Consider the following 47,441-nt stretch of genomic DNA (forward strand, 5'->3'; position numbering starts at 1 on the left):
CATCCGGCGCTTGAGCTCTTCTGCCGGCATCTTGTCACTTACTTGGATCTGTCTCATCTGTACCTCCAGTAAACTGAAACTGGAGATACAATAACCTATATTTGGAATTATGCAAGCGAAATGGTATCAGTAAGTCTGGATCAGCGATCCAGCCATCTTGCCCTTGGCGCATGAAGTGCTTTGGCAGTACCTGAAAAAGACCCACCAAGCCTTTGTCGCCAGGTGGGCCACTTATGCTTCAATCCAAGTTCAATGAAAGAAACGGGGGAGGGGTCAGTCTCCGAAATACTCGGCCACGGTCTCCATCCACTCCGGGATGGGGATGTGGTGGGGACATTTGCTGAGGCATACGCCGCAGTTGACGCATTTATCCGCTCGGGCGGCGGCGGGGATCCAGCCCTGGTATTCCTGTTTGTGGCGTTCTTTTTCGCCGAACATCATCGCTTCGTTGTAGTGCCCGAACACTGAGGGGATGGCCACCCCATGAGGACAGGGCAGGCAGTAGCGGCATGCGGAGCAGGGAATGGCGATGCGGTGGATGTATTCCAGGCGGGCCTGTTTGTAAAGGCCAAGTTCGCGCTCGTCGATCTGGCCGCGCTTGAAGGAGTTGGCCAAGCGGATGTTTTCCTTCAGCTGGTCCAGGTTGCTCATGCCGGAGAGGTTCACCGAAACGGAATCCAGGTTCCAGATCCAATTCAGGGCGCGCTGGACCGGGCTCCAGTCGTGTTTGCTCTTGGCCCAGACGTCTTTCACGGCGTCCGGCACCTGCTGCACCAGTTTTCCGCCGCGCAATGGCTCCATGGCGATGATGCCCATGCCCTTGGCTGCGGCTAGTTTAGAACCGTTCAGGCCGGCCTGGTAATGGGTATCGAGAAAGTTCAGCATGAACTGGCAGAAATCCCAGTCATAGCGCTCGACGATCTGTTTGAAGACAGGATACTTGTCGTGGAAGGAAAAGCCGATGTGGCGGATCCTGCCGTCGGCGCGAGCGCCCTCCAGCCAGTCCAGAACGCCCAGGCGCAGCATTTCTTTCCAGGAACGCTGGTTGAGGGCGTGGAGCAGGTAGTAGTCCACGTGATCGGTCCGCAGCCGTTCGAGCTGTTGGTTCAGGTAGCTGTCCATGTCGGCGCGGGTTTTCACCAGCCAGCAGGGCAGTTTGGTGGCGATGTAAAACCTGGAGCGGTCGTTTTGGGCCACAAATTTGCCCAGCAGGGGTTCGCTGGCGCCGTCGTGATAGCCCCAGGCGGTGTCGAAATAGTTCACACCCTGTTCCAGCGCGTATTGCAGCATGGCGAGGGCCTTTTTTTCATCGATCCTGCCGGCTTTTGTCTGCGGCAGGCGCATCAGGCCGAGGCCCAGGGCCGAGAGCTTGTCTTTGGATTTGGGCATGGTTCTATATCGCATAATGAATTCCTTTGTAAATGCCAAGCTGTTGGCCGGGTGGATCCTGTCAATGGAATTTCGCGCCGCGGCCAAACGTTCGCCCCGCCCGAAACTGACTGCAGACAAGGGATCCGGCCCCGCCAGGCAAAGAATGTCTTGACACAAAGGTGAGCCATAGGTTTTGGCTTTGGGTAAAGAAAAAAATATCCATATATGGAGGAAAAAAGATGTCCGAGAATCTCAAACACGGAACTATCAGCTCAAGCGAGTCCATGGAACTGGAAGAGAAGTACGGAGCGCACAACTACCACCCACTGCCGGTGGTGCTGGCCAAAGGCGAGGGAGTGTTCCTCTGGGATCCCGAAGGAAACCGTTATTACGATTTCCTTTCGGCCTACTCCGCCGTGAACCAGGGACACTGCCATCCCAAGATCATCCAGGCCCTCATCGACCAGGCCAAGGAACTCACTCTCACCTCCCGGGCGTTTTTCAACAACAAGCTGGGTGAATACGAAAAGTATATCACCGAGTATTTCGGCTACGACATGGTGCTGCCGATGAACTCCGGCGCGGAAGGCGTGGAAACGGCCCTCAAGCTGGCCCGCAAATGGGCCTACCAGGCGAAGGGCGTGGAAAAGGACGGCGCGATCATCGTTTTCGCCGAAAACAACTTCCACGGCCGCACCCTGGCGGTGGTTTCAGCCTCCACGGATCCCGACTGCTATGAAGGTTTCGGGCCCTTTATGCCCGGCATCGCCAAGATCCCCTACAATTCCCCGGAAGCCCTGAAAGACTATCTGGAAAAGCACGGCAAGAATGTGGCTGCCTTCATCGTGGAGCCCATCCAGGGCGAAGCTGGCGTCTTCGTTCCGGACGAAGGCTACCTGAAAACCTGCTATGACCTCTGCAAAGAGCACAACGTGCTGTTCATCGCCGACGAGATCCAGACCGGCATAGCCCGCACGGGCAAACTACTGGCCTGCGATTACGAGGACGTCCGCCCGGACATCCTGATCCTCGGCAAGGCCCTGGCTGGCGGCGTGCTGCCGGTTTCAGCCGTTTTGGCCGACCGCGGGATCATGCTCACCATCAAGCCCGGCCAGCACGGCTCCACCTTCGGCGGTTTCCCCCTCGCCTGCGCGGTAGCCAAAGCTTCGCTGGAAGTGGTGAAAGAAGAAAACCTGGCTGCCCGCGCCTTTGAGCTGGGCGAGAAATTCCGGGCCGCCCTGAGGGCCATCAACAACCCGATGATCAAGCTGGTGCGCGGCAAAGGCCTGCTGAACGCGATCGTGGTGGAGCCCAAAAACGGCTACGAGGCCTGGGACGTTTGCCTCAAGCTGAAGGAACGCGGCGTGCTTTGCAAGCCCACCCACCGCCACATCATCCGCCTGGCACCACCCCTGGTGATAACCGAAGAACAGCTGAACGAAGTGGCGAAGATCATTGAAGAAGTCTTCAACGCCATCTGAACTGATACAATTGACATCGAGGGCGGACCACAGCTCCGCCCTCAGGTTTTCATGAACGATCGCCCGGACTTCCGCAGCGGCTTCGTGGCCATCATCGGCAAGCCGAATACCGGCAAATCGACCCTGATGAACCGGATTCTGGGTGAAAAGCTTTCCATCACCTCGCCCAAGCCCCAAACCACGCGTTACGCCATCAAGGGCATCCTCAACCGCCCCGACTGCCAGATCATCTTCATCGACACCCCCGGCTACCTCAAACCCCGCTACGAGCTGCAGGAGCGCATGCAGAGGATCTGGAGCGACGCTTTCAAAGACGTGGATCTGGTGCTGTTCATGAGCGACGTGCAGAGGTTTCCCACCCAATACGACACCGAGGTGCTGGAACACCTCAAACACGTGCGCACGCCTCAGATAGCCGTGTTCAACAAGCTGGACCTCGATCCCGGAGTGAACCGCGATTTCTTTTTGAACCAGTTGCCGGATTCCTTCACGGCTACGCTGTTCATCTCCGCAGCCACCGGCGAAGGCATTCCCGAACTGCTGGACAAGCTGATGTTCCACATCCCCTATCACGAGCCCTACTATCAGGAGGACCAGCTTTCCGACCTGCCTCTGCGCTTTTTCGCCCAGGAAGTGGTGCGCGAAGCGATCTTCCACAATTTCGCCCAGGAAATTCCCTACGCCGCGGCTGTGCTGATCGAGAAATACACGGAGGAAGCGGACAGGGTGGTGATCGACGCGGTGATCTGGCTGGAGCGGCAGAGCCAGAAGCCCATCATCATCGGCATAAGGGGCGAGAACCTGGCCAGGATCCGCAAACACGCCGAAACACAGCTTTCCGCCTGGCTGGAAACGGAAGTGCAGGTGCATCTCTGGGTGAAGATCAAGCCGGGTTGGCGAAAAAAATCAACAGCTTTGAAGGAATTGGGCTTCGATTGAGGGTTCCGGCCCCGAAATTCTATTGACACATTTCCACCCGCGCCAAATGTAGGTTCCCAAGCGAATCAGGCTTTGTTTTTTGTTTTTCCAAACTTATGCAACGCGTGGAGAATATGCACTCAAACAGAGAAGAGAAAGCCACTCTGGTAGTGGACATCGGAAACACGAACATCACCTGCGGGATCTACCAAAGCGACCAAATGACCTGGTTTGCCAGGTTCCACAGCTCCCACAGCCGCACCGCCGACGAGTATTACTCGCTGCTGAAACCGCTGCTGAGCGGCCTCAGCGGGGAGTCCATCAGCTCGATCGCCATGGCCAGCGTGGTTCCGGAACTCACCCGCATCTGGCAGCATCTCTTCCAGAAATATCTGCAGGCCGGGGTCTGGGAACTCACCGCCCTCAGCGTGCCCGGGCTTAGCTACAAGGTGCCGGATCCTTCCTTCATCGGCGCTGACCTGATCGCCAACGCCTACGGGGCCTGGCGCAAATACGGAACTTCATGCCTCATCCTCGACTTGGGCACCGCCACCAAGGTGCAGCTGGTTTCCGCGGAGGGATGTTTTGAAGGCACCGCCATCGCTCCTGGGCTGAAAACCGGGGCCGACCAGCTGTTTGAAAAAGCCGCCCTGCTTTCCCCGATCGAGCTCACCGCGCCTGCCGTGCTGCTGGGCACCAACACCCGCGACGCCCTCCTTTCCGGGATCGTGCAGGGCCACGCCTTCATGCTGGAAAACTACGTCCGCCAGGTGAAACTCCACTACTTCGACCACAAGGACATGCGTGTGATCCTCACCGGCGGGATCGCCGACCTGGTGAAGCCCCTTGTCCCCGCTGCGGACATCGTGGACAAATCCCTCACCCTGGACGGTATCCACCTGGCCTGCAAAGACAGCCGCTGAACCACCCGCGCATGAGAAAATCCCTCCTTCTGGCCCTTTTGCTGTCCGCGCTGACAGCGCTTTTTGCCAGTCCGGAGTTCTACCCCCGCCTCTGGATCGAGGGCTACAACCCCTTGGTTTACAACACCGTGGACATCTACAAGCTTTACCGGGGCAACAATTACCTGAAACAGAGCCCCTATTTCATCAGCACCTTCGCGCCCACCCAGGATGAACTGATCGATTTTGAAAGCGGCAAGGTGGTGATCACCACAAAGGTCGGCGACTATGAGCTCGATCCCGGCCGCACCATCAGTTTCGACCGCTATTTTGCCAACCTGAGGGGCAAGGCCTTCCGCCGCTCGCTGTTCGAGCACTACCGCAACCGGAGCACCCAAACCGAGATCACCAACACCGGCCTGATCAAGGAATACGTGCTGGAACTGCCCACCATCGCCGTGCCCAAGAGCGTTCAGAAGGTTTTTGGCAGCTCGGCCGGCAAGCTGAACCTGGACGGCACGGAGAAAGTCACCATCGAGGTGGGCAGCACCAAGCGCAAGAACGTGGCCATCTACGAGACGGAAAACACCGGCCAGTTCGACATCAAGATGGAGCAGGAAACCAACCTGCGCCTCACCGGCACCATCGGCGACAAGATTGGCGTGAACCTGAAATACAACAGCAAGCAGGACGAACAGCTTTTTGACCCCAACAACATCAGCATCAAATACACCGGCAACGAGGACGAACTGATCCAGACCATCGAGGGCGGAAACATCACCCTGGCCCTCTCCGGCTCCCGCTACATCAGCTATTCCACCGCTTCCCAGGGCCTCTTCGGCGTAACCTCCAAGCTCAAATACAAAAACCTCGACCTCACCCTCATCGCCAGCACCGAAGAGGGGCAGAAAAACACCCAGAATTACGTGGGCACCAGCCAGGCGGACTCCACCGTCTTCCGCAGCCGGGACTACGCCTCCCGCACCATGTACTATCTGGAGGACCCCTACGAGCTTTACGACCTTTACACCCAGGCCGAGGTCTCGAACTCCGTACCCGAGGGCTGGGTGAACAACGCTGTGAAGACCGATCCCACCGGCGCCTGGATCATCAAGAACCCCAACCTCCTGCCCGAGAACGGCAGCGTGCGCGTCTATCTGGACGACGCAAACACCACCAACAATGTGGCCGCCGCCGAGGGAGAAACCGTCTATTTCAGTGATACGGACTTTTACACTCCCTACTATGATGAGCTGATCGAGGGCACGGACTATGTTACCGACTACACGGCCGGGATCATCCGCCTGAACAAGACCATCGACCGGCGCTACACCATTGCCGTGCGCTATGTGCGCCGTGACGGCATTCCCGTGCCCCTGAACAGCGATACGGAGGACGGCATCCTCCACGCCAAGGTGATCCGCCGCCGCAACCAGGAATACGACCCCGGCGACCCCAACAACGTTTGGCATTACCAAATGCGCAACGTTTACAACATGAACAAGACCAACATCAAGAACGACGGCTTCACCCTCAACGTTTACACGGTGAACGTCGACCTCACGCGAAACTTTCTGGTGCCGGATTCCCTGGCCACACCAAACATCGTTACCTACACCGATTACCTGCGCCTGGACAGCACCGGCGACGGCCTCATCAACGGCGATGACAACACCGTGAACCTCACCACCGGCCTTGTGGTGATCCCTTTCCTGGAACCCTTCCGGCCCCTCGGCGATGAGATCGTTTACACCGACGAGGGCGAAAGCGTGAGTTATCTGGACATCGACCTCTACATGTCTGTGAAGGGCAAGATCGGCCGCGAATCGGTGGACCTGGCCCAGGGAGGCATCCTCAAGGGCAGCGTGATCGTGAAGGTGAACGGCTTTGAACAGAAGGAGAACATCGACTACATCGTGGATTACGATTTTGGCCGGATCACCTTCCTAACCACCGCCGGCAAGGACCCGGACGCCAAGATCGAGATCGACTATGAGTACCGCAGCGCCTTCGAGGTGGCCAGCAAATCCCTCGCCGGCGTGCGCGCCGACTGGAATATCACCGACTGGGCCAAGCTGGGCGGCACCTTCATCTACCGCTCGGAAAACGTGGCGGACCGCCGTCCCCGCGTGGGCAACGAAAACATCGAGATGTACATGGCCGATCTCGACGGCACCCTCACTTTCAAGCCCGCCTTCATCACCCGCTGGCTGAATGCCCTGCCGCTCATCAACACCACCGCGGAAAGCCGCATCACCCTCTCCGGCGAGGTGGCCTACACCATTCCCAATATTTACGGCGACCCCAACGAAAAGCGCAAGGAAGCCTATCTGGACGACATGGAATCCATCATGGATTTCTACCCCATGGGCGTAACCATCGGCTCCTGGAGCCAGGCCAGCAAACCTTACAACAGCTCCCTGGCCCGAGGGCGCACCAACTGGTACAACCCCAAGAACGTTCGCCGCGAACAGGTGGAGGACCCCTCCACGCTCACCGACGCCGAAAAGCGCGAAACCGTTACCGTTCTGGCCATGAAGGTCTTTCCCGCAAATCTCGGCGTGCCCAACTCAGACCTCTGGAGCTGGGGCGGCGTGATGAAATACCTGGGCAACCAGCTGGATTTCTCGCAGAAAAAATACATCGAGCTGATGGTTAAGGTGGTGGGCACCGACAGCGGGCCTCAGCCCGATCCTGTCCTGAGGATCGACCTGGGCGACATCAACGAGGATTTCTACACCGAGTTTGGCGGCCAGAACGTGCTCAACACCGAGGACAAGAACAATGACGGCGTGCTCACCCTGGAAGAGGACACCGGCCTCGACGGCATTTTTTCCGGCGAACCCGGCGCCGACCCCAACGACTTGGCCGACAACGAGATCGACCAATACGGCGATTATCCCCAGATCAACGGTACTGAGGGCAACCGCGTGCTGGATACCGAAGACCTGGACGGAAACGGCGTTCTAAACAACCTCGACCGCTATTTCAGCTATTCCTTCGCCCTTTCCGACTCTACCTTCCTCCAAAACGTGAACCAGGACGGCTGGCGCCTCTACCGCATCCCCATCACAGACCCCAATTTCTACGAGGTGGTGAACAACTCCTCCGCCGGAGTTTCGCCCACCCTTAAAAAGGTCTCCTACGGACGCCTCATCATGGAAACCAACCTCCCCGCCAAGGTGCTCATCTACGATTTCAACGTGGTCGGAAACAAGTGGGAGGATTTCTATGTGCGCAACCTGGAAGGCCAGATCATTCCGGACGTGCTGGTGAACACCTACGGCACGAACTACCTCTCCGGCATCGTGAACAACCAGAAGAACAGCTCCCACTACGTATCGCCGGAAGGCAGCTTCTACATCGAGCTGCGCCGCGAATCCAGCGAATCCGCCCTCACCCTGGCCGTGGAAAACCTCCAGCCCGGCCATCAGGTGCTGCTCCGCCAGAGGCTGTTCGATCCTTACAGCCTGCTTTCCTATAACAAGGTGAAGTTCTGGGTCTATCCCGAGGCCCGCGAGGGCGCCAGCTACCATCCGGATTCCCTGGACGTGGTGTTCCGCGTGGGGGCCGACAGCCTGAACTTCTACCAGATCCGCCAGCGCGTGCCGGTGTTGCCATACCTCACCAAGATGGAGCGCGATGCCTGGATCGAACTGGTTTACGACCTCCAGGCAATGACCTCCCTCAAGGAGGAGTTCCCAGACGAGACCTCCGGCCAGATCGTTGACGGCAACACGGTTTACAGCTTCCGCGGCGCGCCCACCCTCACCAACACGCGCGACATCTATTTCGGTGTCTATTCGCCCCTCGACGTCCAGGCACCCCAGCCTTACACCGGCATCCTCTACCTCAACGACCTCCGGGTGGCCGAACCCTACGAGGACATAGGCATCGCCAAGCGCGTCTCACTCAATTCCGTCTTTGCCGACCTCAGCTCGCTGGACATCGATTACGAGGATAAAAGCGAGAACTTCAACACCATCATCCAGCGCGGCCGCGCCAATTCCTTCACCAGCTCCAAAACCCTGAACATCAACAACCGCTATTTCCTGAACAAGCTCTTTCCCGCCGCCTGGGGCCTGGACATACCCGTCAGCCTCACCCGCAATTACACCCTCGGAATCCCGCGCTTCCAAGCCAATTCCGACCTCCTGCGCGAAAACATCGACGATCCCCAGGAAAAGGACCGCCAGCGCAACGAATCTTTGGTCTATTCCGCCGATTTCGGCTTCAGCCAGCGCACCGCCCCCAAATCCAAGCTCCTCCAGTACACCCTCTACCGCACTTCCCTCAGCGGCCGCATCGAAAAAGCTTACCGCTTTACGCCCACCGCCGCCGACACCACCCTCACCTGGCGCGGCACCCTGAACTACAACCTCAGCCTCCCCAGCGACAAGGTGAGCTTCCGTCTCTTCCGCGATTACCGCCTCGGCTGGTTTCCCACCACTTTCAACAACAGCTTCACCATCAACAACACCGATCCCCTCAGCTGGAACTGGGAGCGCCGCGACGGCGTTTACGGCTGGCATCCCCGCGCCCAAACCGTGCCCACCCGCGTCTTCACCACGGACACCAACGTGAGCTGGGGCCTCACTTCGGACATCGCCCTCAACCTCCGCCTCAATTCCGAGCGCGACCTCATCCAGCAGGTGCTCTGGCAGAACTTCAACATCGGAAAACTCACCAAATACGTCCAGGACCTTGGCCTGAACTACAATCCCACCTATCTGCGCGATGTCTTCAGCTTCACCGTGAGCGGCACCTCCCGCTTCAGCGAACAGCAGCGCAAATACTATCAGAACACCGATAATGGCCAGGAAGCCTATTTTGAAAGCGACGGCAGCTCCAACCGCACCGTACGTGCCAATTTCACCCTCATGAACTCCAACCTCCTGGCCAGTTGGGCCGGCAGCGTGAAAACCGCCCACGAGGCCAAAGTGGCCAGCCAGCCACCTGAGGATAAACCCGAACCCGGGGAAGGTACCGGCGAAGCACCCCCAGACGAGCCGAAGGAAGACCTCAGCGAAGAGGACAAGAAGCGGCTGGACGAGGAACAGCGCAAAAAGGACGAGGAACAGGCCTACCTGGAAAAACTCAAACAGCAGGACGGCCTCAGCGAGGAGGACAAGAAGCGGCTGGACGAGGAACAGCGTAAAAAGGACGAGGAACAAGCCTACCTGGAAAAACTCAAACAGCAGGATCTGGACGGCAAGGAAGGCCTGGAACCTCCGAAAGACGGCGATAAACCCAGTGACAGCGACAAACCCAAGGATGGAGACAAGCCCGGAGACGGCGGCAAGGAACCCCGCGAGAGGTTCTATTTCCCCTTCGCGGCTCTCAACCTGCTTTCCAAGATAAAGAATGTGACCGCCACCTACCAGAACTCCTACGTGCAAACCTATTCACGCAAGCAGGAAACGCCTCCCTTCCTCTTCCAGCTGGGCGTGCCCCACAGCGTTCCCCAAGATTCCCTCGATTCTGTGGCCGACAACAACACCCTCTCCCTGGCCAGCGGCGTCACCTTTTCCCGCGCGCTCGACAGCGTGATCCGCTATTCCCTCACTTTTGACCAGACCCGCTCCAACGCCTCCAACCAGGCCGTGGCCATCACTTTCCCGGACGTCACCATTTCCCTGCTGGATTTCCAGAACTGGTTCGGCCTGGAAAAGGTGCTCACCAACGCCCGCCTCAACAGCGGCTTTCAATACACCACCCGCGCCACCGGTGATCTGGACTGGGAACAGCCTAAACAAGAAGCCTCCACCCTCGCCCTCAATCCTTTGGTGGGCTTCACCGGCACCTTCATCAAAAGCCTCAGCACCAACCTCAGCTATTCCCTCTCCACCGGCGAAAACATCACCGACATGGATACCTACGACATCATCAAGACCACCCTCACGCACTCCCTGAACGGCAACCTATCCTATTCTTTCCGCAGCGGACGCGGCTTCACCGTGCCCTTCACCAAGAAAAAGATCCACATCAAAAATGAACTCACCTCCAGCCTGAACTTCCTCTGGGAAAAGAAATACGACGAAACCTTCGGCCGCGAATCACTCTCCCAGGTGGATCAGGACAACACCCGCATCGCCATCACCCCCAGCGCCACCTACCAGTTCGATGCCAACATCCGCGGCGGCCTCACCGGCACCTGGGAAAAAACCGCCGACAACAAACGCGACACCGGCCTCCGCACCTTCCGCATCGGCGTCTGGGTGGAAGTCAACCTATAGTTTCAGCACCCACGGGCTTGGGATTGCTGTTGTCATATAGTATGGCCTATTTTACATGAGTGGGTGATCCTGTGGTTTCCAGCCCACTCGGTTTGAAAGAGCCCCAATACTTGTTATCACCAGGACCCGCCCTTTGCCCCAGCCTACTCGCCCCCTGTGCGCCTCCCGCTTAGTTCCCGCCTGACAGGCGGGAAGTTAGCGGGAAGTGAATGGGATGTGAATGGGCGACGGCAAAGGGGGAGGAGTTGTCATTCCGGGGAAGGGGCCCCAAATCCAGGAACCATCAACACATAGCCCCAAACCTACGTCATTCCGGACGCAGGTGCTTCAGCGCCGGAGATCCGGAATCCAGGCCTTGCGGGAATAGCTGATCCAAGACCAGGCATGAAGCGGGTCCGATACAGGCGAAGCCTGCGTCGGACCCTTGTCAGGGCATTACCGGGATCGTCTGGATTCCGGGCCCGACTGCGTCGTCCCGGAATGACGTATTGGAAGAATCTTCAGCTTACGCGGCTACGGGGGTGGTCAATCCACTTACTTATGGAGATCGGAGTGGGATGTTCATGTTTTAACGGACTTTTAACGCAGTTAAATCCATAACCTGCAGTTAGTTGTTAAGATGTTAAAAACTTTCGCCATTATTCTTGTTTATTTTCAGCATGAATTCTCCTGGAGTAGAGAATCTTTTTAACAACTTAACAAGATCATGCCACATAGCAAGTTACACGACTTACTATTGCCAACAGGTTTTAACGTTTTAACAACTTCATGCAGGATATGGACATACGCGTTTTCAAGAATCGCTAAGTTAACAATATGCAGAGCGGTTATGGAGAGTTTTTAACAAGTGTAACAAACGCATTAAGTTGGCAGTGTCTGCCTAGTCAGGTTCAGATAATCGCGGCCATTCTCTTCACATTCAATATGATAGACACCCAGTTCCGTTATTCGGGGCGGCGTTGCTCCAACGGGTCATTCATTCAGGAAAGTATTGATAGACGCGGGTGGAAATCTCTTCCAGGACCTCGCCGGCGCTATCTCCGTAATCGATGAATTTGCGGGAACTGAGGATGTTTCCGCGCTCATCGTAGGTGTATTCAAAGCGGGTGAGGAGGACCTGGTTTTCGGGAAGCTCCCACTGGCGGGTGAGGAGGCGATTGCCGTAGGCGTCGAAGCTGTGGATGCTGTATCCTGGGGGGCTGTAGGGAGAAGCGGGGCGGATGGACTGGAAGAGTTGCCCCGCGGAATTGTAGGCGTAGCTTTCCACCCAGACCAGCTCGTTCATTTCGTGGGTGGTGGCGAGGGATTTGCGGCCCTCGAGGTCCCAGAACGTCCTTTCGGTGAAGAGGATGCCCGCGCCTTCGGAGTTCCTTACGGACTGGAAGAGGTGGCCGTCCACGTCGTAGTGGAAGGTTTCGGTATGGGCGCCCTCGTTGCCGGGCAGGGTGAGGGAGATCAGTTTGCCGGTGCTGTCGCGTTCAGGGGTGAAGTCGGCGTCGGCGAAGACATAGCCCATGTCCAGGATGTGGAGGTGGAGGTAGTTTCCCAGGGAGTCGAAGGTGGTGGTTTCGGTGTAGAGGAAATCATCCTCACCGGTGGTGACGCTGAGGGATTTCACCCGGCCCCTCAGGTTCAGGCGTTCCCAGCCGTTGGTGGCGGGATGGGCGGTCAGGACAGTGAGGGCCGCCAGCAGGAGCGTGATGACAAGCAATTTTTTCACTTTATCCTCATGGTTTTGGGGTCATCGTCACAGGGGACGGGTAGGGAGTAACTGAGGGAAGGCGTGCCGCGCCAAGACTGGTGTTCGGGAATGGCTTGGCGGATTCAATTCTTTTCCCTCAGTTTGGCAACAAGCTGCTCCAGGCGTTTGGCGCGGGTTTCCTCGCGTTTGGCTTCCTGAAGCCAGGCCAGGTGTTCCTTCTGGTGGGAATAGCTCTGATTTTCCCGGGCGGGCAGCACTCCGGCGCGTTCAAGGCCGGTCCTCAGCTCCGGAGGGAGTTCCACCACCCGGGGAGCGAAATCCCGCTCCAGTTTCAACTGGAAACTGTCGCCGGCCTGATAGCCGGTCGCGTCGCGCAGTTCGCGGTTGAATACGATCATGTATTCCCCGGCGTAGCGGGCCAGGTTGCGGCGAAACTGCTTGCCGTCTATGGTCATCACGACAGGCACGAGGGCCTTGGTGCCGAAAACGGCCTGAACGTCGAAAGAGAAAACCGCGTAAGCCGAGCCGGGAAACTCTGGATTGGAGACCAGTTGCACGTCCAGGCTGATCGCGTTGGGGAACTGGCTGTAGTCCGATTCTTTCTTCATGGTGGCTCCTTGGTAAATAATAACGCTCAAGCCGGGTTGAGCAAGCTTCGCGGGAGGCGGCCTCAGAACTGGAAGTAGATGAAGGGCTGGATATCGGCGGAGCGGAACTGGAAGACGACCCAGATGACAACAGCCAGGATCAGCGCCTGCACGGGCACGGGACTCTTTTGGAGGAAGCCTTCGAAGCCGGTCTTGAACTTCCGGGGCAGCCAGTGGAGCAAGTAGCCCGCGGCGATGAGCGCGGCCACCACCTGGTATTCCTGCAGCCAGATGAAGAAGAGGCGTGGGTTCAGGTTCGTGAAAATGCGTTCGATCATGGCGAGGGCGTCGGCGAAGGTGCGGCTGCGGAAGAAGATGCGGGTGAAGGTGATGAAGTTGAAGGTGAAGATCACGCCCAGGACTTTCAGCAGCAGCGGGGTTTGGCGGAGCGGGGCGTTTTTGTTTCCGGAGCGCGGCCAGAAGATGTTGTGCACAAATCTGTCGATGCTGAGGCCCACGCCGTTGAGGGCGCCCCAAAGCACGAAATTCCAGGAAGCGCCATGCCAGAGTCCACCCAAAACCATGGTCACCATGAGGTTCACGTAGGTGCGCACCTTGCCCTTGCGGCTGCCGCCGAGGGGGAAATAGAGGTAATCTCGCAGCCAGGTGCTGAGGGAGATGTGCCAGCGGTGCCAAAAATCGCCGAGGGAGGTGGCGCGGTAGGGCGAATTGAAATTGGCCTGAAGCTCGAAACCCATCATGGTGGCCAAGCCGATGGCGATGTCTGAATAGCCGCTGAAATCGCAATAGACCTGCAGGGAATAGCCGTAGAGGGCCAGGAGATTTTCCAGGCCGGAATAGAGGGCGGGGTTGTCGAAAACGCGGTCCACGAAGTTGATGCTGATATAGTCGGCGATCACGCCTTTTTTCACCAGCCCGGTGAAGATGAGCAGCAGGGCTTTGGCCACCTGTTCCTTGTTGAGGGAGAGGTGTTTGTTGATCTGGGGGATGAACCAGGAAGCGCGGAGAATGGGACCCGCCACCAGCTGGGGGAAGAAGGAGACGAAGAAGAGGAAATCGGCAAAGCTATGGATGGGCTTCAGTTTGCGGTAATAAATGTCCAGGGTGTAGCTCATCGTTTGGAAGGTGAAGAAGGAGATGCCCACCGGAAGGAAGATGTCCAAGGCGGGCAGATTTCCGCCGAAGAGTCCGTTGACGCTGTCGATGAGGAAATTGGAATATTTGTAATAACCCAAGGAACCGAGGTTCCAGACCACGCTGAGGGCGATGAGCAGCTTTCGGCGACGCTCGCTGGGTGAGTTTTCCAACCCGAAGCCAATGAGGTAGTTGATCCCGGCGGTGATCACCAGCAGCAGCACGAAGATGCCGCTGGTCTTGTAATAGAAGAAGAGTGAGGCGAGCATCAGATACCAGGTGCGCGCTTTGATCTTTTTTACCAACAGGGGATAGAAGAACATCAGGGCGGCGAAGAAAAAGAGGAAGAAACTGCTGTTGAAGATCAGCGGGTTCTTGGGGTCGTAAACCAGGCTGTGCAAGAATTTTTCCAGGATCAAGGGTGGTTCTCCGCGTATCGTTTGTAGGCCCGCATCAAGGCCTCGTAAAAAAGCTGGCCCTGCAGGCGGTAGCCCGGGGCGCTGAAATGGACCATGTCCTTGCCCGCGATCCCGCCGGAGCGCCATTTGCTGATGGACCCCTGCCCGCCCATAACCGTTTGGAGGTCCCAACACACATGGCCGTGGGCTTGGGCATAGGCGGCGATCTCGGCGCCCACCTTGGCCACGTCTGCGTTCGGGACCCCATTTTTGTAAGAATCCGGGGGCAGGATGAAGAGGATGAGGGCGTCACCGCTGTATTTATAGAGCTTGGCCATGAAATTGGTGAGGGCGGAGCGGAAACGGGTGGCGCTGTAGGTGCCCTGGGCGTCGTTGGTGCCCATGGAGACGGCGATGAGGTCGGGCTTGAGATCCCGGCAGAGGTTGAAGATCTCCTGATTGTTCAGCAGGTTGCGGAAGGAAGCGCCGTTGATGCCCTTGAAATGGAATTTCAGGGTGGGGGAGGAGCCTTCCGCGGCAGCTTCGGCCAGCCATTTGGCGAATTCCTTTTCCGTGGCCCCGGCAAACCAGCCGGGCTTGATGTGGGAGCCGCCAAACTGGAAGAGGGTCACCTGCTTGCGCAGGCCGGCGCGCAGCTCCATCAGCTTTTCCAAAAAGGGTGCCAGCAGCGAATCCGGGGCGGGGATCAGGTTGGCGTCACGCTTCAGGAAGCCATAGCCGCTGAAAGTGCCTTCAATGGACCGCAGGGCGAAGTGGCTGTGAATGAACTCGTCCAGGGGGTCGATCCCCTCCGGCAGTTCCTCGCCGGGCCAGGCTTCCGGATATTCTGGCAATTCCTCCTCCGGCTGCCCTTCGCCCGGAGGGGATTCAGGGATCAGGCCGTCTGCCGTTTCCGCGCAGGCCAGGGCTGAAACCAGCAGGCAGAGCGGCAGGAGCAGCAGTTTGCGCCAGAGCTCAGTCATTTTTGCCGGTGGTGAGCACCTTGTGGAGCATTTGGGCCAGTTTATCGGCCCCGGCGCGGGTGAAGTGGGTGTAGTCCTTGGCCGCGAGGGAGGGCCGGGCGTTCACGTAGCCGGGCATGGAATTGTAGCCGCCCATGGCCTCGTAGAGGTTCCAAAAGGCGGTGCCGGTCTCGGCCGCGAACTGGCTTTGGGTTTGCACCAAAATGGGGATGTCCGGTGAGGTCTGGTAGGTTCCGTTCTGTTTGCTGCTGCGGTCCTGCACCCCGATCACCAGGATGGGCACTCCGGGCAGGGCGCGCTGGATGTGGCGGATGGATTCCGTCATGCCTTTTTTGTAACGGGAATAATCCCTTACCTTGGGGCTGGAAACGTTGCCGCCGTACTGCAACACCACCAGGTCGTAATCCAGATGGCGGTGGAAAGCGCCCATGAATTCGGCGGGAATGGCATTGAAATACATTCCGGAAAAGCCGCGGACGGCAAAATTGTCCACATAGACACCGCTGCGGTCGTCGAAGGAGACGCCGTAAACGTGGATGGGGTCTGTGGGGCTGAAAGTGAGCCTGATTTTGGTGACGGGGGTGGCGGGGCTGAGGTCCAGCATCTGCACGCCTTCGCCGGGGGTGAGGGCGTGGGTGGTCTGTTCGCCGCCGTCGAGCGAAACCCGGACGGTGGAACTGGCAGTGGCGCGGGAATAGAAGAGGCGGATGCGGCGGAATTCCGAAGCGCCGCCGGGGGTTTTTACGCCAGTGTATTCCACCCAGGCGGGGCCGCTGACGTTGAAGCGGCGGGTTTCCTTGCGCGAGCTGGAGGCCTGGCCGGAGGAGATCACGTTGCCCAAAGAATCCAGGACCTCCGGGATGGCTTTGGTTTCGATCACAGACTCCTCGAAGCCCCAGGTGCGGGGTATGAAAGTATAGCCCACCAGGCCGAGGGGAAATTTGTCGGCGCCGCGCTTCATGAAGGAAACGGTTTCCCAATTGCGGGAAAACTCGTGCTTGATGGTCCGGCGGAAGCCGTGCACGATCGAAGTGATGGGCACCAGGCCGACCCCATGGCCGCCATATTGAGCCTGGAGCAGTTCACGCAGCTTGCCGGTGAGCAGGTCGCCCTCAATGATGGAATCGCCGAAAAAGGCCACGCGCAGGTTTCCGGAAGGGTTTTGGCCCTGCTGCTGGAGCTTTTGCAGGAAAGGCGCGAGGGGCTGCAATTCGCTGGCTATATGCAACTGCCTGGCCTTCTCGGTGAGGGTGTCCGCGGCGGCGGCAACCTCTTCGGGTTTGGCCGTGAGGCTCTTCACGGGGTCGAGCTTCTTGATGGAAAACACCTTGTTTTCCCGGGCGGGGATCAGCGGAGCCAGAGCGGCCAGCAGCCCGATGGCCCCGGCCGTGATCAGAAAAGGACGCCAGAAAGATTTGTTCATTCATCCACCAACAGAATTTTGCCGGTCTCAGGGCCGGCCTTGATCAGATACACTCCGCAGGGACAGCGCGCGCCGGTTTCGTCGCGGGCGTCCCAGGTAAAGGAAGAGCCGGAAGCGGCGCGCAGGGCGCGGACCAGTTGTCCTCGGGAATTGTAGATCCTGGCCTCGGCAGCGTCCCTGGCCCTGAACTGAAATCTGTGGCTGCCGGGATTGGGATGGCAACTGAGGCCGGGCGGGGGAACCAGGGCTGGATCGTTCGCGTCTGTATCCGTGTAATCGTAAACCGCCAGGAAGCAATCCAGGTTGGTGTCAGAACCGCTGTCCAGAACGTGCTGACCGAAACGCATCACGCCGCTGAACCAGCCGGTGACCACGAATTTGTCCTCACCCAGCCATTTGACGTCCGTGCCCACGTCAGCATTCATGCTGCCAGCGCTCACCGGGGGCCGGTACTCGTCCTTCACCGCGATGTCCCAGGCACCGTTTGAAACCAGATTCCAGGGTCCGAAGGCAATCTCATCCTCATAGGAGGAGAGCGAAATTTCCCAGTTCACACCCCTGATATCCACCGCGCGGCCTTTGTCGGAGCCGGGGCCGCCGAATTGCTGCACGTCCAGCCAGTTTCCCACCATGTCGAAATGGGCGATATAAATGTCGTCGGAGCCGTTCACGCTGTTGAGAGTGGTTCCGCCCACGCTGCCGCTGCCGGTCACGCGTCCAATCACGGCATTGATGGTGGGGGTGAGGTGGTTGTCCGCGGCGATGTTGATGGCGCCAAGCCCGTAGGATGGCAGCACCCAGGCGGTGGAGCCGTCACTCTCGTAACAGGCCACGAACATGCCTTCGGCATCTGTGATGATGCCGCCAAAATTGCTTCCCGGGCTGGCGCTGCCGGTGATGTAGGCTATGGACATGGTGTCGGTGGAAAAAGTATCCAGCTTGTAGCCGTATTCCACCCCGGGGCCGCCGGCGTGGCGCGCCCAGAGGGGATTTCCGTCTGTGTCGCAGCGCAGCAGGAAGATGTCGCTGCCGCCAAAGCTGGTGAGGCTGATGTCATCTGAAAACACGATGGTGTCGGCAAACCAGCCGGTGAGATAGACACTTCCGTCCAGAGCTGTTTCGATGCCGTAGCCCATATCGTTGAGGGGGCCGCCAAAGGTCTTGAACCAGAGCAGATCGCCCGTGGGGTCCAGTTTGCCGTAGAAAACGTCCCACATCCCCGCGTGGGGATAGGACTGGCCGTTGAAAACAACCTGCCCGGTGCAGAAGCCGATGAAATAGCAGTTGCCGTCTGCGTCAGCGGCGATGGAGAGGGCCACGTCGCCGTCGTTGGAGCCGAAACTCCTCACCCAATGCAGGGTTCCGTCAATGCCAAACTTGGCCACAAAGCAATCCGAAAGGCCATTGGAGGGATAACTAACCCCGCCGATGGTGAGCGAATCTGTGAATTCGCCGCAGACCCAGATCTCCTGGGGGAAAGAGTCGTAGGGATGCACGGCCAGGTCCCAGGCCGATTCCATCGCCTGCGAACCGAATCCGGTGGCCCACTGCCAGGCTCCGGCGCTGAGCGCGAACGTTAGCAGTGTGAACAGTATCAGCGTTGCATTAGTTTTCATTTGGCTTGCTCCTGATCGCCAATTTTCACATGGCTTTTTTTTGACAAGGGAAAAGTTGGGAAATCTGTTGACAAAAGAGGCGGGGCGGAAATCGTGGCTTGGCCAGGCGCAGTGCAACGGCAGCTTGTGAACCATGTCAGATCAGGAATGAAGCAGCATTAAGCAACGCGGGCCGTGTGCCGCTGTTAGCCTGGCATTTTTTCAAAACTGGTTGCGGCCTGATTTTTGCATTATTTTTAGTTTATCAAGGAATCATAGATGAAACAACAATTACTCATCCTCATCCTGATGCTGCAGAGCGCGCTGGTCCTAGCCTTTCCGGCCCGGATCGGCAGCTGGGATGTGGACAGGGACGTGAAAGCCCTGAACAAGCTGAACATCAGCGTGGACAACGTGAACCGGTCCACCGGGACCATCATTGTTTACCTGCGGGACGACAGCGAACTGGCGCTTCTGATGGACAACGGCTTCGCGGCCGAAAAACTACCCGACCTGGCGCGGGAAAACGCCGCCCGCCTGCACCAAAACAGCTCCAAAAACGCGCCCAAAGACGAGTATTACACCATCACCCAATACAACCAGTTCATGCAGGACACAGCCGCGCAATATCCCGGCATCTGCTCCCTGAGCCAGATCGGCACCTCCGTGCAGGGCCGGCCGCTGTACTTTCTGAAGATCACTGACAATCCCGCCCTCGAGGAAGCCGAACCGGAATTCAAATACATCTCCTCCATCCACGGCGACGAGGTGGTGGGCTACGACATGTGTATCCGCCTGATCCAACTGCTCACCTCCCAATACGGAAGCGACACCCGCATCACCAACCTGGTGAACGGCACCGAGATCTGGATCTGCCCGATGCTCAATCCCGACGGATTTGTGCTGGGCCAACGCTTCAACGCCGCGGGGATCGACCTCAACCGCAATTATCCCATGCCCTTCGGAGGTGACCAGCATCCCGACGGCAGCGCTTGGGCCCCCGAAAACATCGCTGTGATGGACTTCGGCAACGGCCACAGCTTTGTGCTTTCCGCCAATTTCCACGGCGGGGCCCTGGTGGCCAACTATCCCTGGGACTACACCCACGCCCTGGCCCCGGACAACGATCTGCTGATCGAGGCCGCGCTCACTTACACCCGCCACAACCTGCCCATGTACAACAGCACGGAATTTGACCAGGGCATCACCAACGGCGCCGCCTGGTATGTGATCACAGGCTCAATGCAGGACTGGAACTACGGCTTCACCGACTGTATGGACATCACCATGGAGATTGGCAACAACAAATGGCCGCCGGCTTCGCAGCTGCCTACATTCTGGGCGCAAAACCAGGAATCGATGCTCAGCTACATGGAATTCGTCCACCGCGGCATCCACGGCCTGGTGACCTCGCCGGCCGGAAGCCCGCTGCCCGCCACCATCACCGTGCAGGGCAACGCCAAGGTGATGCACACGGATCCCGCCGTGGGCGATTTCCATCGCCTGCTGCTTCCCGGCACCTACACCGTTACCGCCGCCGCTGCCGGTTACCTGCCCCAAACGGCGCAGATCACCGTGCCGGCCTCCGGTTCCGTGGAACACAATTTTGTGCTTGATGCCGCCCAGGCGGTCGATCTGATCGGTCAGATCCGGGACATTGAAGGCTTCGGCATCCCCGGCCTGAGCGTGAGCATCGATACCCAACCCGCCGGCAACGCCACCACCGACGCCCAGGGCTGTTTCGTTTTCAGCGGCATCCCCGAGGGCCAGTATCACATCACTTTCAGCTCCGGAAGCCAGCTGGTGCATGAACAGGACTTCCTGCTTACGGTGGCGTCCAACCGCCTCGTCTTTGTGCGGATAGAACCGCAGCAAAGCTTTTCGGACCCCTGCGAGAGCATCGCCAACTGGACCGCCTCCGGCTCTTGGGCGGCGGTGACTTACCTGGGTGAAAGCGTAATAACAGACTCCCCCTCTGGAAATTACAGCAACAACTCATTTAGAACACTTACCATCACCAATCCCATCTCATTGCAAAATATAACTGAACCCACGCTGATCTTCAAGGCCGTTTACGATCTGGAAAGCGGCTACGACTTTGTGCTGGTGCAGGCTTCGACCTCAACCTCCAACTGGACTGAGCTGGGCCGGATCAGCGGCACCCAGGCCGACTGGCAGGACTTCAGCTATTCCCTGGAGCAGTTCGCTGGCCAGAGCGTTTACATCCGCTTCGCCCTGGATTCGGACTGGAGCGTGAACGGCGATGGCATCTACCTAAATGACATCTCCGTGGCCGGTTTTGGCGCCGACCAGATCGTTTTTGGCGATGTGGACAGCGACCGGCTGATCAGCGTGCAGGACGCCCAGGCCGTGATCGACCACAGGGTGGGCTTTGACCCGCTGCCGCAGCTGGATCCCCTGCCCTGGACAGACGCCCGGGTGACCGCCGCGGACGTTGATCAGAGCACGGTTTTGGATTCCGAGGACGCCTGGCTGATCGGGCAGTATCTGCTCGACCCCCAGTTCCGCTTCCAAGCCCAGAGTGGGGAAGAGGCGGTGCTGCCGGCTGTTTCCCTGCAAGCTAAGCATATCGATGATCAGAATTTTATCCATTACCTGGTGAGCGGAAACCCCGACGGGGAGTTTCGCTGCATTGACTGGCAGTTGCTTCCCCCGGATGGTTTCACCTCTCTTGAGGCCTCAGTTACCGGGGACATTTTTGACGGCATATCGGCCTACAACCCTCAGCTGCTGAAATACGCCCATGCCCAGTTGGGCGGAGGTGGCGACCTGAGCTTCACCTTCATGTACAACACCGCCCTGCCCGGCATAGACCTCGCTTACAGCGCCAACGGCCAGCCCGGCTTGCTGAACCTGCCCTCCGGCGTGGCGAACGAGGAGCAGAACGATTCCCCGGCTGTGTTTGCCCTTCAGCAGAATTTCCCCAATCCCTTCAATCCCAGCACCAGGATCAGTTTTTCTCTGCCCGCCAGCCAGGACGCCTGGCTGGGCGTTTACAACCACCGCGGGCAGTTGGTCAGGACCCTTCACGCCGGCCCCCTGGCCAAAGGTGACCACCAGATGGTTTGGAACGGACTGGACGACAGCGGCCGGCCTGTGAGCAGCGGCATCTACCTCTGCAAACTTGTTAGCGGCAACCTCAGCCAGACCCGCAAAATGGTGCTGCTGAAATGAAGCTGAGAAAACTCTCTCTGCTTGCTTTATCCGCGCTGCTCAGCCTGGCCCTGGGCGCTTGCAAGCCCAAAAGTGAGGAACCCATGCCCGCATCCATGCCCGGAACAGAATTCCGCCGTGACGCCACCCTCACCGTCACCGCCCCGGACGGCAGCCTGAAGGCCACTTTTGAAGTGGAGATCGCCGCCACGCAGCAGGCCATCATCCAGGGCCTGATGTATCGCGAGGAGATGGCCCCCAACCGCGGCATGCTCTTCGATCCCGACAGGCTTTCAGACACCTATTTCTGGATGAAGAACACCTACATCCCCCTGGATATCATTTTCATTGACGCGGATCAGCACGTGCTGAACATCGCGCGCGACACGGTGCCTTTCAGCACCGAACAGATCCCGCCGGACGGCGTTTACAGATATGTTCTGGAGATCAATGCCGGCCTCGCCCAACAACACCACATCGCCATCGGAGACAAGATCGAATGGACAACAGAATAGTGAGAACACTGATATTGCTGCTCAGCCTGCTGGCGCTGAGCCTGGTTTTTTCCTGCGACAGGGAAGAGGGCTCCGACCCCGAACAAAGCATTGTGCTGAAAAGGGGCACGCCCCGCGACAGGCAGGAAGAAGAGATTGAGATCGGAGACCTAAGCTCCGAGGACAGCCTGAAAACCGCGAAGAAAACTGAAGAGAAAGAGGAAAAGCCGGCCAAAAAGGATGGCATTTCCTCGCCTTTGGCGAAATTTGAATACAACTGGTCTGATGCCTCCGGGATTCCGGACATCGTGATCGTGGTGGACGATTTTGGCAACAGCGCCGCCTTGCTCGAAGACTATGCCCAGTTGCCTTCCGAAGTGGTTTTCGCCGTGCTGCCCGATCTTTCCGCCACCCAGAGGTCCGGCCAGGTGGCCTCCCAAAACGGCCACGAAGTGATCATTCACGTGCCGATGCAGGCCGAGGGCGGCGGCAATCCCGGCAAGCGATACATCAAAACCACCTCCACCAGCGAGGAGATTGCGGAGCTGATCACCGCCTTCAAGAGCCAACTGCCCATGGCCATCGGGGCCAACAATCACATGGGCAGCGCCGTGACCGCCAACCGCGACGTGCTCGAAACCGTGCTGAGGGAACTGCACTCCCACAAGCTCTTTTTCCTGGACAGCTACACCTCCGGCTCCAGCAAAGGCCCCTCCCTGGCCCGCACCCTGGGCTATCCCGCCCTCAAGCGCGACATGTTTCTGGACGTGCCGGACAGTTCCGACGCCACCCTGGCCGCCAAGATCAATTCCCTGAGCAAATTCAAGGGACGCCGCGAACCCATCGTGATCATCACCCACTGCCACAACAGGGAAAAACTGGCCGCCCTACAGAAATTCATCACCCAAATCAAGGGCATGGGCCTCAAGCTCACCACCCTCTCCCGGGCCAGGAACATCGCCGCCTGATCCCGGAAAAAGCATGGGCAGCAAACAGGAAATAGCAGACTACATCGTCGGCCAGATCAGCTCTGCTGGCGAAGTGTTCGCCAGGAAAATGTTCGGTGAGTATGGGCTCTATTGCGACGCCAAAATGATCGCCCTGATCGCTGATGACCAGCTTTTCATCAAGCCCACCGATGCCGGCAGGGCCTTCATCGGAGATGTGGAGGAAGCCGCTCCCTATCCCGGGGCGAAACTCTGGCTGCTGATCCCGGAGGAACGCTGGGAAGACGCTTCCTGGCTGACTGAATTGGCGAAACTCACTGGGGCAGCTTTGCCCCCACCCAAACCCAAGCCGGCCAAAAAACCCAAACCATGACAGCCAAACAGCGCTGCCCCTGGCCCGGCGCGGATGCCCGGATGCTGCGCTACCACGACGAGGAGTGGGGCGTTCCCCTCCATGACGACCGCAAGCTCTTTGAATTCCTGGTTCTGGACGCCTTTCAGGCCGGCCTCAGCTGGTCCTGCGTGTTGCACAAACGGGAGAATTTCCGCGCCGCTTTCGCTGGTTTCGAGCCCCGGCTGATAGCAGCCTTCGAGGAAGCGAAGATAAACTCCCTGCTCGCTGATCCCGGCATCATCCGCAACCGCCTCAAGGTTCTGGCCACCATTTCCAACGCCCGGGCCTTTCTGGCTGTTCAGGAGGAATTCGGCTCTTTCGACCCCTATATCTGGCAGTTCACGCAGGGCAAAACCCTGGCCAACGCTTGGACCGAAGAAAGCCGGATCCCGGTCCGCAGCGCGGAATCCGACGCCATGAGCAAGGATCTGAAAAGCCGCGGCTTCAAATTTGTGGGCAGCACCATCTGCTACGCCTTCATGCAGGCCGCGGGGATGGTGAACGACCATCTGGTCAGTTGTTACCGCCACCGGGAAGTCCAGCTGATCCACTAAAACAGGATCCAGGACGCGCCCCCGCCAGCCGCTTGTCCCCGCGTTTTCGGCAGTCCCCTTCACTTTCCTAACCCTCCCTGGTTCCAATCCCGCCAGCCTCCCGCCTGATGCCCGCACTCGAGGCGGGGATCTGGCGAGGGGCGCCTGCTCAGCAAGGCCCTCTGCCCTCAGGTAGTTTCACCAGAGCGGGGTGAACCTGATGCAGCGTCAGGCGATCATCTGCCATGAAAGGGATTCGGGGTACCGAAACAGGGTGAGCCTGGTTTACAGCCTCAATCCCGGATTGAACGACGTGGATATCGCCTGACCCAACCAGGGAGGCAGGGTGGCGAGATACTGCCTGCCTCTGTTTTAAGGCTCTCTTTCAAACCAAGGGGTGGAAGTGATCAACCTAAAAGCAACCCAGAGGGCGACAGAACCATAGCGAGGGCGCGTAAGCCCCTCGTTGCGCGACAGAACAATGATAAATGAAAATTGCCACCACCCCTCCCAGGAAACGCACCGCGTTTCGGGCGTGGGGTGCTGGCCTTGATGTTGAGGCATGATATACCCGATGTACGAGGGGTTCCGTCGCTATCATTCTGTCGCCCTCACGGGCTGTACCCACTTGATTTGAAAGAAAGCCTGTTTCAATGGTTCTAATTCTTCTAACATTTACCCAGTCTTCAACCCTCACGGAGCGTTTTAATCTATCTAATTTTTTAATAGTTCCCTGTCTCGGAGCCGGAGCAAGGAGGGCGAAGGCCATAAGTGACATCATAAAAGCATAACACTATATATATCATATATATACCTATATAAATACTAATACCTACTATATTAGTATATATAATATCTATATAGTATATATATCAGTATCTTACATGCCCCTCATCCTGGTCCTGGATGGAAATGAGATAAAGGTGGTGAGACAGGGAACTATTAAAAAATTAGAATAATCAAAAATGGTGGCCGCCGATTCGCGCTGCCGATTCCGGTATGGGGTTAACAAATCAGCCTCGCAGAGGCGAAATAACGATAGCGAGGGTGTGCAGTGAGCGCAGCGAACGGAACCCCTCGTAAGAAGCCCAATACAATATTTGAGCCCCTCGAGGGCGAAAACAACTTTATCTTGACATCCATCCCCCCCTCAACAATCATACGAAAAAACACATTCAGAGGAGAACTTATGCCCGCCTCATATGCCCATTTAACCGTCCATATCGTTTTCTCCACCCACAACCACAAAACCTGGCTGAAAACCTGAAATCCGCGACGCCATGCACTCCTACCTGGCCGCGATCATCAACCGAACAGGCGGCAAGGCGATCAAGGTGGGCGGAACCCAAGACCACATTCACATCCTCTGTTTATTGCCTAAAAATCTCTCACCCGGCGAATTCATGGCCAAGATCAAGGCGAATTCCAGCAAATGGATCCGCGAAAAACATTTTCCAGACTTCCATTGGCAGGATGGTTACGGGTTGTTTTCGGTGAGTAAATCCGACCTGAACAAGGTGAAGGATTACATCGAAAACCAATTGGAACACCATTACAACCTGAGCGCCTGGGAGGAATTTGACAGACTTCTGGCACGACACCAGGAGGAGTGAGCTTCTGAGCCCACAAGGGGCTCGGGGGTCGTCGTCGTTGCGTTTCGAGGGGCTTCGCTGCGCTCCGCGCCCTCGCTATCGTTCTGCCGCCTCTGCGAGGCTTTGCCTGGATGCCAGCCTGCGCTGGCATGACGTGGCGCTGGCGTAGAGTGAAGAAAGAGCATAGACGACAGCATATAAAACCCCCAATCATCTTCCACATCCCCTGGCGTCCATGCCCACTGCGTTCGCTGGACGCCAGGCTTCTGCGCTGGCTTGAAGTCACCATTTCCGTGGCTTGGCTTCAGCACACAAGGCCTGTTGACATAATTCAACAAAGCTATGGTTGGCTGAACCGCCTTTCAGCGGGCAAATCAAAATCGTTATCATCCCCCGAGAAGTTTATCCGCGGATGGAAAAAATAACGGAAACTCGGATTTTATGCTTGACAGGATAGACCCGAGCCTGTACCAATCCAAGAGTCCTTATTATATAACGGATAAGAACTTACATGGGAGGAAACATGAAATGGAGCATACTGGTCGCCGCGCTGCTGTTGATATTCGCAGCCGGTCCGGGGCTGAGCGCCAGCGGTAATGATCTACAGCTGGTCGAGGCCGTGGAGGATCTGAGCATTTCCACAAACGGAAGCGATGTGACCCTAAGCTGGAGCCCGGTTGCTGAGGCCACAGAATACAAGGTTTATTCGTCCGTCTCCGCGGAGGGGGAGTTTTCGGAAGACGCGAACGGGGTTTTCTCCGGCGCCAGCTGGACCGCTCTGGCATCTGGATCCCGCCGCTTTTATCAGGTGACGGCCCTGATTGATGTCGCACCAGAAGGATTCGCTTTTGTGGAAGGCGGCACCATCAATCCTCCTGATGGCCATTACACCGGCGGCTTGAGCGTGGGAAGTTTTCATATCGGCAAATATGAAGTCACCAACTTTGAATGGAACGCGGTGATGGGCTACGGTGAACCTGACACCTATCCCCATGGCGATACCTGGTGCTACATCATTGTATATTGCAACCAGAGAAGCATACAGGAGGGCCTGTCCCCATGTTATTCACACACCACCTATGGCACTGATCCCGATGACTGGCCTCCTTGGTTCTTGATCTATGGACAGGACCACAATATTAGCTGTGACTGGTCTGCCACAGGTTACAGGCTGCCCAGCGACGCGGAATGGGAATTCGCGGCCCGGGGCGGTTTGAACACCAATGGCTGCACGTACAGCGGCAGCAACGATCTGAACGAGGTAGGCTGGTATGTTGAAAACAGCGGATTTGCTGTTCATCAAGTGGGGCAGCTCGCGCCCAACGAACTGGGGGCCTTTGACATGAGCGGCAACTTTTGGGAATGGTGCTGGGATGAATTTGGAACCAATGCCCGCGTGATCCGCGGCGGTTATTTTGGCAACAGCCACACCTCCTGCGCCGTCTCGTTCCGCTCCGGCGCTGGTCCTGGAAAATACGGCAACATTGGCTTCCGCGTCTGCAGGACTTCCCCCTGATTTTTGCCTTTCACTAACTAAGAGGATGACACAAACCCGGGCCTCAGAATGGCTCAAGGGGAACCCCAGATGGCGCTGCCTTGCCGCCAGGGTGTGCCCTTGATCTCATGCTAGGTCCGGGTCCCGGCTTTGCCGGCGCAAGCCCTCACGGGCGGTTGAACCACTTGGTTCAGGGAGCAAAATCCAAGGGGCAGATTCTACAAATTCACAGATTCCCCGCTGGGCAGCTCCTGATATTTAACCGTATGAAACAAAGGCTCTCATTCAAACTGGGTGGGTTGGCCCTGAGGGCGACAGACTATAGCGAGGGTGCGAAGTGACCGGGGTCACTGCGGAGGGCGCAGCGATGCCGTGGGGTGGGAACGGAACCCCTCGTATGAGGAATAAACGAAGGATCGAACCCCTTGCGGGCGACAGAACCCCGGAGATCGATTTCTGTGGCCCACAAGGGCTCTCATTTTGTTGTTGCTCTTGTACGAGGGGCTTCGTTCCGCTGCTCACCATCGCTATGATCTGTCGCCCTCAGGGCTGGTCTGTCAAGCTACTCATCGATTTAGCCACTCGGTAAGGAAGTGATTTGAAATAGACAATGGCCAAGTCTGCGCAGCACTTTTCGCTTGACAGAAAAAGGGCCGTCAAAAAGTGTGCCTAAACTTGATAAGTGAATGAACAGCGCCGGGGGCGTAGTTCAGTTTGGTTAGAACGTCTGCCTGTCACGCAGAAGGCCGCGAGTTCGAGTCTCGTCGCTCCCGCCATAATACTCGGATGCCGGAAACGGCATCCTTTTTTTTTGAGGGGGAGCGGATCCCCCGAGGCCGGGAGACCTGAACGAATGAGAGAGACAAACGAACGCGAGTGCATGCATTACCAAACCCTGGAGGGTCAGGCGGTACGCTGTCTGCTTTGCCCGCACCACTGCCGTTTGGAGGCGGGGCAGAGGGGCCTCTGCCGGGGACGGGCCAACATCGACGGGAAGCTGATGGCGATAAACTACGCCCGCAGCATCGGGGTGGCGCTGGATCCCATCGAGAAAAAGCCTCTTTACCATTTCCGGCCAGGATCACGCGTCATCTCTTTGGGCCCCAATTCCTGCAACTTGAGCTGTTTTTTCTGCCAGAACTCCAACAGCAGCCAGGAAGAATGCCTCACCCGCCGGATGAGCCCGGAGGAGTTGCGCGACTTGGTACAGAGGGAGAGTGGGGAAGAGGCGCGGCAAGTGGCTTTCACCTACACCGAACCGCTCACCTGGTACGAATACATTTACGACTTCGCCCAGCTGGCCCGTGAGGTGGACATCGTGCTGGTGACCAACGCTTTCATCGATCCGGAACCCCTGGATGAGCTTTTACCATACGTCAAGGCGATGAACATAGACCTTAAATCGATGCGAACGGAGTTTTACCAAAAGCATTGCGGCGCCACGCTGGAACCCGTTCTGAGAAACATCAGGAGCGTGTTTGAAGCGGGCGTGCATCTGGAGCTGACCAATCTGCTAATCCCCGGGCTTAACGATTCCGAAGCGGAGATCAAGGAACTGGTGGAGTTCGTGTCCGGGCTTGGCAAAGAGATCCCGCTGCACTTTTCAGCCTATCACCCTGCTTTCCGAGCAATTATCCCGGCCACCCCGGAAAACACGGTCCTGCAGGCTTGCCGGATCGCCTCACGCAAGCTGGACCACGTTTACGCCGGCAACATCCGTTCCGCGGAATTCCAGGCCACCCTCTGTCCAAACTGCTCATCGGAAGTGATCTCCGCGCGCAGGCAGCCGCTGGCCTTGACGGCTGAAGGCTGCTGTTCCCACTGTTCCCAGCCTATCCACGGGGTGTTTTGATGTTCCGCCGGCTGCGCGAGCACATGAGCCTCGCGGATTTTTTACTGATCCTGGCTGTGGTCGCGGCCATCATCGCCAGCGGCTTCATGTTCCTCAGAAAAGACGAACAGCGCTATGTGCATATCTACAAGGACAACCTGGCCGTGGGCGTCTATCCTCTGGACAAAGACCGGGTGATCCGTATCGACACGCACAACACGGTGGAGATCAGAAACGGCAAAGTGCGAATGCTGGCTGCCGACTGTCCGGACAAGCGTTGCGTGAAACAGGGCGCCGGCGACGTGCTGCCGATAGTGTGCCTGCCCAACCGGGTGGTGGTGGAGATCCGTTCCAGCAACGCCGAGCGGGGACTGATAGTCCAGTGAGGTCATCATGTTGAATTTTGTAATCTACGTTTCCGACCACGGCTTTGGGCATGCCACCCGCATGGCCGCCCTGGCGGAGGAATTCATCCGCTTCGGCATCTTCGTGCACATCCGCAGCGCGCGACCGGAGTTCCTCTGGCAAGGACTGGACCCCAACTACAGCGAGATCCACGCCCAGGCCACTGATGTGGGAGTGAAGCACGGCACCAACCTTACCGCCGACCTGGAGGCCACCCGGGCAGCCTTGTTGGACCTGATGGGGCAGAGGCTGCAGATCGTGGAGCGGGAGGTGGAGTTCCTGCGGAGTGAAAAGATCGACCTCATCATCGCCGACGTCCCCTGGCTGGCTGTGGAAGCTGGAACCTACGCGGGCGTGCCGGTTTTTGCCGTCTCCAATTTCGACTGGGTGTTCATATATGAAAGGCTGTTCCGCCCCAGCGCGGAACTGAGGCCGGTGTTGAATACCATCTTTGGCCTCTATCAGCGGGTGGACCGCGCTTTCAGGCTGCCAATGAGTTCTCCAGCGAGCATGGGCAGCTTTCGCAAACTGGAAAAAACCGGGCTGGTGGCGGCCAGAAGGATGTCAAATCCTGATCTGATCAGGGATATGGGCATCGATCCCGGCCAGCCGCTGCTGGTTTGTTCCTTTGGCGGGGCAGGAGAGATGGAACTGGACCTGAAGAAGCTTTGCGCCGCTTTCGCGGGAACGGTGGCAACTTCCGGAAACCTCAAGAGCGCTGGCAATCACATCTGCGTGCCCCGGGAAACAGATTTCTCCTCATTGATCGGAGCGGCGGACATTTTACTCACCAAACCCGGCTACGGCAGTTTCGCGGAGTCCATCCAGAGCGGAAAGCACCTCATCTTCAGCCCCCGCGCCAACTATCCCGAGGAAGATGTCCTGATCCGCGGCATCGCCGGCTATCCCGCCAAAACGGAACTGCCCTCCCTGCTGCTTTCGCAGGCAGAGTGGAAACGTGTCTTCAAATCCATCCAAGACGGTCAAAAGCCGGTGAAAAAGGTGCCGAACGCCAACGCCGCCGTGGCCGCGCTGATCATCCGCAGGTACATGGAACTGCGTTATGGCGGCAGGAAATTGCTCTCGGTCTTTGATGCGGGATCCAACAACCTGAATTACTCGCTCTGCGAAGCCGGAAAGCCCCGACCCATCCACACCGCGCAGATCAGGACCGGCCTGGGCCACGAATACCATGAGCTGGAAGACGGACGGGTGAGCGTGCCAGCCAGGCAACTGGCAGGGTTCAAACGCGCCGTGGCAGGATTCATGCGCTACGACCGGGGCATAGTTTCCCACAAACAGGTGCTGGCCACCGGCATCCATCGCCGCGGCGATTTCAGCGCGGACCTCGCCAACTGGTTCCAAACGCGGTGGAACGCGCCCTATAAAGTTTTGAGCGGCAGGGATGAAGCCGAACTGGCGGCCCTGGCGGCCAAAGACCTTGTTCCGGAAGGCAGGCAGGCGGTGATCGTGGATATCGGCGGTTTTTCCACGGAGATCGTTTCGGCCGGAGCACCTTCCAAACCATCTCCAACCAGCCTGCCGTTGGGTTTGCTGACCCTGAACCAGGCCAGTCTGGACGGCCGTGAAGCCGAACCGCTGATCCTCGAGCAATTGGAAAAACTTGCTGCCCTTGCGGCTGAGACGGTGATCTGCGTGGGACTATCCGCTGTTTTACTGGCCAAGATCATCAGGCAGATCCCCAAGTACCAGCCGGCGCGAATCCACGGCCTCAGGATCAGCCGGCAGGAATTGCTGCGGTTTCAACAACAAGCCGCGGAGGGCGACCCAAACTGTCTGATGCGCTGGTCTGTGGAGCGTCAGTCGTTGCCCTTCCTGAGCCTCAGCGCCCGCTTTTACACGCTTCTGCTGGACAAATTCGGCGCCTCGGAATTTATTGTCTGTCATTATGGAATATCAAGCGGATACAATCTTTGGAAGAAACGCAAGCGCTGAAAAGATGAAGTTTTACATCGAAACCTACGGCTGCCAGATGAACGTCTCGGACAGCGAACTGGTTGGCTCCATCCTCCTCGGCGCCGGCTGGGAACCCGCGCCCTCAATCGACGCGGCCGACCTCATCCTCTTCAACACCTGCTCCGTGCGCAAACACGCTGAGGATCGGGTGTTGGGGCGCATTTCCAACGAACGTCACCGCAAACAGCTGAAACCCGCGCTAAAGATCGCCGTGATCGGCTGCATGGCCCAAAGAATGGGGAAGAGGCTGCTGGACAGCGACATCGGCGTGGACTACGTGGTGGGGGTGGACCGGTATCTGGAACTCCCAGCCCTGCTTGATCAGCCAGGCGGCCAGGATACGGATTTCGACTTTCAACAGTTCTATCCAGGCTTGCGGCCCCTGCATGGCAACAAAACCTGCGCCTTCGTGACCATCATGCGCGGCTGTGACAATTTCTGTTCCTACTGCATCGTGCCCCACGTGCGGGGACGGGAGCGCAGCGTGGATTTCCGCCAGATCCTCTCCGAGGTGCGCGCCTGTGGCGACAACGGATTGAAAGATGTCACTTTACTGGGGCAAAATGTCAATTCATACCGCTGGGGCGGCTACGATTTTCCCCGCCTGCTGCGGGAACTGAACCAGGTGGATTCCATTCAACGGCTGCGTTTCGTAACTTCCCATCCCAAAGACCTTTCGGACGGACTGATCGAAGCGATGGCCGCCGGCGGCAAGATCTGCGAACATCTCCATCTGCCTTTGCAGAGCGGCAACAACGGGGTTCTGAAGGCCATGAACCGCAAATACACGATCGAAGTTTACCTGCGCCTGGTGCAAAAGCTAAGGGCGGCCATGCCGGAAATATCCCTGACCACCGATCTCATAGCCGGTTTCCCCGGTGAAAGCGAGGCGGATTTCTCGGATACCCTGCAGGTGATGCGCGAGGTCCGCTACGACCACGCTTTTTGCTTTAAATACAGCGAACGCGAGGGCACATCGGCCTGCGGCCTGCCGCACCAAGTGCCGGAAGCGGAACGCCTGCGCCGTTTGCAGGAGATGATCGAACTCCAGCGCGGGATCACCTTGGCAAAGTTCTCCGCCCAGACCGGCAAGGATGTTGAGGTCTATGTGGAAAGCCTGAGCAGAAAATCCCAGCAAATGGTTTCCGGGAAGACCCGTGATTACAAGATCGCCGTGTTGAGCGGCGACGCCACCGACATCGGCAAACTTAAGACCGCCCGGGTGATGAAAGCGACGGCCGGGACCCTGATCTGCGCATGAGCAGCCTGGCAGCCAAGCTTGCTGATAAGACATGTTATGTAAACTTGCATACGGGAGAGTTAAGTTCTTGAGGCTCAGCCTGCTCTCCCCCACGACAATGATAAGGACAGCACCATGAAAAGCATGACCGGCTACGGAGTGGCCAAAGCTCACGCCAACGACATCGACCTGGAATTTGAACTGAAATCGATCAACGGCAGATATCTGGACCTGCGACTCTATCTGCCGCGGGAGATCAGTTTTTTTGAATACGCCCTCCGTCAGCGCATCTCCGCCTCCCTCAGCCGGGGCACGGTGGAAGTGCGGGCCAGCTTCACCGATCACCGAGAACCTCGGATCAAGCTGAACAAGACCAAGCTGGAGAAGTATCACGCGATCGTGACCGAAGCGGCCTCGGCCTTGGGCCTGGCCGGCAACGTCTCCTTGGAGTTTCTGCTCAACGAGCCCGGGATCATCGAAAACGCCAACAACTTGGATGAGGACGCCATCCTTAACGATATGCTGCACAAGACCTTGAACGAAGCTCTGGTTAACTTGGTGAGTTCGCTTTCCGCCGAAGCCGGCAACATCCGCCAGGTGCTGAGCACTTCCTGCGCGCGCATGCTGGGAGTTCTGGCCGAGATCGAAGTGGAGATCCAACCATACAAGAAAGAGCTGTTCGAGGGCATGAAGACCCGCACGGCAGAACTGCTGAACTCCTTTGGCAAAGACAATCTGGAGCAGCGCCTGTTCCAGGAACTGGCCATCTACATCGATAAATACGACATCCACGAGGAATTGTCCCGATTGCGCAGCCATATCTCCACCCTGCTGAGCAACTTGGAAAAAAGCGAAGACAACGGCAAGACCCTCAATTTCATCCTGCAGGAGATGCAGCGCGAGGCCAACACCCTGGGCTCAAAGTTTTCCACAGCCAAAACTTACCCCCACATCCTCATCCTGAAGGAAGAGGTGGAAAAATGCCGGGAGATAGTGCAGAATGTCGCCTGAACCCCTGCTGAGCTGGCGTTCCTGGCCCTTTGTGGAAAGGCCGAGGAGTTCAGCGCTGTTGCTGGCTTTTCTGGCTTTTCTGGCCTGGTTTCTCTGGAATCTGGCCGTGAAGCAATGGCAGCAACCCTGGTTCTACTTTCTGGGAATGCTGCTGGTTTTGGGCAACCTTCTCCCCTACTTCATCCCCACCACCTACCAGCTTTATGAATATGAGATAGTGATCCACTATCTGTTTTTGAAGATCACCCGCCGCTACGCGGATTTCGGCTGTTTTTACAGCGACAAGCGGGGCATCATGCTCAGCACTTTCAAGCTACCCCGGCGCCTGGACGCCTTCAGGGGGCAGTCTTTACGCTTTTCCAAGGCTCAGGCCGAGAAGGAACAACTCATCGAGATCCTCACCCGCAAGATCGGCAAACAGTATTAGAGGTACAAATTGAAAAACATGAATATCAGTGACCGGGTCGTTGGCCTGTTTACCCGCAGCAACAATAAACCATTGTCCTACAACGAACTGGTGGGGGAACTCCAGCTCAGCAAGAAAGAGAAAGCCCTGCTATCGGAGACCCTGCAGGCCATGATGGCCGAGGGCACTGTGGCCAAGAAAAGCCGCAAGTTTTCCCTCATCATCACCAAACCCGTGCCCACCGCGCCCGCTCCCGAACCCCTGAATCCCAAACTACTGGAGGGAGTTTTCGACGCCACCCCGCTGGCCAAAAACCTCTCCTTCGCCTTCGTGCGCACGGAAAAGGGGGATTTTTTCATCAGTGCCGAAGATACGCTCAACGCTTATCACGGCGACGTTGTGAACATCGAGCCCATTTTCCGCAAGGGTAAGTCGGACCGGGCCTTCGTGCGCAAGATCGTGAAACGCGCCAACGAGATCCTGGCCGGCGACATCCGCTCCAGCGGCCAGCGCCTGATCTTTATCAGCAGCAACCTCAAGATCCACAACTGGTTTGAGGTGAACGATACCGGCGCCGCCAAGGAAGGCGAAAAGGTGGTCCTGCAGGTTAGCAACTGGGGAAATTCCGTGCTGGGCAAGATGCCTGTGGGCAACGTGGTCGAGATATTGGGCCCCTCCGGCGATCCGCAGGTGGAGTTGATGGCCGTCATCCGCCAATACCAGCTGCCGCTGCAGTTTTCGGAGGAGGTGCTGGCCGAAGTGCAGAATATCCAGGTCGAGATCCCAGCCGGGGAATATGGCAAGCGCTTGGACCTGCGCGAACTTTTCACCTTCACGATCGACCCCGCCTCCGCCAAGGATTTCGATGACGCCATTTCGCTGGAAACCACCTCCCGGGGCTGGCGCCTCCATGTGCACATCGCGGACGTGGCCCACTACGTGAAACCCGGGGGAGCCATCTTTGCCGAAGCGGCAGCCCGCGGTAACAGCTTCTATTTCCCCAAAAAGGTGATCCCCATGCTGCCGGAACTGCTTTCCAACAAGGTTTGCAGCCTCCGCCCGGACGAGGAGAAACTCACCCTCTCGGTGATCACGGAATTTGACGCCAACGGCAGGGTCCTGGAGCAGAAACTGGCGGAAACAGTGATCCGCAGCAACCACCGCCTCAGCTATGAACAGGTGGACCAGCTGTTTGAAGGCGTCCGGACCGATCTGCCCGCGGAGCTCACCAACGTTCTCTTTGAGGCGCGCAAGCTTTCCGCCGTGCTCTCCAAGAAACGCCTGGCTGAAGGCTATATCTTCTTCGACCTGCCGGAACTGGAATACGAATACGACGACGAAGGCCTGATCCGCAGGTTCAACCTGGCTGAGGAAACCGAATCCCACAAGCTGATCGAAAACTTCATGCTGGTGGCCAATGAATACACGGCCAAAAAACTCACCCAACTCTCCCCCACCACCCTCTACCGCATCCACGAGGATCCGGACACGGAGAAGATCGAGAAACTGGCCAACCTGCTGGCCCAGTACGGCATTGCCTATTACGACCGCGGTTCGCTGAACTCCTCGCTGCAATATCTGCTGACCTCCCTGCCGGGTCCTGACTATCACAGGGTTTTCGACCACATCATCCTGCGCAGCATGAAAAAGGCAAAATACTCCACCCAGCACATCCGTCACTTTGGCCTGGGCATGGAAACCTACACGCACTTCACCAGTCCCATCCGCCGCCTCTGCGACCTGCTCATCCACCACCTCTGCAAAACCCACATCCTCAAATCCAGCGCCATTCAATTTTCGGCCGAGAACCTACGCCACCACGCCTATGTGTCCTCAGAGCAGGAACTGAGGGCAGACCAGGCAGAGCGCGACATCGAGCGCAACTACAGCATGGCCTACATGAAGAAATTCGTGGGCGAACGCTTCAGCGGGATCGTGGTTTCCGCCAAATCCGCTGGCCTCATCATCCGCCTCAACGAAATCCCCATTAGCGCGATCCTGAAAACGGTGGACCTCCCCGGCGGCAAATGGCAGTACCGGGACAGGGAAATGCGTTTTGTAAATCCTTCCAACAATAATTACTTCCAACTGATGGATAAAGTATTGGTTCAGATCATGGACGTTAGTGATGACATCTATCTGGAGTTACAGAACGTACCCAACGCCCACCAGCACTTGGCCACGGTTTTGCCCAAAATCGCCAATTCACCTTCTGACAAACGCTTGGACCAAAAGAGGAACTCCCGGGGCAGAAATGCCATTGACCGTAAAGGCGGCCGCAAAAAAAGTGGCAAGACCAACAACAAGCGCAGGACCAAGAGATGAAAAAGCCGATCGGGATATTTGATTCCGGGGTGGGAGGCCTCACCGTTTACAAGGCGATCCGTTCCGCGTTTCCGGAGGAGGATCTGATCTATTTCGGAGACACGGCCCGGGTTCCCTATGGCCCCAAATCCCGCAATACCATCATCGAATACTCGGTTCAGAACGCCCGGTTCTTGCTTCAGAAAGGGATAAAGATCTTGATAGTGGCCTGCAATACATCTTCAGCCGTGGCGCTGCCGGAACTGATGGCCCTCACCAACATTCCGATCATCGGCGTGATCGGCCCCGGCGCTGAAATGGCCGCCAGGCTAACACAAACCAAGCGGATCGGCGTGATCGGCACAGAAGGCACGGTGCGTTCAGAAGCCTACAGCCGGGCCATCAGCGAGATCATTCCGGAAGCCGAGGTCTTCTCCCGGGCCTGCCCCCTCTTCGTGCCGTTGGTGGAGGAAGGCTGGCTGGAGCAACCCGCCACGCGCCAGATCGTGCACGAATACCTCGATCCCTACCTGGCTTTGGATATCGACACCCTGGTGCTGGGCTGCACCCACTATCCCTTGCTGAAAGAAATGATAAGCGAGGTGCTCGGTGCCAGGGTGGCACTGGTGGACAGCGCCGACGCCATAGCCAGTTATCTGCGGTCGCTTCTGCCTGCGGAATACGACGGCCAGGCCGGCACCGACAAGTTTTACGTGAGCGACAACGAGGATAAATTCGCCCGGATCGCCGGACGCATTTTGGGCACTGAGCCCAGCCAGCTGCAGCGGGTCCGCCTGTTCGAAAGCTGGTTTGAATAAACAGAAATGTTAAGTATATAAGGATCTTGTATGGACCCCCTGATTTTGACAGCAGCCATCACCGGAGCGGAAACCAACCGCGAAGACCAACCCAATCTGCCCATCACGCCTGAAGAGCAGGCGGCCGACGCCCTGGCCTGTTTCGAGGCCGGCGCGAGGGTGATCCACCTCCACGTCCGGGATGACGCCGGCAAACCTACCCAGAGCCTGGAGAGGTTTAAATCGGCCCTGCGGGCGATAAAGGAAGCTGCCCCCGAGCTGGTCATCCAGATCAGCACTGGAGGCGCCGTGGGCGAAGCTTTCGAGAAGAGGCTGGCGCCTTTGGGACTAAAGCCGGACATGGGCACGCTCAACGCCGGCACCCTGAATTTCGGTGATGACGTGTTCATCAACCATCCCCAGGACATCGTGCGCCTGGCCGAGGCCTTCAAGGTTTTCGGCGTGGTGCCGGAGATCGAGGTTTACGAATCCGGCATGGTGGATTACGTGGCCAAACTGGTGAAAAAAGGCATTATCACTCACACTCCGCTGCACGTGCAGTTCGTGCTGGGTGTGCCCGGCGGGATGAGCGGAACGCCAAGGAACGTGCTTTACATGATGGATCACCTCCAAGAGCAGATCCCCACTGCCACCTGGGCGGTGGCGGGAATCGGCCGTTTCCACATTCCCGCTTCACTGACCGCGATGGCCAACGGCGGCCACATCCGGGTGGGCTTTGAAGATAACATTTTCTACCACAAGGGCGTCGTGGCGGAATCGAACGCCCAGCTGGTGGCCCGTATGGCCCGCATCGCCACTGAGATCGGGCGTCCCCTGGCCACTCCCGCGCAAACGCGCTCTATCCTTGGTTTGCCGGAGCGGTGATGGTTCTCAGCGATAATGCAAAAGTGGTGTTGGAACGGCGCTATTTCCGCAAGAACGACGCCGGTGAGACCATCGAGGACTGGGCTGCCCTGATCGGCCGCGTGGCCAAAGACATCGCCGGCGGCGATCCGGACAAGGAAAAGCGCTATCAGGAGCTGCTTGATTCCGGATACTTTTTGCCCAACTCCCCCACCCTGATGAACGCCGGCAACGACCTGCAACAGCTATCCGCCTGTTTTGTGCTGCCCATCGAGGACAGCATGAACAGCATCTTCGAAACGGTGAAGAACGCCGCCCTGATCCACAAAAGCGGCGGCGGCACCGGCTTTTCCTTCAGCCGGCTGCGCGAGGCCAACGCCCGGGTGCGGTCCACCAACGGCGTTTCCAGCGGCCCGATCTCCTTCATGAAGGTCTTCAACGCCGCCACGGACGCTGTGAAGCAAGGCGGCACTCGGCGCGGCGCCAACATGGCCATCCTCAATGTGGACCATCCCCAGATCCTGGACTTCATCCAGTGCAAGGCGGATACGCGTGAACTCACCAACTTCAACCTCAGCGTGGGCATCACCGAAACCTTCATGCGGGCCGTGATGGACGATGAAGAATACGATCTAGTCTCACCCCGCAGCGGCGAGGCCGTGGGACGGCAGAAAGCGCGCGACGTGTTCAGCCTGATCGTGGATATGGCCCACAAGAACGGCGAACCGGGGATCGTGTTTCTGGACAGGATCAACGCCGCCAACCCCACCCCCCACATCGGCAGCATCGAATCCACCAATCCCTGCGGCGAACAGCCCCTGCTGCCCAACGAGGCCTGCAACCTCGGCTCCATCAACCTGGCCGTGCTGATCAAGGACGGCAGGGTGGATTGGGAGCGGCTGCGCGAAGTGACGCGCCTCAGCGTTGATTTCCTGGACGACGTGATCGACCGCTCGAAATTTCCCCTGCCCCAGATCGACGAGATGGTGAAGGCCAACCGCAAGATCGGGTTGGGCGTGATGGGCTGGGCGGACCTGCTCTACCAGCTCAGGATCCCCTACACCAGCGACGAAGCGGTGGCCCTGGCCGGCGAACTGATGGAATTCATCGATTTCGCAGCCAAGCAGCGCTCCGCCGAACTGGCCGCGGAGAAAGGCAGTTTCCCCAATTTCCCCGGCTCCATCTACGCTACCCGGAGCCTGCAGCGCCAGCCGCTGAAAATGGACTGGGCCGCGTTGGGCGAAGACATCGCCACCAGGGGCATCCGTAACGCCACCCTCACCACCATCGCCCCCACCGGCACCATCAGTATGATCCTGGATACCTCCAGCGGCATTGAACCTCAGTTCTCTCTGGTCTTTGTGAAAAACGTGATGGACGGCGACAAGCTGCTATACGTGAACAAATGGTTTCGCCAGGCTTTGGAGGATGCGGGCCTGCTGAGCCAGGAGCTGCTGGAAAAAGTGGCGCAAGCCGGCACCATCGCCGGTTTCGAGGAGATCCCCGCCGCCTTACGCGACATCTTCCTCACCGCCCACGACATCAGCCCGGAGTGGCACATCCGCATGCAGGCTGCTTTTCAGCTTTACACAGACAACGCCGTGAGCAAAACCATCAATTTTCCCCATGACGCCACGGTGGAGGACATCCGCATCGCCTATGAGCTGGCCTACCAGCTGGGCTGCAAGGGCTTAACGGTCTATCGTGACGGCAGCCGCGAAAACCAGGTGCTAAGCAGCGGCAGCGGTTCCCAGCCCAGCGAACGCAAAGTGGCCCCGCGCAGCCGGCCCGAGGTTACCCACGGAGTTACGCAACGCCTGGAAACTGGCTGCGGGCATATGTATGTGACCATCAACACCGATGAACAGGGTGCCTGCGAGGTGTTCGTGCAAATGGGTAAAGTGGGCGGCTGCGCTTCCGCGCAACTGGAAGCGATCGCCCGGCTGTCTTCCCTGGCCCTGCGCTCCGATGTGAAGCTGGAAGCCATCATCCGCCAGCTGAAAGGCATCCGCTGCCAGTCGCCGATGTGGCACAAAGGCAAGATGATCACCTCCTGCGGCGACGCCGTGGGCCAGGCTTTGGAAACCTTTCTCAAAACCTGGGCCGGGGGCGAACTGAAAGCCGTGCAGTTAAGCTCCGGGGAGGCTGAAATTCCTGAAGCCGGGGCCATGAACTCCATCGCGCTCTGCCCGGACTGCGGTTCTTCCATCGAACATGTGGAAGGCTGCCTCAAATGCCCAGCCTGCGGATGGTCCAAATGCTAACCAGATCATTAACTTACTTATACGGGAGTGAACATGCGCTGTAAACACTGCGACGCCCGCCTGGCCGCCCACGATTTTTGGTGCGCCAACTGCGGCAAACAGACTCAGGTGGTGAATCAGGACCTTTCCGCCTGGGCCAGCTTGAAAATCACTTGGGGCAAATACAATCCCCTCAAGGGCCTGAACATCCCTGCCGCCGCCTTTCCGGTCATCGCCGGAGTGGTTCCCTGCCTGATCCTGCTGTTCGCGCTCAACGCCTTTGGACGCCTTAACCTCTCGCAAGACCAGGCCACTGGAACCATGCTGCTGAACCTGTTTCTCACCGCCGCGGGCCTGTCCATATTTCTTCCCATCCTCCTGATACCTTACAAACCGGCTTGCGCGGAACCGGGCCACACCATCACCCTGAAGGAAATGCTGGCCGGAATGAAGCAGTATCCCCGCTATCTAGCGCTGGTGCTGATGGCGGCGCTGTATTTCGTGCTCATCCACGTGATCTGCTTCGGCCTGCCCCTGTTCAGCAGCGATCCCATTCTGCGCCTGGTCTGGATCGTTCTGGTGAACTACTTCCTGGCCGTGTTTCTGCCCGTGCCGGTGCTGATGCAACGCCTGAAACTGGGACCCTGGCAGGCTATCAGGCTTTCCTACCGGAAATTCCACGTGGTCCGCTGGCAACTCTATCTGCTGGCCCTGATCCTGGTGCTGGTCAACTTTGTGGCCACCGCTCTGGCCCTGGTGCCGCTGATCTTCACGCTGCCGCTTTCCTGGTTTGCCGTGCGGGATTACTTGGACCGCCTGCTGGAGTACGAGATCATCAGGGACTATAAGTAGGGAGCAGTTTTGACCAAAAAGGATATCATCTCCCTGATCCTGTTGCTGGCCGTGATCGCCTACGGGGCATGGACCTGGTTCAACCGCTCCTACCGCGACACCAGGCTGGACCAGGACCTGCTGGACACCGTGGTGACCATTTCTGCGAAATCCCAGAGCAAAAACGTGGGTGCCCAGATCGATTCTGTTTTCGCCTACATGCACACCTTGGAAGCCAAATTCAACGATTACGACCCCACCAGTTGGGTCTCGAAAGTCAATACTGCCAACGGCAAAGCCGTGCCCATGGACCCCGACGCCTACGAACTCCTCTGCCTGGCGGACAGCCTTTACCAGCTTGCCGGCGGGGCTTTCGACATCACCATCAAACCTCTGTACGACCTCTGGGGATTCAACCGGCCCATCCCGCCAAACGACTCCCTAACGCAAATGCCGCCGGATTCCCTGGTTATCAGGGAAACGCTGAAGAACATGGGTTTCAACAGGGTGCGCTTCAACCAAAAGAGGATCATCCTGCCCCGCGGCATGCAGATCACCTTCGGTGCCCTGGCCAAGGGTTACGTGCTGGACAAGGCCCGGGACTACATGGCCGCGGGCAAGTTCATCAGCGGACAGATAGACTGCACCAGCAGCATGAGCTTTTTCGGCCAGCCGCTGGCCCAGATCGTCAGTGTGCGCCATCCGCGGGCGAACCAGCAGCTGCAAACCATCGGCAGCTTCAAGATCCGCGACGGCTCCCTGAGCACTTCCGGGGATTATCAGCAGTATTTTGAATATGAGAACCGCCGCTATCACCACATCCTGCACCCCAAAACCGGGTATCCGGTGGAAAACGTCTTTTCCGTTACCGTGATCCATCCTTCAGCCGCCTGGGCGGACGGCCTTTCCACCGCGCTCTTCCTGCTGCCGCCGGAAACCGCGATCGAAAAGCTGAAGCGTTATCCCGAAAGCAACGCGGTGATCTTTTACCAGGCCAACGGCGAGATCGTTTCCCTGAAGAGCCTGGGCATGAAAGACCTGGAATGGCACGACGAAGGATGAACATCCCCGACCTCCAGTCCCAGCCAGACTCCCGCCGCATCGGCATCGACAAGGTGGGCGTGAAGGGCATCCGCTATCCCATAGTGGTGGACGACCGCGACCACAAGCTGCAGTCCACCATCGGCGAATTCAACATCTATGTGGACCTTCACCACAGCAAGCGCGGAACCCACATGTCCCGCTTTCTGGAAGTTTTAAACCGCTATCACCGCGACGCCATCATCGGCCAGTTGGACAAACTCCTGCTGGAGCTGAAATCCTCTCTCAAAGCCGACGCCGCCTACATCGACATCCTTTTCCCCTATTTCCTGCGGAAGCGGGCCCCGGTCTCCGGGATCAGTTCCCTGATGGATTACCAGTGCTTCTTTCATGCTTCCTATGCGGAGGATTACAAGCTCTGGATCGGCGCTGTGGTGCCAGTCACCGCGCTCTGTCCCTGCTCGAAGGAGATCTCGGAAGCCGGGGCGCACAACCAGCGCTCGCTGGTGACCATCAAGCTGCGCTACACTGGATTCGTCTGGCTGGAAGAGCTGATCGCCATCGCCGAGGAAGCGTCCAGTTGCCCCGTCTATCCCCTGCTGAAGCGCCGGGACGAAAAATACGTTACCGAAACCGCTTACGCCAGGCCCCGCTTCGTGGAGGACATCGTGCGCGAGGTCACCCAAAGGCTGGAATCCGATCCCCGGGTGCTGGAGTTTTACGTGGAAGCCGACAACTTTGAATCCATCCACAACCACAACGCCTACGCGATGGTCTATCGCCTGGGGCGTGCTTGAGCCCGGTCCCGCGCGCCTTGCCTGATTTCCCCGTCCAACCTGCGGTTTCGGGTTTTCTGCCCAACGGCCTGAAGTACATCCTCAGCGCCGACGCCTCCAATCCCGTTCTCTGCCTGCAGCTTTTCATCCGGATCGGCAGTGCCTGGGAGACGGAGCGCGAAGCCGGTTATTCCCATTTCATGGAACATTTGGCCTTCAAATCCACCCGTGATTTCGGCTACAACCAGATCACCGGCTTTGTGAACGGCTTGGGCGGTTCCATCAATGCCTACACGGATTTTGACTGCACCTGCTACTATCTGCTGCTGCCTTCGGAGTATTTGGCCGAGGGCTTGAAAGTGCTGGCCGAACTGGCCATGCATCCTTCTTTCACCCCAGCGGACCTGGCCATGGAAAAGGATATCATTATCGAGGAGATGGAGCAGAACAAGAACGATCCGGAGGCGGATTTCCTGGATTTCATCCAAACCGCGGCCTTTCAGCGCAATCCCCTCCGCCTTCCCGTGATGGGCACCCCGGCCTCGGTGAAAACAGCCGGGATAGCGGATCTGCGAGCCTTTCACACCAAATATTACCAGCCCGCGAACTCCTTTCTGGTGATCGTGGGAGACTTGGACCGGGACAAGGCTGGCCAAATCCTCAACACCTGCTTTGGCGCCTGGCAAAACACCGCCCCTCTTCCCCACTCCCGCGGCGGAAGCTTCACCGAACCGGAAGCTCCGGGCCAACCCTCGGTCTGGCGCAGGCACAAGCAGGAATTCCTCACCTACATCCTGCCGGAACTCTGCGACACCCATCCCGGCAGCGATCCCCTGCTGATCGCCATGCGCTATCTGGCTGTAGGGCGGTCTTCCCGGCTGTTCAAACGTTTGGTGGAAGAGGAAAAACTGGCCTCCTCGGTGAAGGTTTCATCCTACAGCGGCGTGATGAGTGGAGTTTCGGCGATCGTGGTCGCTCCCATGGGCAAAGCCAACGTCCCCAAGATCCAGTCTGTCTTTCAGCAGGAATACCAGGCTTTGCTGCAAGGGGCCGTCGATCCCGCCGAGATCGAGCTGGTGAAGCGCGACATCATCAACTCCTGGCGCTACGGCTTCGACGGCGTGGAAAACCTGGCCGGGATGCTGGGGGCCGAGGAATTCATCTCCGGCTACGAAACGCTTTACACCTACGACCGGCAGATCCTGCCCCTCGGCCTGGAAGATGTGCTCGCAGCCGTCCGCAAATACTGGCAGCCCTCCAGCTTGCAGATCATCCACCAGTCCCCCCGGGAAGTGGACCTGGCCCTGTCGGTGCCGCCGCTCAAACCCCTTGGGAAAAACCACGCGTTCCGTCAAGTCCTCCTGCCGGAGGCCACCCCTTCCTCCGCGAACGCGAAACTCAGCCTGGAACAATACTCGGAGGATGTTTTCACCGCCACCCTCTCCAACGGGCTGAAATTCATTTACCGCTGGCAGCCCCAGCGTCCCATCAGCGGTTTTGCCCTCTCCACGGATGTCTGCCAGCTGGGCGAAGCCCCCGGACAGCGCGGACTGAACTATCTCTGCTCGGCTGCGATGCTGCATTCCACCCAAAGCCGCAGCTACGCCGAAATGCTCACCACCAGCCGCGAACAGGGAATCAGCCTCAACGTGGAGCCCCATCCCGACACCACCGTTTTCCGGGGAAAATGCTTTCACACGGCCCTGCCCACCGCGCTGTCCATTCTGGCCGAGATCTTCTGGCAGCCAGCCTTTGATCCCAACCATATTCGCCTCCTGAAAAGCACCTCCATCGATCTCCTGCGCCGCGATAACCAGAATCCCTCTAGCCTGGCCTGGCTGCGCTGGTTTCGGCTGCTCTTTGGTCCCAACAGCCCTTACGGCCGCTATTCCGGTAACATCGGCGACCTGGCCGGCCACAACCGCGAAGCGATCCGCGCCTGGTACACCAGCCATTACCGGCCGGAACGTTTCAGCCTGGCCATCGTTAGCTCAGTTGAGCCGCGTCAGGCTCTGGACCTGGTGGGTTCCCTCTTCGAGGGTGGCAAGCCGTCCGGAGATTTGGATCTGCCCGCTCCCCCGGCGCCCCGACCCAGCCGTGTGCGGATGCGGACCCAGCTTCTGGATTCAGGCCAGGCGATCATCCACCTGGGCGGATTCGCGGCCCCAGCCAGGGACAGCATTTCCACCACCGCCTGGCACATTCTGGCCCAGATAATTGGCGGCGACATGGATTCGCGCCTATTCAACCTGGTGCGGGAAAAATACGGCTACGCCTACCAGACCGGCATGGAATACAGCAGCACGCGTGAACTGGGCTATTGGTTCGCCTATTCCTACTGCGATCCCGATGACCGCAAACCCTGCCTGAGACTGATGCGCGAGGTCCTGGCCGCCGTTTGCGCGGAAGGCGTGGGCGCTCAGGAACTGCTGCAAGCCCAAAACTACCTCTGCGGCATGAACCGCTTCGACGCGGAAAGCGCCGCCCTCCAGGCCGTGCTGCTTTCCAGCCTCAGCGCCCTCGGCTATGAGCCCGGTTTCTATCTCAACCGCGAACAGCGCATCCGGGCAATGGATCTGGACACCGTGAACCGCGTCGCCCGCGAGTGGCTGCGGCCTGATAACCACTGGACCCACATCCTCGCATGATCACCCTCGGACTCGACATCGGCTCCCGCAACACCAAGCTGGTCATCTACAACTCTGATGACCGCTCCATCCTTTTTGCCAAGTGGATTTCAACCGAAGTGAACCCCCTCGCGTCCGTGGAGGCCCTTTTGGCCCAAGCGCTCGCCCAAACAGGCTCCGAGACTCCCGGTACGGCAGCCTGCACAGGATACGGCCGAAAACTCTGGAAACACGGCAGGGTGCTTTCGGAGATCTCCTGCCATGCCGCCGGGGTGCGCCATTTCCATCCCGAGGCCAGGACCATCATCGATATCGGCGGCCAGGACGCCAAGATCATCACCCTCGCTGCCGACGGCAAGGTCCGCGATTTTGTGATGAACGACAAATGCGCTGCCGGCACCGGACGCTTTCTGGAAATGACGGCGCTGCGCCTGGATTGCACTCTGGACCAGCTTTCCCAGCTGGCTTCGCTTTCCACGGCCGCCCTGAATATCTCCTCCACCTGCGTGGTCTTCGCCGAATCCGAGATCGTGGGCATGATCGCCGAAAACGCCGCTCCGGCCGATATCGCCCGTGCCGTCCACAACTCCATCGCCAGCCGCGTTCTCACCCAGATCAGCGCCCTGGCTTTCGAACCCCCGGTGGTCTTCACCGGCGGAGTAGCCCTCAACAACGACCTGGTGGCTTGTCTGGCCAGGCAACTGCAACTCCCCGTTGGCGTTCCTCCCTCTCCGGAGATCACCGGCGCTCTCGGCGCAGCCATTCTCGCGGCAACATGAAAATAGACTATCATCTTCATACAGAGTATAGTTACGATAGTAAACTTAAAGCTTCGGATTTGATCTATAAGGCTATCGAACTCAATTACGAAGCCATCGCCATCACGGAACACCTCGATCTGTATCCCTATGAACTCACCCGCTTTGGCCTGCCCTCCTTTGCCCGCTACATAAAACAGCTTGCCTCCCTGAAAGATCAATTCGCCTCTTCCCCGCTCCGGATCATCTGCGGGGTCGAAATCGGCGATTTCCAGCGTGTCAGCGCTTATGCCAACGAGTTTCTGGCCCAGTTGGACTTCGAGCTCAGGCTTGGGGCCGTGCATTTCCTTTCCGATCACACCAACGTGGCGGTGCCTCTCAAAAGGCCGCTCACCGCCTCCGACCATGAAGATTACTACCGGCAGAACCTCGCTCTGGTGAGCGCCTGCGAAATCCAGGTGCTGGCCCATCTGGGCGTGCACAAACGCTATCTTACGGAGCAGCCGGATGAAAACCACTGCCGCGGCCTGCTTGCAGACATCTTTCAGGTGATGATCGAGCGCCGCATCGCCCTCGAGATCAACTTTTCCGCCCTGCGCAAACCCTACGGGCGCATCCTGCCCGATCTCTGGCAGATCGATCTCTACCGCTCCCTGGGCGGGAAGCTTTTCAGCATCGGTAGCGACGCCCATCTGCTGGAACATTTCGACCTCAACTACCATCTGCTGCCCTCCTGGCTGTTCTCTGGGGAGATCGATTTACCCCTCTGAACGCGTTTCCCCCACCCCCGCCCGCAGGCGTACAGCGAACGCAGTGAGGCATGGGCGACAATATGTTTTTGGGGATGCTGTTGTCGATGCTCGTCCCTTGCTCGACGCTAGCTTGGAGTTCAAGGCGCCAAGCCAGATGCCGGACCCAGCTCAGAACCGAGAGCGCTTTGGACTTCAAAC

34 protein-coding genes, 1 tRNA gene and 1 other RNA gene are annotated in these 47,441 nt (G+C 58.1%); 29 read left to right on the plus strand and 7 right to left on the minus strand.

Features of this window, described 5'->3' with window-relative positions; translation table 11 throughout:
- Positions 1 to 273: 273 nt before the first annotated feature.
- Entirely contained in the window at positions 274 to 1,404 is a 1,131-nt protein-coding gene (locus LHW45_06915) for an aldo/keto reductase (GenBank protein MCB5285306.1), read from the minus strand.
- Between the two features lie 251 nt (positions 1,405 to 1,655).
- Between LHW45_06915 and rocD the strand changes: the two genes are divergently transcribed.
- The 4 genes from rocD (at position 1,656) to LHW45_06935 (ending at position 10,908) form a co-directional block, all read left to right on the plus strand.
- Entirely contained in the window at positions 1,656 to 2,852 is a 1,197-nt protein-coding gene (gene rocD / locus LHW45_06920; protein MCB5285307.1) for an ornithine--oxo-acid transaminase, read from the plus strand.
- A 51-nt stretch (positions 2,853 to 2,903) separates the two neighbouring features.
- The gene (gene era, locus LHW45_06925) at positions 2,904 to 3,791 is read left to right on the plus strand and encodes a GTPase Era (GenBank protein MCB5285308.1); all 888 of its coding nucleotides are present in this window, start codon (positions 2,904 to 2,906) and stop codon (positions 3,789 to 3,791) included.
- A 113-nt stretch (positions 3,792 to 3,904) separates the two neighbouring features.
- Positions 3,905 to 4,693, plus strand: coding sequence for a type III pantothenate kinase (locus tag LHW45_06930; GenBank protein ID MCB5285309.1), 789 nt, complete (start codon positions 3,905 to 3,907; stop codon positions 4,691 to 4,693).
- A gap of 11 nt (positions 4,694 to 4,704) precedes the next feature.
- Positions 4,705 to 10,908, plus strand: coding sequence for a hypothetical protein (locus LHW45_06935; GenBank protein MCB5285310.1), 6,204 nt, complete (start codon positions 4,705 to 4,707; stop codon positions 10,906 to 10,908).
- 976 nt (positions 10,909 to 11,884) lie between these two features.
- Here the strand turns inward: LHW45_06935 and LHW45_06940 are convergent.
- The 6 genes from LHW45_06940 to LHW45_06965 form a co-directional block, all read right to left on the minus strand.
- The gene (locus LHW45_06940; protein ID MCB5285311.1) at positions 11,885 to 12,628 is read right to left on the minus strand and encodes a hypothetical protein; all 744 of its coding nucleotides are present in this window, start codon (positions 12,626 to 12,628) and stop codon (positions 11,885 to 11,887) included.
- A 104-nt stretch (positions 12,629 to 12,732) separates the two neighbouring features.
- Positions 12,733 to 13,218: a YdeI/OmpD-associated family protein gene (locus tag LHW45_06945; protein ID MCB5285312.1), complete on the minus strand. Its 486-nt coding sequence runs from the start codon at positions 13,216 to 13,218 to the stop codon at positions 12,733 to 12,735.
- A 62-nt stretch (positions 13,219 to 13,280) separates the two neighbouring features.
- Complete coding sequence (locus LHW45_06950) at positions 13,281 to 14,771, minus strand: MBOAT family protein (protein ID MCB5285313.1); 1,491 nt, start codon at positions 14,769 to 14,771, stop codon at positions 13,281 to 13,283.
- Positions 14,768 to 15,733 carry a GDSL-type esterase/lipase family protein gene (locus tag LHW45_06955; protein MCB5285314.1) on the minus strand — a complete coding sequence of 322 codons (966 nt, stop codon included), beginning with the start codon at positions 15,731 to 15,733 and terminating at the stop codon, positions 14,768 to 14,770. The genes LHW45_06950 and LHW45_06955 overlap by 4 nt, the downstream gene beginning before the upstream one ends.
- Positions 15,726 to 17,156 carry a hypothetical protein gene (locus LHW45_06960; protein MCB5285315.1) on the minus strand — a complete coding sequence of 477 codons (1,431 nt, stop codon included), beginning with the start codon at positions 17,154 to 17,156 and terminating at the stop codon, positions 15,726 to 15,728. Before LHW45_06960 ends, LHW45_06955 begins: the two co-directional genes overlap by 8 nt.
- Positions 17,153 to 18,772, minus strand: coding sequence for a hypothetical protein (locus tag LHW45_06965; protein MCB5285316.1), 1,620 nt, complete (start codon positions 18,770 to 18,772; stop codon positions 17,153 to 17,155). The genes LHW45_06960 and LHW45_06965 overlap by 4 nt, the downstream gene beginning before the upstream one ends.
- A 100-nt stretch (positions 18,773 to 18,872) precedes the next feature.
- Between LHW45_06965 and ffs the strand changes: the two genes are divergently transcribed.
- The 25 genes from ffs (at position 18,873) to LHW45_07090 (ending at position 47,261) form a co-directional block, all read left to right on the plus strand.
- An RNA gene (ffs, locus tag LHW45_06970) (signal recognition particle sRNA small type) lies at positions 18,873 to 18,971 on the plus strand.
- Positions 18,972 to 19,030: 59 nt separating this feature from the next.
- Positions 19,031 to 21,946 (plus strand): carboxypeptidase regulatory-like domain-containing protein, encoded by a 2,916-nt coding sequence (locus LHW45_06975; protein MCB5285317.1) that lies wholly within the window; start codon positions 19,031 to 19,033, stop codon positions 21,944 to 21,946.
- The gene (locus LHW45_06980; protein MCB5285318.1) at positions 21,943 to 22,440 is read left to right on the plus strand and encodes a DUF192 domain-containing protein; all 498 of its coding nucleotides are present in this window, start codon (positions 21,943 to 21,945) and stop codon (positions 22,438 to 22,440) included. The genes LHW45_06975 and LHW45_06980 overlap by 4 nt, the downstream gene beginning before the upstream one ends.
- Positions 22,440 to 23,387: a divergent polysaccharide deacetylase family protein gene (locus tag LHW45_06985; protein MCB5285319.1), complete on the plus strand. Its 948-nt coding sequence runs from the start codon at positions 22,440 to 22,442 to the stop codon at positions 23,385 to 23,387. Before LHW45_06980 ends, LHW45_06985 begins: the two co-directional genes overlap by 1 nt.
- A gap of 13 nt (positions 23,388 to 23,400) precedes the next feature.
- Positions 23,401 to 23,739 carry a TfoX/Sxy family protein gene (locus tag LHW45_06990; GenBank protein ID MCB5285320.1) on the plus strand — a complete coding sequence of 113 codons (339 nt, stop codon included), beginning with the start codon at positions 23,401 to 23,403 and terminating at the stop codon, positions 23,737 to 23,739.
- Entirely contained in the window at positions 23,736 to 24,314 is a 579-nt protein-coding gene (locus LHW45_06995) for a DNA-3-methyladenine glycosylase I (GenBank protein MCB5285321.1), read from the plus strand. Before LHW45_06990 ends, LHW45_06995 begins: the two co-directional genes overlap by 4 nt.
- Before the next feature lie 1,259 nt (positions 24,315 to 25,573).
- Positions 25,574 to 25,906 carry a transposase gene (locus tag LHW45_07000; GenBank protein MCB5285322.1) on the plus strand — a complete coding sequence of 111 codons (333 nt, stop codon included), beginning with the start codon at positions 25,574 to 25,576 and terminating at the stop codon, positions 25,904 to 25,906.
- Positions 25,907 to 26,408: 502 nt separating this feature from the next.
- Positions 26,409 to 27,401 (plus strand): formylglycine-generating enzyme family protein, encoded by a 993-nt coding sequence (locus tag LHW45_07005; protein ID MCB5285323.1) that lies wholly within the window; start codon positions 26,409 to 26,411, stop codon positions 27,399 to 27,401.
- A 677-nt stretch (positions 27,402 to 28,078) separates the two neighbouring features.
- Positions 28,079 to 28,156 (plus strand) — tRNA-Asp (locus LHW45_07010).
- Between the two features lie 77 nt (positions 28,157 to 28,233).
- A complete protein-coding gene (gene amrS, locus LHW45_07015; GenBank protein ID MCB5285324.1) occupies positions 28,234 to 29,232 on the plus strand; it encodes an AmmeMemoRadiSam system radical SAM enzyme in 999 nt (332 codons plus the stop codon).
- Entirely contained in the window at positions 29,232 to 29,597 is a 366-nt protein-coding gene (locus LHW45_07020; protein MCB5285325.1) for a NusG domain II-containing protein, read from the plus strand. Before amrS ends, LHW45_07020 begins: the two co-directional genes overlap by 1 nt.
- 7 nt (positions 29,598 to 29,604) lie before the next feature.
- Positions 29,605 to 31,572, plus strand: coding sequence for a hypothetical protein (locus LHW45_07025; protein MCB5285326.1), 1,968 nt, complete (start codon positions 29,605 to 29,607; stop codon positions 31,570 to 31,572).
- Between the two features lie 4 nt (positions 31,573 to 31,576).
- A complete protein-coding gene (gene miaB / locus LHW45_07030) occupies positions 31,577 to 32,854 on the plus strand; it encodes a tRNA (N6-isopentenyl adenosine(37)-C2)-methylthiotransferase MiaB (GenBank protein MCB5285327.1) in 1,278 nt (425 codons plus the stop codon).
- A 114-nt stretch (positions 32,855 to 32,968) separates the two neighbouring features.
- The gene (locus LHW45_07035; protein MCB5285328.1) at positions 32,969 to 33,844 is read left to right on the plus strand and encodes a DUF1732 domain-containing protein; all 876 of its coding nucleotides are present in this window, start codon (positions 32,969 to 32,971) and stop codon (positions 33,842 to 33,844) included.
- Complete coding sequence (locus LHW45_07040; protein MCB5285329.1) at positions 33,834 to 34,271, plus strand: hypothetical protein; 438 nt, start codon at positions 33,834 to 33,836, stop codon at positions 34,269 to 34,271. Before LHW45_07035 ends, LHW45_07040 begins: the two co-directional genes overlap by 11 nt.
- A gap of 18 nt (positions 34,272 to 34,289) precedes the next feature.
- Entirely contained in the window at positions 34,290 to 36,575 is a 2,286-nt protein-coding gene (locus LHW45_07045; GenBank protein MCB5285330.1) for a VacB/RNase II family 3'-5' exoribonuclease, read from the plus strand.
- Complete coding sequence (murI, locus tag LHW45_07050) at positions 36,572 to 37,372, plus strand: glutamate racemase (GenBank protein MCB5285331.1); 801 nt, start codon at positions 36,572 to 36,574, stop codon at positions 37,370 to 37,372. The genes LHW45_07045 and murI overlap by 4 nt, the downstream gene beginning before the upstream one ends.
- 30 nt (positions 37,373 to 37,402) lie before the next feature.
- Complete coding sequence (locus LHW45_07055; protein MCB5285332.1) at positions 37,403 to 38,236, plus strand: 3-keto-5-aminohexanoate cleavage protein; 834 nt, start codon at positions 37,403 to 37,405, stop codon at positions 38,234 to 38,236.
- Positions 38,236 to 40,479, plus strand: coding sequence for a vitamin B12-dependent ribonucleotide reductase (locus LHW45_07060; GenBank protein MCB5285333.1), 2,244 nt, complete (start codon positions 38,236 to 38,238; stop codon positions 40,477 to 40,479). Before LHW45_07055 ends, LHW45_07060 begins: the two co-directional genes overlap by 1 nt.
- Positions 40,480 to 40,512: 33 nt before the next feature.
- Positions 40,513 to 41,310 (plus strand): hypothetical protein, encoded by a 798-nt coding sequence (locus LHW45_07065; GenBank protein ID MCB5285334.1) that lies wholly within the window; start codon positions 40,513 to 40,515, stop codon positions 41,308 to 41,310.
- Between the two features lie 9 nt (positions 41,311 to 41,319).
- Positions 41,320 to 42,351 (plus strand): FAD:protein FMN transferase, encoded by a 1,032-nt coding sequence (locus LHW45_07070; GenBank protein ID MCB5285335.1) that lies wholly within the window; start codon positions 41,320 to 41,322, stop codon positions 42,349 to 42,351.
- Positions 42,348 to 43,127 (plus strand): GTP cyclohydrolase FolE2, encoded by a 780-nt coding sequence (gene folE2, locus LHW45_07075; GenBank protein ID MCB5285336.1) that lies wholly within the window; start codon positions 42,348 to 42,350, stop codon positions 43,125 to 43,127. The genes LHW45_07070 and folE2 overlap by 4 nt, the downstream gene beginning before the upstream one ends.
- Positions 43,124 to 45,754 (plus strand): insulinase family protein, encoded by a 2,631-nt coding sequence (locus LHW45_07080; protein ID MCB5285337.1) that lies wholly within the window; start codon positions 43,124 to 43,126, stop codon positions 45,752 to 45,754. The genes folE2 and LHW45_07080 overlap by 4 nt, the downstream gene beginning before the upstream one ends.
- Positions 45,751 to 46,512, plus strand: coding sequence for an acyl-CoA dehydratase activase (locus LHW45_07085; GenBank protein ID MCB5285338.1), 762 nt, complete (start codon positions 45,751 to 45,753; stop codon positions 46,510 to 46,512). Before LHW45_07080 ends, LHW45_07085 begins: the two co-directional genes overlap by 4 nt.
- Positions 46,509 to 47,261: a histidinol-phosphatase HisJ family protein gene (locus LHW45_07090; GenBank protein ID MCB5285339.1), complete on the plus strand. Its 753-nt coding sequence runs from the start codon at positions 46,509 to 46,511 to the stop codon at positions 47,259 to 47,261. The genes LHW45_07085 and LHW45_07090 overlap by 4 nt, the downstream gene beginning before the upstream one ends.
- The last annotated feature ends 180 nt before the right edge of the window (positions 47,262 to 47,441 follow it).

It is taken from the genome of Candidatus Cloacimonadota bacterium (assembly GCA_020532085.1).
In the GTDB taxonomy this organism is placed as follows: domain Bacteria; phylum Cloacimonadota; class Cloacimonadia; order Cloacimonadales; family Cloacimonadaceae; genus Syntrophosphaera.

What these genes read in the sequence shown, in the direction of transcription:
- LHW45_06915 (MCB5285306.1), bottom strand. Translation starts at nt 1,404, where the DNA reads ATGCGATATAGAACCATGCCCAAATCCAAAGACAAGCTCTCGGCCCTG.
- LHW45_06935 (MCB5285310.1), top strand. Translation starts at nt 4,705, where the DNA reads ATGAGAAAATCCCTCCTTCTGGCCCTTTTGCTGTCCGCGCTGACAGCG.
- miaB (MCB5285327.1), top strand. Translation starts at nt 31,577, where the DNA reads ATGAAGTTTTACATCGAAACCTACGGCTGCCAGATGAACGTCTCGGAC.
- LHW45_06975 (MCB5285317.1), top strand. Translation starts at nt 19,031, where the DNA reads ATGAAACAACAATTACTCATCCTCATCCTGATGCTGCAGAGCGCGCTG.
- era (MCB5285308.1), top strand. Translation starts at nt 2,904, where the DNA reads ATGAACGATCGCCCGGACTTCCGCAGCGGCTTCGTGGCCATCATCGGC.
- LHW45_07060 (MCB5285333.1), top strand. Translation starts at nt 38,236, where the DNA reads ATGGTTCTCAGCGATAATGCAAAAGTGGTGTTGGAACGGCGCTATTTC.
- LHW45_07005 (MCB5285323.1), top strand. Translation starts at nt 26,409, where the DNA reads ATGAAATGGAGCATACTGGTCGCCGCGCTGCTGTTGATATTCGCAGCC.
- LHW45_07090 (MCB5285339.1), top strand. Translation starts at nt 46,509, where the DNA reads ATGAAAATAGACTATCATCTTCATACAGAGTATAGTTACGATAGTAAA.
- LHW45_06965 (MCB5285316.1), bottom strand. Translation starts at nt 18,772, where the DNA reads ATGAAAACTAATGCAACGCTGATACTGTTCACACTGCTAACGTTCGCG.
- LHW45_07025 (MCB5285326.1), top strand. Translation starts at nt 29,605, where the DNA reads ATGTTGAATTTTGTAATCTACGTTTCCGACCACGGCTTTGGGCATGCC.
- LHW45_06955 (MCB5285314.1), bottom strand. Translation starts at nt 15,733, where the DNA reads ATGACTGAGCTCTGGCGCAAACTGCTGCTCCTGCCGCTCTGCCTGCTG.
- amrS (MCB5285324.1), top strand. Translation starts at nt 28,234, where the DNA reads ATGAGAGAGACAAACGAACGCGAGTGCATGCATTACCAAACCCTGGAG.
- LHW45_07085 (MCB5285338.1), top strand. Translation starts at nt 45,751, where the DNA reads ATGATCACCCTCGGACTCGACATCGGCTCCCGCAACACCAAGCTGGTC.
- rocD (MCB5285307.1), top strand. Translation starts at nt 1,656, where the DNA reads ATGGAACTGGAAGAGAAGTACGGAGCGCACAACTACCACCCACTGCCG.
- LHW45_06990 (MCB5285320.1), top strand. Translation starts at nt 23,401, where the DNA reads ATGGGCAGCAAACAGGAAATAGCAGACTACATCGTCGGCCAGATCAGC.
- LHW45_07045 (MCB5285330.1), top strand. Translation starts at nt 34,290, where the DNA reads ATGAATATCAGTGACCGGGTCGTTGGCCTGTTTACCCGCAGCAACAAT.
- LHW45_06995 (MCB5285321.1), top strand. Translation starts at nt 23,736, where the DNA reads ATGACAGCCAAACAGCGCTGCCCCTGGCCCGGCGCGGATGCCCGGATG.
- LHW45_07020 (MCB5285325.1), top strand. Translation starts at nt 29,232, where the DNA reads ATGTTCCGCCGGCTGCGCGAGCACATGAGCCTCGCGGATTTTTTACTG.
- LHW45_07055 (MCB5285332.1), top strand. Translation starts at nt 37,403, where the DNA reads ATGGACCCCCTGATTTTGACAGCAGCCATCACCGGAGCGGAAACCAAC.
- LHW45_07035 (MCB5285328.1), top strand. Translation starts at nt 32,969, where the DNA reads ATGAAAAGCATGACCGGCTACGGAGTGGCCAAAGCTCACGCCAACGAC.
- LHW45_06980 (MCB5285318.1), top strand. Translation starts at nt 21,943, where the DNA reads ATGAAGCTGAGAAAACTCTCTCTGCTTGCTTTATCCGCGCTGCTCAGC.
- LHW45_06930 (MCB5285309.1), top strand. Translation starts at nt 3,905, where the DNA reads ATGCACTCAAACAGAGAAGAGAAAGCCACTCTGGTAGTGGACATCGGA.
- LHW45_06960 (MCB5285315.1), bottom strand. Translation starts at nt 17,156, where the DNA reads ATGAACAAATCTTTCTGGCGTCCTTTTCTGATCACGGCCGGGGCCATC.
- LHW45_07040 (MCB5285329.1), top strand. Translation starts at nt 33,834, where the DNA reads ATGTCGCCTGAACCCCTGCTGAGCTGGCGTTCCTGGCCCTTTGTGGAA.
- LHW45_07000 (MCB5285322.1), top strand. Translation starts at nt 25,574, where the DNA reads ATGCACTCCTACCTGGCCGCGATCATCAACCGAACAGGCGGCAAGGCG.
- folE2 (MCB5285336.1), top strand. Translation starts at nt 42,348, where the DNA reads ATGAACATCCCCGACCTCCAGTCCCAGCCAGACTCCCGCCGCATCGGC.
- LHW45_07065 (MCB5285334.1), top strand. Translation starts at nt 40,513, where the DNA reads ATGCGCTGTAAACACTGCGACGCCCGCCTGGCCGCCCACGATTTTTGG.
- LHW45_06945 (MCB5285312.1), bottom strand. Translation starts at nt 13,218, where the DNA reads ATGAAGAAAGAATCGGACTACAGCCAGTTCCCCAACGCGATCAGCCTG.
- murI (MCB5285331.1), top strand. Translation starts at nt 36,572, where the DNA reads ATGAAAAAGCCGATCGGGATATTTGATTCCGGGGTGGGAGGCCTCACC.